56 protein-coding genes, 1 other RNA gene and 1 riboswitch (2 of these 58 running past the window's edge) are annotated in these 56,528 nt (G+C 58.1%); of the genes, 25 read left to right on the top strand and 32 right to left on the bottom strand.

What is annotated here, in order from left to right:
* Both rplA and rplK read right to left on the bottom strand, forming a co-directional pair.
* A protein-coding gene (rplA, locus tag ACXAET_RS15345) for a 50S ribosomal protein L1 (RefSeq protein WP_475186971.1) crosses the window boundary here: on the bottom strand, positions 1-588 show its 5' portion. The gene continues 111 nt to the left of window position 1, outside the view; the window shows 588 of its 699 coding nt (coding positions 1-588); the start codon lies at positions 586-588; its stop codon lies beyond the left edge, outside the window.
* 1 nt (position 589) lies between these two features.
* Positions 590-1,039 (bottom strand): 50S ribosomal protein L11, encoded by a 450-nt coding sequence (rplK, locus tag ACXAET_RS15340; protein WP_010440985.1) that lies wholly within the window; start codon positions 1,037-1,039, stop codon positions 590-592.
* 328 nt (positions 1,040-1,367) lie between these two features.
* Between rplK and ACXAET_RS15335 the strand changes: the two genes are divergently transcribed.
* On the top strand, positions 1,368-2,579 hold the full coding sequence (locus ACXAET_RS15335; protein ID WP_475186967.1) for a peptidoglycan-binding domain-containing protein: 1,212 nt from the start codon (positions 1,368-1,370) through the stop codon (positions 2,577-2,579).
* A 57-nt stretch (positions 2,580-2,636) separates the two neighbouring features.
* Here ACXAET_RS15335 and nusG read toward each other — a convergent pair whose 3' ends face one another.
* The 11 genes from nusG to ccoN form a co-directional block, all read right to left on the bottom strand.
* Positions 2,637-3,170: a transcription termination/antitermination protein NusG gene (gene nusG, locus ACXAET_RS15330; protein ID WP_475186965.1), complete on the bottom strand. Its 534-nt coding sequence runs from the start codon at positions 3,168-3,170 to the stop codon at positions 2,637-2,639.
* 198 nt (positions 3,171-3,368) lie between these two features.
* Positions 3,369-3,566, bottom strand: coding sequence for a preprotein translocase subunit SecE (gene secE, locus ACXAET_RS15325; protein ID WP_068337265.1), 198 nt, complete (start codon positions 3,564-3,566; stop codon positions 3,369-3,371).
* Between the two features lie 68 nt (positions 3,567-3,634).
* Complete coding sequence (gene ccoS, locus ACXAET_RS15320) at positions 3,635-3,793, bottom strand: cbb3-type cytochrome oxidase assembly protein CcoS (protein WP_068337263.1); 159 nt, start codon at positions 3,791-3,793, stop codon at positions 3,635-3,637.
* Positions 3,794-3,798: 5 nt separating this feature from the next.
* The gene (locus ACXAET_RS15315; RefSeq protein ID WP_475186960.1) at positions 3,799-5,976 is read right to left on the bottom strand and encodes a heavy metal translocating P-type ATPase; all 2,178 of its coding nucleotides are present in this window, start codon (positions 5,974-5,976) and stop codon (positions 3,799-3,801) included.
* A gap of 4 nt (positions 5,977-5,980) precedes the next feature.
* Complete coding sequence (locus ACXAET_RS15310; RefSeq protein ID WP_475186955.1) at positions 5,981-6,439, bottom strand: FixH family protein; 459 nt, start codon at positions 6,437-6,439, stop codon at positions 5,981-5,983.
* A 1-nt stretch (position 6,440) separates the two neighbouring features.
* A complete protein-coding gene (ccoG, locus tag ACXAET_RS15305; protein WP_475186952.1) occupies positions 6,441-7,868 on the bottom strand; it encodes a cytochrome c oxidase accessory protein CcoG in 1,428 nt (475 codons plus the stop codon).
* A 99-nt stretch (positions 7,869-7,967) separates the two neighbouring features.
* The gene (locus tag ACXAET_RS15300) at positions 7,968-8,843 is read right to left on the bottom strand and encodes a LysR family transcriptional regulator (protein ID WP_475186949.1); all 876 of its coding nucleotides are present in this window, start codon (positions 8,841-8,843) and stop codon (positions 7,968-7,970) included.
* Positions 8,844-9,218: 375 nt separating this feature from the next.
* Positions 9,219-10,082: a cytochrome-c oxidase, cbb3-type subunit III gene (gene ccoP, locus ACXAET_RS15295; protein WP_475186946.1), complete on the bottom strand. Its 864-nt coding sequence runs from the start codon at positions 10,080-10,082 to the stop codon at positions 9,219-9,221.
* A complete protein-coding gene (locus tag ACXAET_RS15290; protein WP_475186943.1) occupies positions 10,079-10,315 on the bottom strand; it encodes a cbb3-type cytochrome c oxidase subunit 3 in 237 nt (78 codons plus the stop codon). Before ACXAET_RS15290 ends, ccoP begins: the two co-directional genes overlap by 4 nt.
* 12 nt (positions 10,316-10,327) lie before the next feature.
* Complete coding sequence (gene ccoO / locus ACXAET_RS15285) at positions 10,328-11,056, bottom strand: cytochrome-c oxidase, cbb3-type subunit II (RefSeq protein WP_475186937.1); 729 nt, start codon at positions 11,054-11,056, stop codon at positions 10,328-10,330.
* Between the two features lie 14 nt (positions 11,057-11,070).
* Complete coding sequence (gene ccoN, locus ACXAET_RS15280) at positions 11,071-12,678, bottom strand: cytochrome-c oxidase, cbb3-type subunit I (protein WP_475186934.1); 1,608 nt, start codon at positions 12,676-12,678, stop codon at positions 11,071-11,073.
* A 196-nt stretch (positions 12,679-12,874) separates the two neighbouring features.
* Here ccoN and ACXAET_RS15275 point away from each other — a divergent pair, with 196 nt between their 5' ends.
* Positions 12,875-13,714: a universal stress protein gene (locus tag ACXAET_RS15275; protein ID WP_475186931.1), complete on the top strand. Its 840-nt coding sequence runs from the start codon at positions 12,875-12,877 to the stop codon at positions 13,712-13,714.
* 37 nt (positions 13,715-13,751) lie between these two features.
* Here the strand turns inward: ACXAET_RS15275 and ACXAET_RS15270 are convergent, their stop codons facing one another.
* Positions 13,752-14,003 carry a GlsB/YeaQ/YmgE family stress response membrane protein gene (locus ACXAET_RS15270; RefSeq protein ID WP_475186928.1) on the bottom strand — a complete coding sequence of 84 codons (252 nt, stop codon included), beginning with the start codon at positions 14,001-14,003 and terminating at the stop codon, positions 13,752-13,754.
* Positions 14,004-14,077: 74 nt separating this feature from the next.
* The gene (gene fnrL, locus ACXAET_RS15265) at positions 14,078-14,821 is read right to left on the bottom strand and encodes a transcriptional regulator FnrL (protein WP_475186925.1); all 744 of its coding nucleotides are present in this window, start codon (positions 14,819-14,821) and stop codon (positions 14,078-14,080) included.
* A 61-nt stretch (positions 14,822-14,882) separates the two neighbouring features.
* Between fnrL and hemN the strand changes: the two genes are divergently transcribed.
* Together hemN and ACXAET_RS15255 are read left to right on the top strand one after the other, a co-directional pair.
* The gene (gene hemN, locus ACXAET_RS15260; protein WP_475186923.1) at positions 14,883-16,238 is read left to right on the top strand and encodes an oxygen-independent coproporphyrinogen III oxidase; all 1,356 of its coding nucleotides are present in this window, start codon (positions 14,883-14,885) and stop codon (positions 16,236-16,238) included.
* Positions 16,239-16,414: 176 nt separating this feature from the next.
* Positions 16,415-18,343 (top strand): elongation factor G, encoded by a 1,929-nt coding sequence (locus tag ACXAET_RS15255; protein WP_475186920.1) that lies wholly within the window; start codon positions 16,415-16,417, stop codon positions 18,341-18,343.
* A gap of 20 nt (positions 18,344-18,363) precedes the next feature.
* On the opposite strand, the gene ACXAET_RS15250 is transcribed toward ACXAET_RS15255, so the two are convergent.
* The 5 genes from ACXAET_RS15250 to ACXAET_RS15230 all read right to left on the bottom strand — a co-directional run bounded on the left by ACXAET_RS15250 (position 18,364) and on the right by ACXAET_RS15230 (position 24,726).
* The gene (locus tag ACXAET_RS15250; RefSeq protein ID WP_475186918.1) at positions 18,364-19,941 is read right to left on the bottom strand and encodes an ABC transporter ATP-binding protein; all 1,578 of its coding nucleotides are present in this window, start codon (positions 19,939-19,941) and stop codon (positions 18,364-18,366) included.
* Positions 19,938-21,044 (bottom strand): ABC transporter permease, encoded by a 1,107-nt coding sequence (locus tag ACXAET_RS15245; protein ID WP_475186914.1) that lies wholly within the window; start codon positions 21,042-21,044, stop codon positions 19,938-19,940. The genes ACXAET_RS15250 and ACXAET_RS15245 overlap by 4 nt, the downstream gene beginning before the upstream one ends.
* Positions 21,045-22,130 (bottom strand): microcin C ABC transporter permease YejB, encoded by a 1,086-nt coding sequence (locus ACXAET_RS15240; RefSeq protein WP_475186912.1) that lies wholly within the window; start codon positions 22,128-22,130, stop codon positions 21,045-21,047. It abuts the gene before it with no gap.
* Positions 22,131-22,139: 9 nt separating this feature from the next.
* Complete coding sequence (locus ACXAET_RS15235; protein WP_475186908.1) at positions 22,140-24,044, bottom strand: extracellular solute-binding protein; 1,905 nt, start codon at positions 24,042-24,044, stop codon at positions 22,140-22,142.
* 172 nt (positions 24,045-24,216) lie between these two features.
* Complete coding sequence (locus ACXAET_RS15230) at positions 24,217-24,726, bottom strand: c-type cytochrome (RefSeq protein WP_475187233.1); 510 nt, start codon at positions 24,724-24,726, stop codon at positions 24,217-24,219.
* 119 nt (positions 24,727-24,845) lie between these two features.
* Here ACXAET_RS15230 and ACXAET_RS15225 point away from each other — a divergent pair, with 119 nt between their 5' ends.
* Positions 24,846-25,679, top strand: coding sequence for a prephenate dehydratase (locus ACXAET_RS15225; RefSeq protein ID WP_475186903.1), 834 nt, complete (start codon positions 24,846-24,848; stop codon positions 25,677-25,679).
* Between the two features lie 112 nt (positions 25,680-25,791).
* Here the strand turns inward: ACXAET_RS15225 and ACXAET_RS15220 are convergent, their stop codons facing one another.
* Together ACXAET_RS15220 and nudC are read right to left on the bottom strand one after the other, a co-directional pair.
* Positions 25,792-26,259, bottom strand: coding sequence for an SRPBCC family protein (locus tag ACXAET_RS15220; RefSeq protein WP_475186899.1), 468 nt, complete (start codon positions 26,257-26,259; stop codon positions 25,792-25,794).
* Between the two features lie 39 nt (positions 26,260-26,298).
* The gene (gene nudC, locus ACXAET_RS15215) at positions 26,299-27,279 is read right to left on the bottom strand and encodes an NAD(+) diphosphatase (protein WP_475186898.1); all 981 of its coding nucleotides are present in this window, start codon (positions 27,277-27,279) and stop codon (positions 26,299-26,301) included.
* A 174-nt stretch (positions 27,280-27,453) separates the two neighbouring features.
* On the opposite strand from nudC, the gene ACXAET_RS15210 reads away from it, so the two are divergent.
* Positions 27,454-29,334, top strand: coding sequence for a 5'-nucleotidase C-terminal domain-containing protein (locus ACXAET_RS15210; protein WP_475186895.1), 1,881 nt, complete (start codon positions 27,454-27,456; stop codon positions 29,332-29,334).
* 39 nt (positions 29,335-29,373) lie between these two features.
* Positions 29,374-29,472: signal recognition particle sRNA small type (gene ffs, locus ACXAET_RS15205), an RNA gene on the top strand.
* Positions 29,473-29,503: 31 nt separating this feature from the next.
* On the opposite strand, the gene ACXAET_RS15200 is transcribed toward ffs, so the two are convergent.
* A complete protein-coding gene (locus tag ACXAET_RS15200; RefSeq protein WP_475186893.1) occupies positions 29,504-30,361 on the bottom strand; it encodes an alpha/beta hydrolase family protein in 858 nt (285 codons plus the stop codon).
* Positions 30,362-30,495: 134 nt separating this feature from the next.
* A riboswitch (cobalamin riboswitch) is annotated at positions 30,496-30,715 on the top strand.
* Positions 30,716-30,796: 81 nt separating this feature from the next.
* Here ACXAET_RS15200 and ACXAET_RS15195 point away from each other — a divergent pair.
* Positions 30,797-31,204 (top strand): hypothetical protein, encoded by a 408-nt coding sequence (locus tag ACXAET_RS15195; protein WP_475186888.1) that lies wholly within the window; start codon positions 30,797-30,799, stop codon positions 31,202-31,204.
* A 1-nt stretch (position 31,205) separates the two neighbouring features.
* On the opposite strand, the gene ACXAET_RS15190 is transcribed toward ACXAET_RS15195, so the two are convergent.
* Positions 31,206-31,700 carry a protein-tyrosine phosphatase family protein gene (locus ACXAET_RS15190; protein ID WP_475186884.1) on the bottom strand — a complete coding sequence of 165 codons (495 nt, stop codon included), beginning with the start codon at positions 31,698-31,700 and terminating at the stop codon, positions 31,206-31,208.
* Between the two features lie 136 nt (positions 31,701-31,836).
* On the opposite strand from ACXAET_RS15190, the gene ACXAET_RS15185 reads away from it, so the two are divergent.
* The 5 genes from ACXAET_RS15185 (at position 31,837) to ACXAET_RS15165 (ending at position 35,934) form a co-directional block, all read left to right on the top strand.
* Positions 31,837-33,597 carry a DNA polymerase III subunit gamma/tau gene (locus tag ACXAET_RS15185; RefSeq protein WP_475186880.1) on the top strand — a complete coding sequence of 587 codons (1,761 nt, stop codon included), beginning with the start codon at positions 31,837-31,839 and terminating at the stop codon, positions 33,595-33,597.
* A 129-nt stretch (positions 33,598-33,726) separates the two neighbouring features.
* The gene (locus ACXAET_RS15180; RefSeq protein WP_068337214.1) at positions 33,727-34,071 is read left to right on the top strand and encodes a YbaB/EbfC family nucleoid-associated protein; all 345 of its coding nucleotides are present in this window, start codon (positions 33,727-33,729) and stop codon (positions 34,069-34,071) included.
* 63 nt (positions 34,072-34,134) lie between these two features.
* Positions 34,135-34,728 (top strand): recombination mediator RecR, encoded by a 594-nt coding sequence (gene recR / locus ACXAET_RS15175; RefSeq protein WP_475186871.1) that lies wholly within the window; start codon positions 34,135-34,137, stop codon positions 34,726-34,728.
* Between the two features lie 202 nt (positions 34,729-34,930).
* Complete coding sequence (locus tag ACXAET_RS15170) at positions 34,931-35,341, top strand: DUF805 domain-containing protein (protein WP_475186868.1); 411 nt, start codon at positions 34,931-34,933, stop codon at positions 35,339-35,341.
* 104 nt (positions 35,342-35,445) lie between these two features.
* A complete protein-coding gene (locus ACXAET_RS15165; RefSeq protein ID WP_475186864.1) occupies positions 35,446-35,934 on the top strand; it encodes a hypothetical protein in 489 nt (162 codons plus the stop codon).
* On the opposite strand, the gene ACXAET_RS15160 is transcribed toward ACXAET_RS15165, so the two are convergent.
* A complete protein-coding gene (locus tag ACXAET_RS15160; protein WP_475186861.1) occupies positions 35,931-36,572 on the bottom strand; it encodes a ribonuclease T2 family protein in 642 nt (213 codons plus the stop codon). The genes ACXAET_RS15165 and ACXAET_RS15160 overlap by 4 nt on opposite strands.
* Positions 36,573-36,702: 130 nt before the next feature.
* On the opposite strand from ACXAET_RS15160, the gene ACXAET_RS15155 reads away from it, so the two are divergent.
* Together ACXAET_RS15155 and ACXAET_RS15150 are read left to right on the top strand one after the other, a co-directional pair.
* The gene (locus tag ACXAET_RS15155; protein WP_475186857.1) at positions 36,703-37,464 is read left to right on the top strand and encodes a DUF1013 domain-containing protein; all 762 of its coding nucleotides are present in this window, start codon (positions 36,703-36,705) and stop codon (positions 37,462-37,464) included.
* Between the two features lie 51 nt (positions 37,465-37,515).
* Complete coding sequence (locus ACXAET_RS15150; protein WP_475186855.1) at positions 37,516-37,908, top strand: hypothetical protein; 393 nt, start codon at positions 37,516-37,518, stop codon at positions 37,906-37,908.
* 38 nt (positions 37,909-37,946) lie between these two features.
* Here ACXAET_RS15150 and ACXAET_RS15145 read toward each other — a convergent pair whose 3' ends face one another.
* Entirely contained in the window at positions 37,947-38,975 is a 1,029-nt protein-coding gene (locus ACXAET_RS15145) for a permease (protein WP_475187231.1), read from the bottom strand.
* Entirely contained in the window at positions 38,968-39,276 is a 309-nt protein-coding gene (locus ACXAET_RS15140; protein WP_068337190.1) for an ArsR/SmtB family transcription factor, read from the bottom strand. Before ACXAET_RS15140 ends, ACXAET_RS15145 begins: the two co-directional genes overlap by 8 nt.
* A 133-nt stretch (positions 39,277-39,409) precedes the next feature.
* On the opposite strand from ACXAET_RS15140, the gene pdxR reads away from it, so the two are divergent.
* The 8 genes from pdxR (at position 39,410) to ACXAET_RS15100 (ending at position 49,956) form a co-directional block, all read left to right on the top strand.
* Entirely contained in the window at positions 39,410-40,870 is a 1,461-nt protein-coding gene (gene pdxR / locus ACXAET_RS15135) for a MocR-like pyridoxine biosynthesis transcription factor PdxR (RefSeq protein ID WP_475186849.1), read from the top strand.
* A gap of 125 nt (positions 40,871-40,995) precedes the next feature.
* Entirely contained in the window at positions 40,996-42,768 is a 1,773-nt protein-coding gene (gene xsc, locus ACXAET_RS15130; RefSeq protein ID WP_475186846.1) for a sulfoacetaldehyde acetyltransferase, read from the top strand.
* A 93-nt stretch (positions 42,769-42,861) separates the two neighbouring features.
* On the top strand, positions 42,862-43,959 hold the full coding sequence (locus ACXAET_RS15125; protein WP_475186843.1) for an acetate/propionate family kinase: 1,098 nt from the start codon (positions 42,862-42,864) through the stop codon (positions 43,957-43,959).
* Positions 43,956-46,772, top strand: a complete 2,817-nt coding sequence (locus ACXAET_RS15120) for a molybdopterin oxidoreductase family protein (protein WP_475186840.1) — start codon at positions 43,956-43,958, stop codon at positions 46,770-46,772. Before ACXAET_RS15125 ends, ACXAET_RS15120 begins: the two co-directional genes overlap by 4 nt.
* Positions 46,773-46,881: 109 nt before the next feature.
* Positions 46,882-47,631, top strand: coding sequence for a 4Fe-4S dicluster domain-containing protein (locus tag ACXAET_RS15115; RefSeq protein ID WP_475186836.1), 750 nt, complete (start codon positions 46,882-46,884; stop codon positions 47,629-47,631).
* Positions 47,631-48,518 (top strand): dimethyl sulfoxide reductase anchor subunit family protein, encoded by an 888-nt coding sequence (locus ACXAET_RS15110; RefSeq protein ID WP_475186833.1) that lies wholly within the window; start codon positions 47,631-47,633, stop codon positions 48,516-48,518. The genes ACXAET_RS15115 and ACXAET_RS15110 overlap by 1 nt, the downstream gene beginning before the upstream one ends.
* 98 nt (positions 48,519-48,616) lie before the next feature.
* A complete protein-coding gene (locus tag ACXAET_RS15105) occupies positions 48,617-49,075 on the top strand; it encodes a carboxymuconolactone decarboxylase family protein (RefSeq protein ID WP_475186830.1) in 459 nt (152 codons plus the stop codon).
* Positions 49,072-49,956, top strand: coding sequence for a sigma-70 family RNA polymerase sigma factor (locus tag ACXAET_RS15100; protein WP_475186827.1), 885 nt, complete (start codon positions 49,072-49,074; stop codon positions 49,954-49,956). Before ACXAET_RS15105 ends, ACXAET_RS15100 begins: the two co-directional genes overlap by 4 nt.
* 34 nt (positions 49,957-49,990) lie before the next feature.
* Here the strand turns inward: ACXAET_RS15100 and dapA are convergent, their stop codons facing one another.
* A complete protein-coding gene (gene dapA, locus ACXAET_RS15095; protein ID WP_475186823.1) occupies positions 49,991-50,863 on the bottom strand; it encodes a 4-hydroxy-tetrahydrodipicolinate synthase in 873 nt (290 codons plus the stop codon).
* Positions 50,864-50,998: 135 nt separating this feature from the next.
* Here dapA and ACXAET_RS15090 point away from each other — a divergent pair, with 135 nt between their 5' ends.
* On the top strand, positions 50,999-52,963 hold the full coding sequence (locus tag ACXAET_RS15090; protein ID WP_475186820.1) for a lytic transglycosylase domain-containing protein: 1,965 nt from the start codon (positions 50,999-51,001) through the stop codon (positions 52,961-52,963).
* Here ACXAET_RS15090 and ACXAET_RS15085 read toward each other — a convergent pair.
* Positions 52,937-53,806: a DMT family transporter gene (locus tag ACXAET_RS15085; protein ID WP_475186818.1), complete on the bottom strand. Its 870-nt coding sequence runs from the start codon at positions 53,804-53,806 to the stop codon at positions 52,937-52,939. The two genes, ACXAET_RS15090 and ACXAET_RS15085, sit on opposite strands and share 27 nt — an antisense overlap.
* Complete coding sequence (gene mnmC2 / locus ACXAET_RS15080) at positions 53,803-54,468, bottom strand: tRNA (5-methylaminomethyl-2-thiouridine)(34)-methyltransferase MnmC2 (RefSeq protein WP_475186815.1); 666 nt, start codon at positions 54,466-54,468, stop codon at positions 53,803-53,805. Before mnmC2 ends, ACXAET_RS15085 begins: the two co-directional genes overlap by 4 nt.
* A gap of 49 nt (positions 54,469-54,517) precedes the next feature.
* Between mnmC2 and ACXAET_RS15075 the strand changes: the two genes are divergently transcribed.
* Complete coding sequence (locus tag ACXAET_RS15075; protein WP_475186812.1) at positions 54,518-55,558, top strand: NAD(P)/FAD-dependent oxidoreductase; 1,041 nt, start codon at positions 54,518-54,520, stop codon at positions 55,556-55,558.
* On the opposite strand, the gene ACXAET_RS15070 is transcribed toward ACXAET_RS15075, so the two are convergent.
* Both ACXAET_RS15070 and ACXAET_RS15065 read right to left on the bottom strand, forming a co-directional pair.
* Positions 55,550-56,350: an HTD2 family dehydratase gene (locus ACXAET_RS15070; protein WP_475186810.1), complete on the bottom strand. Its 801-nt coding sequence runs from the start codon at positions 56,348-56,350 to the stop codon at positions 55,550-55,552. The two genes, ACXAET_RS15075 and ACXAET_RS15070, sit on opposite strands and share 9 nt — an antisense overlap.
* A gap of 38 nt (positions 56,351-56,388) precedes the next feature.
* Positions 56,389-56,528, bottom strand: the 3' portion of a protein-coding gene (locus ACXAET_RS15065; RefSeq protein ID WP_068337148.1) for an NADPH-dependent FMN reductase. It continues 403 nt past the right edge of the window; 140 of the gene's 543 nt are visible here — the last part of the coding sequence; the start codon falls outside the window, past its right edge — the gene reads right to left on this strand; its stop codon occupies positions 56,389-56,391.

Raw genomic sequence — 56,528 nt, 5'->3', positions numbered from 1 at the left:
TACAGCCGAGACAAACGCACGGACGTTTTCGACCAGCTTGGCTTCGTCGAAGGACGCTTTGCCAACACCGGCATGCACAACACCGCCTTTTTCCGCCTTGAACTGAACTTCACCGCCCTTGGCTGCTTCGACGGCCGCTTTCACGTCCATGGTCACAGTGCCAACTTTGGGGTTTGGCATCAGGTTGCGAGGGCCCAGAACCTTACCCAGACGGCCAACGATCGGCATCATATCCGGGGTGGCAATGCAGCGGTCGAATTCAATGGTGCCGCCCTGAATGGTTTCCATCAGGTCTTCTGCACCAACGATATCTGCACCGGCTTCTTTTGCTTCGTCCGCCTTCGGGCCACGCGCGAAAACGGCAACGCGCATCGCTTTGCCGGTGCCGTTCGGCAGGCCAACAACACCGCGCACCATCTGGTCTGCGTGGCGGGTGTCAACGCCCAGGTTCATCGCGATTTCGATGGTCTCGTCAAATTTCGAGGTTGCGTTGCCTTTTACCAGGGCAACTGCTTCTTCGACCGACAGGTTTTCCTTGCCAGCGATAGCTTCGCGCGCAGCGCGGGTACGTTTACCGAGTTTTGCCATCTTACTTCACCTCGATGCCCATGGAGCGGGCCGAGCCCAGGATGATCTGCATTGCGCCTTCGACGTCGTTGGCGTTCAGATCTTTCATTTTGGCTTCGGCGATTTCGCGCACCTGCTTCGAGGTCACGGTTGCCACGGTCTCACGACCTGGATTTTCTGCACCACGCGGACGGTTACGCTTGCCGACCGGCTTCAAACCAGCGGCTTTCTTCAGATAATAAGACGCGGGCGGCGTCTTGATGTCCATGGTGAAGGACTTGTCCTGATAATAGGTAATCACGGTCGGGCACGGAGCGCCGGGCTCCATGTCTGCGGTCTTAGCGTTGAACGCCTTGCAGAATTCCATGATGTTGATGCCGCGCTGACCCAGCGCCGGACCAACTGGAGGCGACGGGTTCGCCTGACCTGCAGGAACCTGCAGTTTCATTGTACCAGCAAGCTTCTTGGCCATTTGGTTTTCCTTTCAACGTAGGCAGGACGCGTCCCACCCGGTTTATGTTGCGTGGTCCGATCCGGAATCGCGATCCCTGCAATCTCCCACGAGAGAATCTCGCCCGAAGGCGATAGAAGCGGCGTTTACAGGTGAACAAAGAGGTTGGCAAGTAGCCAGTGGAGCCAAGCCACGTCTGGCTTTTCCCGGCACCCAAAAGCTTTTCGCAAACTCGGAGCATCCCCAACTTGCCAAAGGCGTGTTTCGCCAGCTGAAAATGTGCGTGTCCGCCTTGCGCTGGGAATGTGCTATACTCGTTTGATTAAAGCGTTTGTTTTGGAGGTAAGTTATGATTCTGCGTTTAATAACAACTCTTGGCATCGCGCTGTCCTTCGCTGTCACCGCCCCTCAGACCGCGCGGGCTGACGCCGGCGACTTCATCGGCGGCGCTGTTGTGGGTGGCGTAGTTGGTTACGCGATTGGCAAGGACCAACAGAAGAAAAAAACTCAAAGAACAACTCGGACCTATCGGCCCAGCATTCCGTCGACCACGCAAGGTGCACAGACCCAGACGGCCCTAAACTATTTCGGCTATAATGCCGGACGGGTCGATGGCCAGGTCGGGAGTGGGACCCGCGCCGCCATCGAACGCTATCAGGCGTCGATGGGGTACCCCATAAACGGCTATGACTTTCAGCCTTATCAGTACGACTTTCTGATGCAGGCGTATTACTGGGCCACAAGCGGTGGACAGGCGACAACTCAGCTCGCGGGCCAGCCGCTTTTGATGGCATATCGTCAACAACAGCTAAGCGGTTCTGCCCTTGCTGCGGCAGCTCAGCCGCAGGCTGAGGCTGCTCCGGTTCCAACATCGCAAGAGCCCGAACCAGTGCCGGACGCAGGCGAGACAACGTCCACGTCACTCCCAACCCTCTTCTCTGGCGGCACCGCGCGTCCTTCCCTCGCCAATCGTTGCAGCGCAGTAATGCTGCAAACGTCGACCAATGGCGGCTATACGACGCTGGCAAATATGTCAGATCCTGATTTCGCACTCAGCGAACAATTCTGCCTTGCCAGAAGCTATGCGATGGCGCGCGGAGAAGATCTTATGCAGGACATACAAGGGCTGACACCGGACCAGATAGCAACCCAGTGCGACTCATTCGGCGAAATGCTGGAACCGCAGGTTGTTTCGCTGTCTCTGAACTCAAAAACCGAGGCAGAAACGCAGATGCGCAAGCTTGCGTTGGACTCGGGACTCAGCCCCGAAGATCTGGCAGCGACAAGCAAGGTCTGTCTTGCAATGGGCTACCGTCAGGACAACATGGACACCGCTGTTGGCTCTGCTTTGATGTTGGTCGCAATGGGTGAACCTGCCTATGGCGAGCTGATCGGACACCATTTGCGTGAAGGATTCGGCGTTCAGGAGCGCCGTGATCTTGCAATGCAATGGTATGAAGCAAGCCTGTCTGCACTGGACGCCGGTTCAGAAGCTGTCTTCTTGCCGTCCCAAGCCGATCGCCCGCAACTTTTGCGAACAGCAATGACAGCGGCGCAGTAAGCCTAAGCAAATTCGCACCTGCTGGCGAACTTACGTCCTGCGGGTGCAATAAACTCGTTAAGTCTGCTTGGTAACCTGGGTGAAGTCCAGCTCGACCGGGGTTTCGCGGCCGAAGATTGAAACAGAAACCTTCAGCTTCTGGTTCTCGTCGTCCACGCCTTCAACCATGCCGTCGAAATCCTCGAACGGGCCGTCGTTGACCTTGACCTTTTCGCCGATGTCGAAGGTGATCATGAGCTTGGGCGCTTCTTCACCTTCCTGAACGCGGTTCAGGATCTGGTTTACCTCAGCATCGCGCATCGGCATCGGACGCCCCTGAGGGCCAAGAAAACCGGTGACGCGGTTGATCGAGTTGATCAGGTGATAGCCCTGATCCGACATTTCCATGTGCACCAACACGTAACCGGGCATAAAGCGGCGTTCGGTCGTAACCTTCTTGCCGCGGCGCACTTCGATCACCTCTTCGGTGGGCACCAGAACTTCGTCGATGTCGTCCTCAAGGCCCTGCTCGGCCACGGACGTGCGGATTTGCTCTGCGATCTTTTTTTCGAAATTCGAAAGAACGCTGACCGAATACCACCGTTTCGCCATGAACCTGTCGTCCTTGTTTGCCTTCGGTGCGTCGGTATCGCCGTAAGCACCGTCATTGAAATCCTATCACGTCACCCGGAATAAAAAGCGGCGCGCAGCCCGAATCTCCGCACGCCCATTCCGAATAGTACCGTCACCTACTCTGACATTGCTGGCTGTGCAAGGGGGCAGTCGCGTTTCCGCTGCGCCCGAACGGTCCTATCCGAATATGCCAAGGATCAATTGCAGCCCGCCACGAATGCCCAGATCAACCAGCGCAAAGAATACGGCCGTCAGCGCTGCCATGATGAACACCATGACCGTGGTCAGCAGCACCTCACGCCGGGTCGGCCAGACGACCTTTGCAACTTCGGCACGGACTTGCTGTATGAACTGGATCGGATTCATGGTGGCCATTTGGCTTGGTTCTCTCTGCTAGCGGATGCGCTGGACATAGCCGGGCAATGCGGCGATTTCAAGGGTTGTCAGGGCTTGGGCTTGTCGTCCCATTCATCGCTGAGGATACGCTGTGCGTCGCCTTCGGGATCATCATACTGGTTCGAGCGGACCGTGTAGACAAAAGCCACAAGGCCAACCCCGCCTAAAAACAGGGAAATCGGTATCAGATAAGCCAGAACTTCCATATCAGCTACCTCAGACGCAGGGCATTCAGAGACACGGTGATGGACGAAGTCGACATCGCCAGAGCCGCAATCAGCGGTGTGGCCAAACCGGCCACGGCCAACGGCACAGCAATGATATTATAAACGGTGGCAATGCGAAAGTTCTCACGAATCCGCTTTGTCGCTTTTTCGGCAGTGTCGCAGGCATCCGCTATCGGGGACAGGTTGTTGCCCAGCAACACGATATCCGACGCCACCCGTGCCGCATCAAGTGCCGAAGCCGGCGAGATCGACACATGCGCCGCTGCCAGCGCAGCGGTGTCGTTCAGCCCATCGCCGACCATCAGAACACGACGCCCCTGGTTGCTCAGGTCCTGTACTCGGGCGGCCTTATCCTGCGGCAGCGCCTGCGCGATCCAGTTTTCAATCCCCAGTTTCCCGGCCAGCGCCTGAACAGCGCCTTGCGTGTCACCGGAGATGAGAATGACATCTTTGCCAGCCTCCTGGAACGCCTCTACAGCCTCGGCTGCACCGGCGCGCAGGCTGTCCGAGAACAAAAAGGCGACTGGCGCTCGTCCGGCAACCGACAACCACGCCGCGGTTTGATCGCCATCTTGCGCGCCAGCCCATTCAGCCCTGCCCAGACGCACCCGCTGACCGCGGAAGAGGCCCTCGGTGCCAAAACCCGGCACCTCCACGGTATCCTTAACGCTCGCGGGCGTGATACCGGCACCCCGCGCCGACTTGGCCAGCGAAACCGACAACGGGTGAGACGATGCCTCGGCCAATGCCAGGGCAATCTCAAGATCAGTACGCGCGTGATCGCCAAGGTTGGTCAATTCAGGTGTGCCCGAAGTCAGTGTACCGGTCTTGTCAAACACAACCGTATCGACCTCGGCCAGACGCTCCAGAGCGGTGGCATGTTTAATCAGCATCCCCTTGCGGAACAGACGGCCGGACGCAGCAGTCGTCACCGCAGGCACCGCCAAACCAAGCGCACAAGGGCATGTAATGATCAGCACGGCAGCAGCGATGTTCAAGGCAGTGCGAATATCGCCGGAATAAAGATACCAGCCCACAAAGCTGAGCGCAGACAGGATGTGAACGCCGGGTGCGTAAAGCTTGGCTGCCTTATCCGCCAGCGAGGTATAACGCGACCGCCCCGATTCAGCGATTGCCACCAGATCGGCCATACGGTGGAGCGAGGTATCCTCGCCCACTGCGGTCGCCCGAATGGTCAGAGGGCCGGTCAGGTTGACCTCGCCCGCGCTCACGTTCAGACCCGCCTCGGCAAACACGGGCAGCGTTTCCCCGGTTAGCAACGAGCGGTCAAGCTCTGACTGGCCCGAGACGATTTCACCGTCCACTGGCATACGGCCACCGGGGCGGACAAGGACAAGATCACCAACCCCAAGCGAGGCAACCGCGACCTCCTCTTCGACGCCATCCACCAGCCGAGTGGCGCGCGGGACCTCAAGCGCCGTCAGTTCTTCGGCGGCAGACCGGGCCGCGGCACGTGTGCGATAGTCCAGATACCGACCTGCCAACAAAAAAAACGTCAGCGTCAGGGCCGCATCGAAATAAGCGTGCTTGCCGCTGAGCGCGGTTTCCCACAGCGACGTAACCAAAGCCAACACGATGGCCAGAACAATCGGCACGTCCATGTTCAGGCGCCTGACGCGCAGGGCGCTCCAGGCGTTGACAAAAAAGGGCTGGGCGGAAAATGCAATTGCAGGCAATGCGATCGCTGCAGAAATCCAGTGAAACAAGTCGCGCGTGGCGTCTGTAGCCCCCGACCAGACCGAAACCGAAAGCAGCATCACATTCATCGAGGCAAACCCGGCCACGGCCAGCCGCATCAACAAATCACGCCCGGCCTTGTCTGTTTGCGTGGCGGACAGGGCACCGGGGTCCAGTTCGTGCGCTTCATACCCTGCTTTCTCCAGTACAGGGATCAGATCGACGGCCCGCAGATCAGGCGCGGCTTTGATCATGGCGCGCTTTAGCGTCAGATTGACCCGCGCGTCCTCGACACCGGGATGTGCATTCAATTCGCGTTCAACCTTGGAAATACAGGCCGAGCAATGGATGCTCGGCAACGACAAGGCAATCTGCACATCCTTTGGGATGGGTCGGGCTGGCTCTGCCGGGTTTGCAATACAGCCCGGACAGGCCGCGGTACCAGAGGTCACCTGTGCCGTCATATATTCACCCTTTCACAAACAGCGGCACACGCTGCGCGAACTCGGCCCCATCATGGTCTTTCGCAACCAAACGGATATTCCAGTTTCCCCGCCCCAATGACGCAGGGGTCGAATAAGCCTGACCGTCAAAGATAAAGTCCGGGGAAAAATCGTCTTTCACGTGGGTCGCACGCCCGACCACAGCCTGAAGCTCGGCCACTTCGACCGGAGCACCCGCTTTGTCGGTGATGTGCAAAACCAACAAACCGCCTGATAATTCTGCGCGAATCTCCCAGCCCAGTGCTTTGTGCTCTTGCAAGCGATCATTGAATTCCTGACTGGCGACATACGAGTTCTTGACCTCCAGCCCCGGAAAGGTTTTGACGGCGTTATAGGCCAACAAAAGATTAACCGTGATGATTATGCCAAAGGCGGCAACGAACACCGCCAGGGCGTGCTTTCCAGTGAATTGTCGCTCAGCCATCCTAGTTTCCTCGTCCGTTGAAAGAAGTATCCTTGTAGGCGCGTTCTCCACTTTGCAGGTCTTCGACCCAGATACGGACCGGAGTGGTGTCTGCCGCAGCAGGATCCGTGTCTTTTCTGGCAATTATGTACACACGTTGCAGCTGCGACGTATCCGCCGTCACGTTGACTGTATCAAGGTCTGTGCCTTCGATCACTATCCGCATTGCCGGGTCTCCGGTCAGCGACAATTTGAACAGGCGATCCTCACCGTGCTTGTTACGCAGCCGCACATCGTACGTGTTGCGGATGGTACCGTCGGACATCGTAACAAAGGTTGGGTTACGTACAGGTGCAACTGTCAGATCGATATCCGAGCGGATAAACAATGCAAACAGCAACGCAAACCCAACCGCTGACCAAAGGGCCGTGTACATGATCGTGCGGGGCCGCAGGATGTGTTTCCAGACGCTTTTTGGTGGCTGTCCTGCCCGTTCCCTGCCCTCATCGCTCAGCGCCATGTAGTCGATAAGGCCGCGTGGCTTTCCGATCTTGGCCATCATGTCATCGCAAGCGTCGATGCAAAGGGCGCAGGTTATGCACTCAAGCTGTTGACCATCGCGAATATCGATGCCCACCGGGCAGACATTCACGCAAGCCATGCAATCAATGCAGTCACCCAATTCGGAATCGGCGGTGCGCTTGCCCTTGCCCCGAGGCTCTCCGCGCCATTCTCGATAGCCGACGACCAGAGTGTCTTCATCCATCATAGCGGCCTGAATACGCGGCCAAGGGCACGCGTAGATACAAATCTGTTCACGGGCGAACCCACCAAACAGAAAGGTTGTTCCGGTCAGGATCAGAATGGTCGTGTAAGCAACCGGATGTGCGTTTCCGGTAACAAGATCACGTAGCAGCGTCGGCGCATCAGCAAAATAGAACACCCATGCACCACCGGTCGCCAAACCGATCAACAGCCAGGCTGTCCATTTCGTAATCCGAAGTCGCGCCTTGCGAATATCCATCTTTTCCTGTCGATGAAGACGCAATCTTGCGTTGCGATCCCCTTCGATCCAGCGCTCGACCAAGATGAACAAATCTGTCCAAACCGTCTGTGGGCAGGCATATCCGCACCACACACGACCCAGCGCCGAGGTGAAAAGGAACAGGCCCAGTCCTGCCATGATCAGCAGGCCTGCAACGAAATAGAACTCATGCGGCCAGATCTCGATCCAGAAAAAATAAAACCGCCGGTTCGCCAGATCCAGCAGCACAGCCTGGTCCGGCAGGCTTGGCCCACGGTCCCATCTGATCCAAGGCGTTACATAGTAGATACCCAGTGTAACCGCGAGAATGATCCATTTCAGGTTTCTAAACGGCCCGGATACACGTCGGGGAAAGATCGGCTCCCTAGCGGCATAAAGGCTGGGGGCGGGGTCGGAATCGCTCACGAGCTGGCTCCAGATGTGGCTATTTTCTGCGTCTTGTCTCAGATCATACAGGCACTCACTTTGACATGTGTCAAAAGCGCATCGCACAGACACCTTTTGTCACATCTGGCTGGCTTGCCTTCTGATCCAGCCGACAAACGCCTTAACTGCCGGGTGCAAAGGCGCATCTGCAGTGACTATATGGTATCCACGCCGGCTGGGCTCGTGAAAAAGTTCAACAACCCGCCCTGCCTTGATATCGGCCTCGACAAAATGTCGCGCCGTGACAGTCACCCCCTGACCGGCGCGTAAGGCTTCAAGCAACAGATTGCCCGGCAACGCGATGCGACCCGCACGAGGGCCGTGTTCGACACCTTGCTGTGCCAGCCAAGTGGTTGCTTCGGTTGTCCCAAGTTCCTCAAGCCAGGGCAGTTGGCTCAACTCGTCTGGTGTCATTGACGTCCGACCCTTAAGCAATGCGGGCGCAGCGACGATCACCATTGGACTTTGGAGCAGCAATTCCGAGTTCAAACCCGGCCAATCCCCTTCCCCGTAGCGAATCGCGACATCAACGCCACCCGGACGCAGGCTGACAAGCGCGGGTGTAGGATCAAGCGCCAAGGGAACATCGGGATATTCTGACTGAAACGCCGGAAGACGTGGCATCAACCACGACGCAGCAAACGACGGGGTGAGCGAAACGTGAACTGGACGATCTTGGGTAATATGCAAAAGATCGGCCACGGCGTCCGAGATGGCGCCAAACCCAAGATGCAGGGCACGGGCCAGTTTCTCGCCATCGGCGGTCAGCGTCATGGACTTACCGCTTCGGTCCAAAAGCGCAGCACCAAGGTGTTTTTCCAACGCGCGCAACTGTTGGCTAATGGCAGCGTGGCTGACATTCAGCAATGCCCCCGCCTGCACCACATTCCCCGTTTCCGCAAAAGCGTGGAAGGTCTTCAGCGACGCAAGCGGCGGCATCTTTATCCAATCCATATGTAAGCTCCAGTTACATGATAGAATGGTAATTGAGTCGCATTTTCTTACCGAAGGATCAATCCTGAAGGCATGCGAAACCATTAACAGGAGAGATCGGATGCTATCGATCCTTGCGCATTCATTTAGAATCGCCACCCGAACGGATGGGCATAATCCACCCCAGAGCCGAAAAGAAAAACCCAGGCATCATTTTTGGAAAAAGACAAAGCGCGTCACATTTTCCCGTTTCAGGTAACGAGGCTTCTAACGCTGGCCCGAACAGGCTATTGGTGCAGGTTAATGGTACCGGCTGTTCAGGAAACGCGCGAACAGATAGAACAGCCGGTACCTTGGCCTTCGGGCGGCGAACCGTCCGAAGGTTTTCTTTTACCGCTACTGGCCGCCACCCAACTGGTGGACATAGGCCGTGACCGCGCGGATTTGCGCGTCGGTCAGGCGGTTTTCCCACGGAGGCATGACGCCAAAGCGGCTATACGTGACCGTTTCGGTCAGCGCCTCTTCGCTGCCACCATATAGCCAGATAGCGTCGGTCAGGTTCGGTGCGCCTTGGAAAACGTCGCCTTTACCGTCTTCGCCGTGGCAGGCCGAACAGTTGTCTTCAAAAACAACCTGACCCGCCTGCGCCGCTGCGTCATCAGTTTGCGCATTGGACAAAGACATCACGTACTGAACAACCTGGGTGATCTCTTCATTTTCGAGGATTTCGCCAAAGGCTGGCATTTCGGAGTAGCGTGCGTCGTCGCTTTCCTCGTTCCGGATACCATAGGCGATGGTATACTCGATATCTTCCAGCGTCCCGCCCCACAGCCATGCGTCATCCAGCAGGTTCGGGAAACCTGTGGCACCTTGAGCACCCGAACCGTGGCACTGTGCGCACCAGGTGCGAAATACCGCGCTGCCTGCGTTTACCGCGTATTGCTGCAATTCGGGATCGGCCGAGATTTCCTCGAGCGGGGTCTCGACCAGCCGCACGTTCCACGGCGCGTTAGCTTCCTGGAAGGCAACCAGTTCTTCCTGGACTTCCGCACGGGACGACCAGCCGGTTACACCAGCCGTTGCGGACTGAACCAATGGCCACGCGGGATACATGATCGTGTAGATCACACCCCAAATAATGGTGGCGTAGAAGGTCCATAGCCACCAACGGGGCATCGGGTTATCAAATTCTTCGATACCGTCCCAGCTGTGACCCGTTGTGTTTGGGTCACCCGGCTGTTTTTCAGGTGTCTTGCTCATTTCCTCGCCTCCTTGGACTCGGCGGGTTTGTCGCCCTTCACGGGCGTGGCTTTATCTTGATCCTGCGGCGAAGCAGGCGCGTCTGCGTGCCGGAACGGGATATTGGCCGTGTCCTTGTATTCCTTGCTGGCACCGGGGCGAAAAACCCAGATGACGATGCCAACAAAGAAGAGGAACAACACAAGCAACATCCAGCTGTCCGCAAATTGACGTAGAAGGGTATATTCTTCCATCACACCCCCCTGTCAGCGATTTGCGTCCGGGGTGAAGGTCGAGAAATCAACCAGCGTGCCCAGCATTTGCAGATAGGCGATCAACGCGTCAGCCTCGGTCAAATCTGATTGACCGTCGAAGTTGCGCACGTTGACATTCTCACCATAGCGCTCAAGCAGACCATCATAGTCACTGTCGGGATCAGCCTGAGCGCGCAGGTCAGCCACAGCATTTTCCAGCATTTCCTCGGAATAAGGCGTTCCGACCATCGCATTTGCCGCCATGATGTCGCCGATATACCTATCCTCCAGCTTTCGCGTTTCGAGGAAGCCGTATTTCGGCATAACCGATTCCGGGACAACGGACTGCGCATCGCGCAGATGCCGTACGTGCCAGTCGTCCGAGTATCGGCCACCAACACGGGCCAGGTCAGGCCCGGTACGCTTGGACCCCCACTGGAACGGATGGTCATACATCGACTCAGCCGCCAGCGAGTAGTGGCCATAACGCTCAACCTCGTCCCGCATCGGGCGGATCATCTGGCTATGGCAGACATAGCAGCCTTCGCGCAGATAGATTTCACGGCCCGCCATTTCCAAAGGCGTGTAGGGGCGCATGCCCTCCACTTCTTCGATGGTGTTCTCAAGGTAGAACAGCGGGGTGATCTGAACGATGCCACCGATGGTCACGACCAGAAAGCTGAAGATCAGCAGGAGGGTCGCGTTGGTCTCGAGGATTTTATGTTTGTCGAGAATTGCCATTGCTCCGGCCCTCCTTATTCAGCCGGGACCGCGACGGTCAGGCTGGCCTCTTTGGCCGGCGCTCTCCGTACAGTCATCCACAGGTTGTAGCACATGATCAGCGATCCAGCGACGAAGAGCACGCCACCCAGAGCACGCACCACGTACATCGGGAATTTGGCAGCCACGGTGTCGGCGAACGAGTTCACGAGGAAACCGTTGGCATCCACTTCACGCCACATCAGACCTTCCATGATACCGGTGACCCACATCGACGCCGCGTACAGCACGATGCCGATAGTGGCGAGCCAGAAGTGCCAGCTGACCATTTGCAGCGAGTACAGACGCTCACGCTTCCACAGGACAGGTACCAGGAAGTACAGCGCGCCAAAGGTGATCATACCGTTCCAGCCCAGCGCGCCTGAATGCACGTGACCAATGGTCCAGTCGGTATAATGTGACAGGCTGTTCACTGCACGGATCGACATCATCGGGCCTTCGAAGGTGGACATGCCGTAGAAGCCGACCGAGATCACCATCATCCGGATCACCGGGTCCGTACGCAACTTGTCCCAAGCACCGGACAGGGTCATCAGACCATTGATCATACCACCCCAGGACGGCATCCACAGCACGATCGAGAAGACCATACCCAGTGTGGAGGCCCAGTCAGGCAACGCGGTATAGTGCAGGTGGTGCGGACCAGCCCAGATATACAGGAAGATCAGCGCCCAGAAGTGGATGATCGACAGCTTGTACGAAAAGACCGGACGCTCGGCCTGTTTCGGAATGAAGTAGTACATCATGCCCAGGAAGCCCGCGGTCAGGAAGAAGCCCACAGCGTTGTGGCCATACCACCACTGGATCATGGCATCCTGTACGCCCGACCAGACGATGACCGACTTGGACCCCCAGATACTGACCGGAATGGTCATATTGTTGACCAGGTGCAGCATCGCGACGGTGACGATGAACGCCAGATAGAACCAGTTGGCTACATAAATGTGCGGCTCTTTCCGCTTGACGATCGTTCCCAGGAACACGGCGAGGTATGCCACCCAGACTACAGTCAGCCACAGGTCAACGTACCATTCGGGTTCTGCATATTCCTTGGACTGCGTGCCACCCAGAACATAGCCGGTCGCAGCCAGTACGATGAACAGCTGATAGCCCCAGAACACGAACCACGCTAGGTTTCCGCCCCACAACCGCGCGGCACTGGTGCGCTGCACCACATAGAACGAAGTTGCGATCAGGGCGTTACCGCCAAATGCAAAAATCACTGCCGAGGTGTGCAGCGGGCGCAGACGGCCAAAGTTCAGGTAACCCTGAGCCCATTCAAAGTTCAAAACCGGAAAGGCAAGCTGAAACGCAATGAAGGTTCCTGCGAGGAACCCGACCACGCCCCAGAATGCGGTTGCGATCACGCCATAGCGGATCACGTCATCCATATATTCACCCGAGCGGTCTACGAGAATATCTGGCTCGTCGGTGTTTCGAAGCGTCCAGATGAACAAACCACCGGCGATTAGCATCACCAGAATTGCATGCACCTGATACGCCAAATCGCGTGCGTAATTAGATCCGATCGCGGCAAAAATCACGACCAGACCAAGCACGATCAGCTTGATATAATTTGACATATTGCGTCCCTTTGCCATGCCCCACGTGATTCTTTATGTGTCGCAGGACCTTTTTGACTAGCTGTTGTTTTGTCCGACAGATGCCAGACTCGCTTTGATCTGTGTCAAGACAGTACTCTGATTTCTATGACAATCGTAGACCAGCGGCTGAGGCATCGGGCCGCAGCAGGACACGCGTTAAAGGCACGAGGTCAAAATGGCGTACAAATCTCTTCTCACAGTCATGACAGACGCAAAGCAAAGCAGATCAGCGCTGGCGCAGATGGTGGCTTTGGCAGGCGCACAGGATGCACATGCTGAGGCCCTTTGCCTGGGTGTCGACCGCAGCCAGACCGGGTACTACTACGCAGGGGCAAATGCCCTGATTTTGCAAGAGACGCTTAGCCGCGCAAGCGCCGAGGCCGAAGAAATCTTGACCTACGCGAAGGAATATCTGGGCAAGACCGGGGCACGGTGGTCCGCCGAAAGTGGCGTTGCCCAGATCGCGGATATCGGTCGCCACGTAGCGCACCGTGCACGGTTCTCGGATCTTGTCATCTTGCCGCAGCCTTATGGCGAAGACCGTGGTGCCGAAGCAGAGTCCATCATCGAAGCCGCTATGTTTGAAGGGCACGCGCCGGTTCTGGTCACTCCGGATGACGCGACCCCGTTTGAACGCCCCGGTACCATCCTGCTTGGCTGGAACGAAAGCGTCGAGGCGATGCGGGCCATCCGCCGTGCTTTACCGTTCCTGGTTCAGGCTGATCTGGTGCGCATCGTTGTGATCGACCCGCCGCGCCACGGACCTGACCGGTCGGACCCGGGCGGTATGCTGTCGCAGATGCTGGCCCGCCACGGCGTTAAGTGCGAGATTGATGTTTTGAGCAAGACCATGGCCCGTGTTTCAGACATCCTGAATCGACATGCGACAGACACCGAGGCTGATATGATCGTCATGGGTGCCTATGGGCATTCGCGCTTTCGCGAAGCCATTCTGGGCGGCGCGACGCGGAACATGCTGGAACAATCCCCGGTGCCGGTTTTCCTGGCCCACTAGTTCAGTCAGCACAAAACCGCCCCAACGGGGGGCGGTTTTACTTCCGTACCAATCCGATCAAGAACAGCAATATGATCGCCCCGATGGTGGCGAAAAATATGGATGAGAAAACTCCACCGCCAACTGCGAAGCCCAGTGCAGGGAAAATCAGCCCGGCAAGAAAAGCGCCCACGACACCTACGATAATGTTGCCAATCAGGCCGAAGCCTCGGCCTTCCATGATCTTACCCGACAACCAACCGGCGACTGCACCGACGACCAGCATCGCCAATATACTGGTGAATTGCATGACCTGCTCCTGAGGTGGTCTTCACTTGAGTCCAGTTAAGCACTTCGGGCGGACCCCGTCACGCCCCAACCGCGTTAGACCAGGAACCCGCCGTCCGAGTCGTCGCCAGCCTCTTCCAACAGGCGTCCCATATCCGGGATCGTGACGTGCCGTTTACCTTGCAACGAAATAACCTGATCTTTTTTCAGAGCCGATATCTGACGGCTGACCGTTTCCAACGTCAGGCCAAGATAATCCGCCATGGCTTCGCGCGTCAGCGGCAAGTCAAACACGATCGGGCCAGTGTTACCCTCTTGGCTGATTGACGCATCGCGCCGCGCGATGATCGACAGCAGGCTGGCGATTTTCTCACGCGCGGTTTTTCGGCCCAGCACCAGCATCCATTCGCGGGCTGCGTCCAGCTCATCCAACGTCATCTGCAACAGGCGATGCGCGATATGCGGCGTCGTGCCCATCAGTTCTTCAAACGGTTTTTTGCGAAAGCAGCACATGACCAGGTCGGTTGTCGCCTGAACGTCGTAGGGCGCGATTTCACGCCCCGGTCTCCCGACGAAATCGCTCGGCAACAAAAGACCCACCATCTGAGTGCGTCCGTCTTCCATCGTCTGTGTCAACGAAGCGATTCCCGACACGACAGAGCCCACAAAGTTCATTTGGTCGCCTGACCAGATGATCGTTTGGCCGGCTTCGAAACTCCGATAGTACTTAACTTCTTCAAGTTCTTCCAATTCATCTGCGTCGCAATGCGCGCACACTGCACGATGCCGGATGGGGCAGTCCTGACAATTCGTATGGTCGATTTTGAATATCGGTGTCATGAACGTTTCCACTTGATCTCTGTCAAAGTTCGCTGGCGGGTCACCGTTTATAGGTATCGCCATGATAGTGAAACCACAATTGGCAAAGCTTGGACTATTTGACGCGAAAGTTCCGCGTTACACAAGCTACCCCACTGCGCCCCACTTCTGCAATGACGTGGGGTCAGGTTTGTTTGGCGACTGGATTTCCGGGATCAAACCGGAAAGTGAGGTGTCGCTGTATATCCATGTCCCGTTTTGCCGCAGATTGTGCTGGTTCTGCGCCTGCCGGACACAGGGAACCCAGACCGACAATCCTGTAATTGCCTATGTGGACGTACTGAAGGCCGAACTTGATCTGCTGGCCGCTCGCCTGCCAAAAGATATCACGCTGTCGCGACTGCACTGGGGCGGTGGTACCCCAACCCTGCTGATGCCGGAATTGATGCGCGACCTTGCGACCCGTATCCTCGACGTGGTGCCGCTGGGGCCGGATGCTGAGTTCTCTGTCGAAATTGATCCGAACGAGATCGACGAACCCCGTCTGGACGCGTTGGCCGAAGCCGGCATGAACCGGGCCTCGATCGGGGTCCAGGACTTCGACGATAAGATACAACAGACCATCGGCCGCATCCAAAGCTATGACACCACGCGCAAGGCTGTTGACATGATCCGCGCCCGTGGGATCACGAGCCTGAACGCCGATATCCTTTACGGCTTGCCGCACCAGACCAAGGCGCGCATGACGGAAAGCGTGCAAAAATTGCTATCTCTCAACCCCGACCGGGTTGCGTTGTACGGGTATGCGCATGTGCCATGGATGGCCAAACGGCAACAATTGATTCCGTCAGACACCTTACCGACCCCCGAACAGCGACTGGACCTCTTCGATACTGCCCGCCGCCTGTTTTTGTGGGACAACTACGCCGAAATTGGAATCGACCATTTTGCATCGCAGGATGATGGCTTGACCCATGCGCTTAAGGCGGGACGACTTAAGAGGAACTTCCAGGGCTATACCGATGATCAGGCCGAGGTTCTGATCGGCGTTGGGGCCAGTTCGATCTCACGCTTTCCGCAGGGCTATGCGCAGAATGCGCCAGCGACATCGGTGCATACGAAGGCTATCCGCGAAGGGCAGTTCTCGACCGCGCGAGGGCACGTATTCAAAGGGCAAGACATCCTGCGCGCCCGGTTGATCGAGGCATTGATGTGCGACTTCCAAATCAACAGCGCCGAAATCATACGCGATCATAGCATTTCCGAGGCCGAGTTGCAGCGCATGTACCAAAAGACCAACGCCGCCTTTGATGGGCTGCTGCGGATCACCGAGGACGGGTTATTCATCCCGCCCGAGGCACGCCCGCTGACCCGTATGATCGCCCGCAGCTTTGATTCTTATGATCTCAGCGAAGCCGGCCACAGCTCAGCCATCTGACACCACGGCATGTCAGGGCTTGACGCGGTGGGTCCGTTATCCGCACACTTGCAGGGTGGGCGGACCATCTTGCCCGCGTCTGAGGCAGGCCGAGTAACAGACAAAGCGCTGGCGCATCCGTGCATGGCTATCCCTTTCGTGCAGTCGAACTGCAATTTGAAAGAGGGACAGCACCCATGCGCGTTTTCACCGTCCTCGGCCCCAGCCAATCGGGCAAAACAACCCTGGTCGAGGCCATCAGCCGCCTAGATGACCGGCCCACCACATTCGACGTATCAGGAACCGTGCATTTGCACGGTTTTTCTTACTTGGGAGAGCCTTGGTGCGCCGTTGACGTGGATGGCGGCGGCGACAATCTGGCGTATGTCGGACCGGCCATGGCGATCTCGGACGCGGCAGTGGTTGTTGTTCCGCCCGATCCAAACGCCGCAGTCCTGTGCGCCCCATATCTGCGCCTGGTTGAAGAGGCGGGCATCCCCTGCTTTCTGTTCATCAACCGAATGGACAACCCCAACGGGCGAATCCGTGACATCATCGCGGCCTTGCAGACCTATTGTTCCCATCACATTGCCCTGCGACAAGTTCCGATCCGCGAAGATGACGTGATCATCGGTGCGGTCGATCTTATATCTGAACGGGCCTGGAAATATCAGGAAGGGCAACCCTCGGCCCTGATCGAGCTTCCGCAATCGGTTGAAGACCGCGAACAGGAGGCCCGCACCGAGTTGCTGGAAACCCTGTCGGATTTCGACGACCACCTGTTAGAGCAACTGATCGAAGACAAGCGGCCCCCCAGCGCCGAAGTCTATGAGCTGGCCGCGCAGGTCTTGCAAAACCAGCAACTGATCCCTGCCTGCTTGGGCGCGGCCAGCCACGGTAACGGCTTGACCCGCCTGATGAAAGCGCTGCGGCACGAAGCCCCGGAGTTCGACATTGCGGCCGGGCGCGATGAGGCCGCCGAAAACGCCCGAGCCATCGCCGGGTTCGCGGATGTGAAAAAACACATCGGCAAGATCGTCGTTCTGCGCGGGTTGGGTGAGGGCGTGAAAGCCCATGAAAACCTTGGCGGAGAAAGCGTCGGCAACCTGACCACTCTGGACGCAAAAACGCAAATTGCCGAACTGCCCGCCGGGCAAATCGGGCTTGCAGTCAAGTCCGACCACCTGAACCCCGGGAATCTGTATGACAGCGCATCCTCGACGCCGCTGCCTGAATGGGCCGCATCGCATCCGGTCGCGCATCGACAAATCGTGTCACCAGCGCATGAACGCGATGACGTGCGCCTGTCCAACGCGCTGACACGTCTGGCCGAGATCGACCCAGGACTTCATTTGGCACAGGATGAACTGAGCGGACACGCCATATTGGGATCTCAGGGACCGCAGCATATGCGCCGCGTCACCGCGAAACTGGCCGAAGATTTCGGAATTGAGATACTGGCCGATCCGGTCGAAACTGCCTATCGCGAAACCATCCGTGCACCTGTCGAACACCGTCATCGCCACCGCAAGCAATCCGGCGGTGCGGGGCAATTTGCCGACGTGGTGATTTCGGTCGCGCCGATGCCACGCGGATCGGGATTTCAGTTCGAGGAAATCGTCAAGGGCGGCGCGGTACCCAAGAATTACATCCCGTCGGTCGAACACGGCGCCAAAGACGCGCTGGCGCAAGGCCCGGAAGGCTTTCCCGTGGTCGACGTGAAGGTGACACTCAGCGACGGTAAGCACCACAATGTGGACAGCTCAGACTATGCCTTTCGGACCGCCGGCAAAAACGCCGTGCGCGAAGCCTTGCCGCAAGCCAAACCCGTGGTTCTGCAACCGATTCTGAGCGCCGAAATCCACCTGCCTTCGGATTTTGTCGGGGACCTCGTTCCGACGATCAGTTCGCTGCAAGGGCAGGTGCTGGGATTTGAGGGCAACCCCAGCGCTTCAGGCTGGGAGATTTTTAATGCCCAACTGCCCGCCGTGGCCGAGGATGAGCTTCACCGGACCCTTGCCAGCGCCACACGCGGCACCGGCTGGGTTAAACTGAGCTTTGATCACTATGAAGAGCTGCGCGGGCCAGTGCCGAAAACCGCAACGCGTGAAAGCGCCAATGCCTGACCGAATGCGGCGGGCTGCGTTCAGCCCGCCGCCGCGATCAGTTCGCGGGTGTAATCAGTCTGGGCGTTTTCAAACAGATCCTCCGCCGCGCCCATTTCGATAACGTCGCCATTGCGCATGACGATCACCTTGTGCGACATGGCACGCACGACTTTCAGATCGTGGCTGATGAACAAATAGGCCAGCCCGTATTTCCGTTGCAGATCGCGCAGCAGATCAACAATCTGCACCTGCACTGTCATGTCCAGTGCGCTGGTCGGTTCATCCAGAACCAACAGCTTGGGCCGCAATACCATGGCGCGTGCGATAGCGATACGCTGACGCTGCCCGCCCGAGAACTCATGCGGATAGCGATCCATCGCCGCCGGGTCCAGACCAACCTCGGTCATCACCTCGGCCACCAATTCACGCGGGGCGCGGTGCGGGTCGACATTGTGGATCGCCAACCCTTCGGCAATGATCTGCTGGCACGTCATACGCGGGCTGAGACTGCCGAACGGGTCCTGAAACACGATTTGCATATCTTTGCGCAAGCGGCGCAGTTCCCGAGTGGACCACCGTCGCACGTCCTGATCGCGGAAGGTGATACCGCCCTCTGACGCGATCAACCGCATGATCGCCAGCGCCAGAGTTGTCTTGCCAGAGCCGCTTTCGCCGACGATTCCCAATGTCTCGCCCGCACGCACGCTAAGTGTGGCATCATTTACTGCTTTGACGTAACCGACAGTCCGTTTCAAAAACCCACGCTGGATCGGAAACCAGACCTTGAGGTTTTCTGTTCGCGCGATCTCTTCCGCGTTCGATGCCACGGGATCAGGATGACCCGAAGGTTCAGCGCCCAGCAGTTTGCGGGTGTAGGGGTGCTGCGGGTTGTTGAAAATCTCAGCCGTCACGCCGGTTTCGACAATCTCACCATCCTTCATCACGCAAACCCGGTCCGCGATACGCCGCACGATACCCAGGTCGTGCGTGATAAACAGCATCCCCATGTTTTCGGATTTTTGAAGCTCGGCCAGCAGGTTCAAGATTTGCGCCTGAATCGTAACGTCCAGCGCGGTGGTGGGTTCATCGGCGATCAGAATATCAGGCTTGTTAGCCAGCGCCATGGCAATCATCACACGCTGCCGCTGCCCGCCCGAAAGCTGGTGCGGATAGCTGTCCAAACGCTCCCGGGGGTCACGGATGCCGACCTTGGTCAGCAGCTCGACAATTCTTTCGCGCGCCGCGTCACCGGTCAGACCCTGGTGCAGGGCTAGCGACTCGGCCATCTGCTTTTGGATCGTGTGCAGCGGGTTGAGAGAGGTCATCGGCTCTTGGAAGATAAAGCTGATATCGTTGCCGCGCACTTCCATCAGCTTGTCTTCGGACGCGCCAATCATCTCGTGGCCATCATATGTGGCCGAACCTTCGACGATGGCGCTGTCACCCAACAGGGAAACTGTCGACAGGGCTGTAACCGATTTACCCGACCCGGATTCCCCCACAAGGGCAACCGTCTCCCCCCGGTCGACAGTAAACGAAACACCTTTCACCGCCGCGCTGACCTGCCCGTCCTGCCGAAACGAGACGTTGAGGTTTTTGACATCCAAAAGGCTCATGAAAAGGTCTTTCTCGGATCAAACGCATCGCGGACACCTTCGAAGATGAAGACCAGCAGCGACAGCATGATGGCAAAGGTGAAAAAAGCCGTGAAGGCCAGCCAGGGCGCTTGCAGGTTCTGTTTTGCCTGCAAAGTCAGTTCGCCCAATGATGGGGCCGAGGACGGTAGACCAAAACCCAGAAAGTCCAGCGAGGCGAGACCCCCGATGGTGCCCGTCACGATGAAAGGCATGAAAGTCAGCGTTGCAACCATCGCGTTGGGCAGCATGTGGCGGAACATGATGGTCATATTCCCAACGCCCAGAGCCCGCGCAGCACGGACATATTCAAGATTGCGGGCGCGTAGGAACTCGGCCCTGACAACACTCACCAGCCCGGTCCAACTGAACAGGATCAACAAGGCCACCAACAGCCAGAAACTTCGCCCCAAAATGGCAAACATAATGATGATGACGTAGAGCGATGGCGTGGCCGACCAGATTTCGATGATGCGTTGGAACACCAGGTCGAGCCAGCCGCCGAAAAAGCCCTGAATGGCCCCGGCGAAAATGCCGATCAGGCTGGCGACGCCTGTAACCATCAGCGTGAAAAGGATCGACAGGCGGAAGCCATAGATCACCCGCGCCAGAACATCGCGTTTTGTATCATCCGTCCCAAGCAGGTTTTGTCCGTTGGGCGGCAATGGTGCCGCGCCCGGCCGATCTACGCTCGTGTTGAAGGAATACGGGATCAGTGGCCAGATGGCCCAGCCGCGTTCAAACCCTTCGGCTTGGAACGTACCGGCCTTGATCTCGTCAATAATGCCTTCGGGGTCGTCGAAACAGTCTTCAAGACCACCGCTGTCGATCAGGCACTGCACTTCGGGGTCGCGATAGATCGCTTCGGTCTGGAAATCACCACCGAATTCAGTTTCCGCATAGAAATTGAAGATCGGCGTGAAAAACTCACCCCGATATTTTACCAGGATTGGTTTGTCGTTTGCGATGAACTCGGCAAAAAGCGACAGGCCAAACAGAACCGAGAAGATGATCAGCGACCAAAACGCCCTGCCATTGCGGCGGAAGTTGCGCCAACGGCGCTGGTTGAGCGGGGAAAGTGTCATCTACCCCTCCCGTTTTTCGAAATCGATGCGTGGGTCGACCAGCACATACATCAGGTCGCTGATGATGCCGACGACAAGGCTCATCAAGCCAAAAATGAATAGAGTGCCAAAGATCACTGGATAGTCCCGCGCCACCGCGGCCTCAAAGCCCAAACGACCCAGACCGTCGAGCGAAAAGATGGTCTCGATTATGATCGACCCGCTGAAGAAAACCCCGATGAACACGGCCGGGAACCCGGCAATCACGATCAGCATGGCGTTGCGAAAGACATGGCCATACAGAACCTTGCTTTCGCTTAAGCCTTTAGCGCGGGCCGTCATGACATATTGCTTTTTGACTTCATCCAAAAACGAGTTCTTGGTCAGCAGCGTCAATGTTGCAAAGGCCGAAATCGTCAGGGCAATCACCGGCAGGGTGATGTGCCAGAAATAGTCGAAAATCTTGCCAAACAGGCTGAGGCTGTCCCAATCGTCCGAGGTCAGTCCGCGCAACGGGAAGATTTGATAATACGACCCACCGGCAAACAGCACCAGCAACAGAATCGCAAACAAGAAGCCGGGGATCGCGTAAGCCACGATGATTGTTCCGCTGGTCCATGTGTCGAATCTCGACCCGTCCCGGACCGCCTTGCGGATACCCAGCGGAATCGACACCAGATAGGCGATCAGCGTCGACCACAGACCAAGCGAGATCGACACCGGCATCTTCTCAAGCACCAGATCAATCACGCTGATCGAGCGGAAATAGCTCTCACCAAAATCCAGCGTCAGGTAATTGCCCATCATGTCCAGGAACCGCTCGACCGGAGGTTTGTCGAACCCAAATTCCCTTTCAAGTTCTTCGATGAACTCGGGCGGCAGTCCACGCGCACCGACATAACGATCGTTCGCGCCACCGGTTTGTTGTTCGATATCACTGCCGCCGCCCGCGATGCCTTCAAACACGTCACCGCCCCCTTCCATTTGGGCGATGATCTGTTCAATCGGACCGCCGGGGACGAATTGAACCAGCGTGAAGTTGACGATCATGATCCCCAGCAGGGTTGGAATGACCAGCAACAGACGTCTTAGAATATATGCTCCCATGGGGGCGGATTACCTCAACGCGCCCGAGGATTTCAACTCGGCTTCTTTCTCGGCGTTGATCCACCACAGGTCTTCGACTCCCAAAGCATAAGGCGGCAGGTTTTCGGGGTATTCATACATGTCCCAATAAGCGACCCAGTATTTACCCAGATACCAGGTTGGCACCATGATCCGCTTGGCGCGCAAGACACGGTCGAGGGCGCGGACATTGGCGTACAACTCCTCGCTTTCGGTTGCAGCCACAATATTGTCGATCAGCGGTTCAATGTCCGGGCCATGCGCACCTGACGGGTTGAATACGGAATACGAGGCAGCCTCGGTCCCGAATTGCTGATAAAGGCCGGTTGAAGGTTGCAGCGATGTTGGGTATCCGCCAACAATCATGTCAAAGTCCCGGTCACGTCGACGCAGCGTGAACTGGGCGTTGTCCACACGGTTATAGATCGCATCAATCCCCATGGCGCGCAGGTTGTCGACAAAGGGCTGGATAATCCGGTCCAACGTGGGCTGATCCGACAGAAACTCAATGGACAGAACCTTGCCTTCGCCATTCCGGCGAATGCCGTCGCCGCCGACGACCCAACCGGCCTCATCCAACAGGGCCATGGCCGTGCGCAGATTACGGCGGTCATTCTGGCGCGCGGGTCTGGAAGCATGCGCCATCACCGGTTCTTCAGTCAAAACAGCCGGGTCCACCGCATCGCCAAGGCTTTGCAGGACTTCAAGCTCGCGTCCTTCAGGCAGGCCAGTGGCCTCAAGATGCGTGCCTTCCCAGAACGAATGGCGTTGCTGAAACAGCCCGTATTGCAGGCTTTCATTGGTCCATTCGAAGTTATAGGCAAGCTGAACCGCTTCGCGGACACGCGGATCCTGAAATTGAGGACGGTCCAAATTCATGATGAACCCCGAGGCCGTGGGGACGTTGCCGTCCTCAAGCTCGACCCGAATGACGGACCCGTTGGCAATTGCGGGGAAATCATACGCGGTTGCCCAGCTTTTCGAGTTGTTTTCCTGCCGCAGGGTGAATGTGCCCGCCTTGAACCCCTCCATCGCAGCAATGGAGTCGCTGAAATATTCGATGCGGATCTTGTCGTAGTTGTTGCGGCCGACATTCACGTTGATGTCGTCACCCCAATAGTCCGGGTTCCGCTTGTACACGATACGCCGGTTGATGTCGTAGCTGTCCAAAAGGTACGGGGCCGATCCGATCCCCGGCTCGAGCCGCGACTTGTCCAAACGCCGGTTGTCCGGGTCCGCTTCGAACCACGCCTTCGAGAATACCGGCGTACCACCCACCTGCGAGATCAATGCCCGGCGCGGAATATCCGGAGCAAAGTAGAACTTGACCCGGTGATCATCCAGCGCCTCGGCGCGGGGGATACGCTTGCGTACCGCATCTGCATATGACTTGAGCCCCTGATCCAGCAGCAGGTTATGAGAAAACACCACATCTTCGGCCGTCACTGGCGTACCGTCAGAAAACCGCGCCTCGGGGCGCATGTTGAAAATGACCCATTCCTGACTTTCGGGATATTCCAGGCTTTCGGCCAGCAGCCCGTAGTAAGACGCAGGTTCGTCATAAGACGGGACCAGCAGAGATTCGTACTGATCAGCCGACCGCGCACCAGCACGGCCTTGCCGCGTAAATGGGTTGAAACTGTCGAATGTGCCCTGCGCGGCATAAGACAGTTCGCCTCCCTTTGGCGCGTCAGGATTCACATAATCGAAATGTGCAAACCCTTCGGGATATTTCAGATCACCAAACTCTGAAAATCCGTGGCTTTTTATAATCTTCTCTTCCGCAAACAGCGGCACAGTCATCAGAAGAACCAGCCAGAAACCGACGACCAACGCATATGTCCAGCGACTGAAATCCATTGCACGTGCTTGAACAGAAACTCTGTTGGATTTCATGTTGCTCATCCCCTGCTTCACCTGTTTCAATACCTTGTTCGCGCCAGCTAAATGACCAGAGCTGTCAGGTTCAAGTTTAGATTGCGTGAACACTTTGTGAAGATGTCATGAGGCAAAAATAAAGCCGCTGCGCAGGGCAGCGGCTTTGATTTTGGTCATCTTGATCACTTGATCAGTTGCCGATCGTCTGCAAGTAGGCAATCAGATCAGCGCGATCTTCAGGCTTTTTGAGGCCAGCAAAGCTCATGGATGTACCCGAAATGTAAGAGCTTGGACGCTCGAGGAATGCATCAAGTGCTTCGGGGGTCCAGTTGCCGCCATGCGCCTGCATCGCGGCGGAGTAGCCGGTAAATCCTTTGGCGGACGCAACCGGACGGTCCACCACTGCGTACAAATATGGCCCCGTGCCATTTGCGCCATCGTCCAGCTTGTGGCAGGCCGTGCACTTGCGGAACACCTTTGCGCCGTTATCGGGATCAGCGGCGGCCAGCAAATCTTCGAAAACGACTTCTTCGGCATCAGCGCTTTCGCCTGCGCTTTCGGTTTCGATGATGTAAGAGGCCGTCTCACCATGGCCGTCCGCATGGTAAAGCACTTCGGCTGCCCATTTTGAAAGAAGCAGGACCAGGAAGGTGCCAAAAAGGCCTGCTGCGGCCTTGGTAACTGTCATCGTGTCGAACATTGATCGCTTGTCCATTTCAGCTGTCTTTGGGGTGTCTAAGGCTTCCCCTTGCAAGAGGCAAGGTATAGACACCGCGACTAAACGCCCAACCCTAAAACTTTTTGCACGGAATCGACCACATGACCAAACGAATTGCATTTCAGGGAGAACCCGGCGCCTACAGCCACGAGGCCTGCCGCAATGCGCGCCCCGAAATGGAAGCCCTGCCCTGTCGCACGTTCGAAGATGTGATCGAATCAGTGCGGACGGGCGAGGCGGACCTTGCCATGCTGCCGGTCGAAAACACGACTTATGGGCGGGTGGCCGACATTCACCGTCTGCTGCCACATAGCGGGCTTCACATTATCGATGAGGCGTTCGTCCGCGTGCATATCAATCTGCTGGCAGTGCCAGGTGCCACCCTGGCTGACATCACCGAGGCACACTCGCATCTGGTATTGCTGCCGCAATGCGCGGGTTTTCTCAAAGAACACAACATCCGCGGCCGAGTTAGCCCCGATAACGCCCGCGCCGCGCGCGAGGTCTCAGAGCAGGGTGATTTGCAGTCCGCGGCGCTGGCCAGCGAACTGGCAGGTGAAATCTACGGGCTGAACGTATTGGCCCGTCACATCGAGGACCAAGACAACAACACCACCCGTTTTCTGATCATGTCACGGGAAACGGACTTATCCCGGCGTGGTCCACATGGCATGATCACCAGCTTTGTCTTTCAGGTGCGCAACATTCCCGCCGCATTGTATAAAGCGCTGGGTGGGTTTGCCACCAACGGCATCAACATGACCAAGCTGGAAAGCTACATGGTCGATGGCTCATTCACCGCGACACAGTTTTATGCAGATATCGTAGGCCATCCCGATGATCAAAACGTGCAATTGGCGATGGAAGAGTTGGAGCATTTCACCACCAATGTCGAAGTACTGGGTGTATACCCCGCAGCGCAACCGCGCGGCTGACCCGCGCGACGGGTCAATTCAGTGTAAATTTCTTCGACTCTGCATCGGTAATCCAGGCTTTGTGTGGCCAAAAATGCTCAGATCTGCCTGCGCCCTTCCAACTTTGCGGCGCTCACGACCCGTGGAGATGACGCTCTTCCATTTCACGTGCAAATTCGCTGAGCCGCATCTGGAACCGGCGACGAAAGCGAGCTTGCCCCAGTTTCAGCGATTGAAGGAACAGCCGCGCCGGCAAAGACCTGGCAGCCAGCGACATTTCAACACTCATACGGGTGCGCCGCTGCGATAGAGCCAGAAATTCGACGAGTGTCATACCTTTCATGCCTTTGCTTGTCGCCTGGAACCGCATCAGCGACGGCGGGTCACACTCGTCCATTTCAATCGCAATATGACGGGGCTTTCCACGCAGTTTAAACTGCGTCTCCCACCGGGTCCCCGGGACGACACCCATATGCCCTGTCAGACGCCGCACTTCGATCCCGCGGCGCATTGCCATGCGTTCGAACCGCTCAAAATCGGCGACCATTTCGAACACGGCATTGATCGGGGCTTCGATGTCTTCGCGTGCTGTAAACTGCATGGCGGCTCGTGTTTATATCGCTCTTTACTCAGTATTTTGTCAGTCCAGCGTATCCGCAAGCCAGTTTTGCAGCAGGAAATGCGCAATGGCCCCTTTTCGTGCAGGCAGCAGCGTCGGATGCTCGCCTGCGAAGACCTGCATCATCTCGGGCTTACTTACCCATATCGCATCTTCGATTTCGACCGGATCAATGGTGATCTCGCGCGATAGTGCTTCGCCGGAACAACCAAACATCAAAGAGGCGGGAAATGGCCACGGCTGGCTGGAGAGGTAGCTGACCGAACCGACCGGCACACCAGACTCTTCCATCACCTCACGCCGGACTGCCGCCTCAAGCGTTTCGCCCGGTTCGACAAAACCCGCCAGCAGCGAATACATCCCCGCGGGCCATCCCGGCGATCGCCCGATCAGAACCGAATCCCCATGGGTGATCAACATGATGACCACCGGATCGGTGCGCGGGAAATGCTGCGCGCCACAGACCGGGCAACTGCGCTGCCATCCGGCCTGCGATACCTCGCTGGGCGCACCACACCGCGCGCAGAACCTGTGCGTCTCGTGCCAGCCGATGACCGCTTTAGCCGCGGCAGCCAATTCTGCCTCTCGGGCAGACAGACGGGTCATAATTCGGCGCAGTTCAGCAAAGACATAGCCTTGGGGCAAATCCGGGTGTTGCTGTTCTGACGGATCGACAAAGCCGCCAACCTGCGACATGTCCATCCCGTCGGGCGACCAGGCCGATATATCCTGGGCAAAGACCGGATCACCATCGGAAAGACCCAGAAACACCGGCTCTTCAATACTGCCACCCGGTCCATTCTTGACCAGATCGTGATCCATCGGCACGAGGCCCAGACGGTCCAGCGCCTCGCCCTGAACCAGCGGCTTGCCACGCCAGAGCAAAAGGCAGCGCGCCTGTGGATGGGTTTGGGCCTGCGCCAGTTTGTCAAGATCGCCCCGTATCTGCGCCGCGCGATCAAGGCCTGAACTGCCAAACGTCACAAGTTCCGCGTGTTTCATACTAAGTCCTTCGGGTAGTCGGCACGGGGGTGCCACGGCTGACCCCATGTTGCAATGGCAATTCTTGCACCGGAACACCCCAGGCTGCTGGATGATTGCAGACATACCTTACAAGTTGCACATATTATACTTTTTGGAGAATATGGCGCGTATACAACATCCAGAAGTAGAAGCTTGACTGACTCCCCCAGACCACCGAACGCGCCGCTGAAAATACGGATCCTTGCAACCTCCGATCTTCACATGAACCTCTGCGGCTTTGACTATTATTCAGACACACCTGACCCGTCGATCGGTTTCACCCGCACGGCACACCTGATCCGTGCTGCCCGGCAAGAAGCCGAGGCGCAGGGCGCCATGGTTCTGCTGTTTGACAACGGGGATTCGCTGCAGGGTACGCCGCTTGGGGAATGGGCAGTGCAACCGGAAAACGCGCCTCATATCCTGATGCGTGCGTTTGGCGATCTTGGTTATGACGCCATTGGGCTGGGCAACCACGACTTCAGTTTCGGCTTGAATACGCTTGACCAAGTGATCGCGGCCTCAAGCTGCCCGGTGATTTGCAGCAATGCGCACCGGCAAGATGCCAGCCCGTCGTGGAAGGGCCACACCATCGTCACCAAAACGGGTCTGTACAAGGGTCAGCCAGTTTCGCTGAGAGTCGGTGTTTTTTCAGTTCTTCCGCCACAGACTGCGAAATGGGAAGCGCATAAGCTGGGGAATAAGGTTGTCATGAACGGGATTTTAGCATGCGCCACAGAAAAGGTTACGGACCTTAAAAGCCTGGGCTGTGATCTGATCATCGCCCTTGCGCATACAGGTATTGGCCCCACGAAAGGGGGTTCCGATCTTGAAAACGCGATTGTGCCTCTGGCCGCGCTCGATGGGATTGATGCCTTGATCGCCGGGCATTCGCACCTGACGCTGCCTGGAAAGGCACATGACTGTTGTGCGCATGTCGATGCGAAACGGGGTAAAGTGCATGGAAAGCCGGTCGTGATGCCCGGAGCGGCCGGCGCAAATCTTGGGTTGGTTGATCTGGAGTTGGACAGGCTTGATGGCAGTGAATGGCGCGCGCGTCACAGCCATGTCGAACTGCGGTCGGTATGCCCTTCAAAATCCGGCGCGTCGCCCGCGCCCGTCGCAAAAGATCCGGTGTTAAGGCAACTCTTCACACCCGGTCACTTGGAAACCCGGCGACGCACAGCACAACATATCGGTCAGACCGATCGTCACCTGCACAGCTATTTCAGCTTTTGCGCCCCGGACAGGGGTCTTGTTCTGACGGCGGCTGCGCAAGCGGCAGCGGTCAGGCCCTATTTGCAGACGACACCGTTTGCAGGTTTGCCGGTTCTGTCTGCAGCCGCGCCGTCCAAGGTCGGAGGACGCGCCGGTCCGCGATACTTCACTGATATCCCGGCTGGTCAGATCTGTGTGCGCCACGTAAACGATCTATGTGTCTTTCCCAATGAATTGCGGGCCGTATTGGTTGATAAAAGACAGGTTACGGATTGGCTGGAAATGTCCGCGAGTGTTCTCAATTGCATTCAACCCGGCCAGCATGCCGATCTGATCAACACAAACCGGGCCGGGTACAATTTTGACATTCTGCAGGGTCTGACCTATCAGATCGACCTTTCGCAGCCCCCACGTTTTGACTTGGCAGGCCATCTGATTTCCCCCACTCACCAGCGTATTCGAAACATTCGTTTTGAGGGGCAACCATTGACGGCTGATCAGCGGTTTGTGGTTGCGTCGAACAATCATCGCGCCAATGGCGGTGGCCATTTCCGATTCATGGAAGCGGCAGAGCTCATAAACCTGCCACCCTTGCTTGTTCAACGCGCCCTGCAGGATTATCTGTCCGGCTCTTTGCCGCGCGACCCGCTCGAGGCTGCCCCCTACCCGTTTACCTTTGTGCCCTTACAGGGGGCGACATCCCTGCTTCGAACAGGCCAGAAGGCGCAGGATCATCTAGTGGAACTAAGTGGTTTCGACCCTCAAGTCATCGGAACTGATGATGAGGGCTTTTTGCTTGTCCGATTGACGCTCTGACGGGTTGTGTTTCGGAAGTGGTTTGCTTATATCCCTGCGTGAGAGGTTGGCGCGGGCGAGCGCCTCGCCAACCTGGTCAGGTCCGGAAGGAAGCAGCCACAACGAGCCCCGCTTGGGTCGATGTCCAACCTCTCACTTCTTCCTCACCATTTCCTTCTCCGCGTCCGGCCTAGGCAATCAATCGCGGCCAGACTGCGGCGTTGCGACGGGCAAAAGCTCCGATATGTCCTACCTTGGGCAAACCAAGCTCAGTCGGAGACAGGACATGCCGGCGCGCGTTGGGTCCGAAAAGACCGGCCAACCGCCAAACCGCCTTCGGCGGCACTACATCGTCATCGTCGAATGTAAAAAGATCCACGGGTGTGTCTGGCGGCGCTTCGCGAGCGTCGGGCAAGGTCACTCCGATTTCGGGCAGATAGTTGCGCGGCGCGGTACTCCATCCGCGCCACTGCCAGTACACTGACGCGGGCAAATCTGCCCCGAAACCCAGCGCCTTGCCCGGTAAATAGCCCAGTGCTTTGACGGCCAATGGGGCATGACCGTACCAGAACAGCAAGGCAAGCCCGCGGTATGGCCACGGGTGATCCGACACTGTGACCAACCCTGAACATACACAAATCATACGATCAATCTGATCCAGATCGGATTGAATCGGCCCCAACATTCCACCGATGGAATGGCCAATGCTCCATTGCTGCGCATCGGGAAATCGCTTTCGTATTTCGGCGCGTGCTGCGGGCATATCTGTCAAAGCCCAGTCCGCCATCGTGGCCCGTGCCGCCTTTAGCGGACCGCTCAGCGAATGGCCAAAGTCGCTGTAATCATAGGTCAGGCAGGCCATTCCCTGCTCAGCAACCAGCCAGCGCGCAAAATGCTGGTAGTAGTCCCGAGGCACGCCGGTTGCCCCGTGAATGACGACGGCCGTTCGGGGCGTGTCTATCGGGCAATATAGCCGAGCCGACAATTCGGTCGCACCTGACGGAATCAGAATATCCTCGGTCAGCACGGCTTGTTCGGTATCCAGCATCCTACCCTCTATCTGAACTAATCAGTTCACCTGATGTATCCGCATGGATTGCCGGGCCAAGTCAACCGGGTTTCAACATGACCCCACGTCCACCTCGCAAACCAACAGGCCGCTTGACTCAAGCCACCCTGACCCGCTAGCGAGGGGCTGATGGTTCCTGCCCCGGATCTCGGGGCCGGATGAAAAGGGAACACGGTGCGGTCCTGCCCGTAAAATCGGAATGGACCAAGGCCGAGACTGCCCCCGCAACTGTAAGCGGTGAGCAATGCCGGAATACCACTGACCGCAAGGTTGGGAAGGTCGGCAACGCGATGACCCGCAAGTCAGGAGACCTGCCATCGAAACAAAATCGAAACTCGGGCGGGGCGCCCGGACAGGTCGTCAAGACATTGTCACACCTGATCCATGCCCCGATCCATGCGCGGAGGGCGCAGTATGATCTGGAAGACAAAGACACACCAATTCTCGGCAACCATGTGTCAGAAAACCGGCAAAACCTGCCCGGCACTGGCGCAGATGGCGCGCTCAGTCTTGCAAGCGATTGACGTTGCGGTCCCGGCGACAACCCCTGAGTTTGAATTCGACGGCAATAGCGAGCTGTCCTATTGCCCGCAAGGCTGCGTCGCACGGTTCAGAGCGCAAAAAGACCTCATCCGTGTCTATTGCGGGGCCACCGATGATGCCCCTGTTGAAACGCTTGAGATTTACGCGGACATGATGTTTGGCCTGGATACAGCCATTCGTCCAGCAGGCATGCTGACCACCCCGCCCTGCGCAATGCTGGAAGTCACAACCCTTGCAACAGAGCCTGTCGTTGAGATAGATCGGCAAATGGCGCTTTGACCTATCGGCCTATCGCTGGGCGGGCCGCCCAATCCATTTGATCATGTGTCTCGACAGCGCGCTCTCGCACGGCACGCAATCGCTTTAACGCGGTTTCAGGGCATTCTCCCTGCTCGACCATAAGGCGCAGCACAATCATGCCAGAGCGGCCGCAACCCCCGCGGCAATGCACCAGTACCTTCCCCCCACGGGACAGTATATGCGACGCAGTCGCGCCGATATCGGCCCAAGCCGTATCACCCGGCGGGGTCGGAATAGCAAAATCTTCAGTCGGGAAGTGTACCCACCTGATATCTTCTGCACGCAGGTCATCCCCCAAACGGTTCGCGCCATCTTGCAGCATTTCACCCGTTGTTGTCACCGAGATCACAAGATTTGGCTGCCAGCCACGGATTGCGCCCAAATCACGTAGGTACTCACCGCCGCAGCCGGGCAAAGGCGACAGGGCAACGGTGCCGTTTCCAACGTGGACTGAGTGAATTGCGAACTGACCCACTGCACCCTCTCTCTTTCCTCTGTGCTTCTACGACGTGCAAACATCCCGGCAAACCCATTTTCATCTTATGTGGCTGTGGACGCCGGGCGCGGGGGTCTCTACGCTGCGGTCCTGAACCGAATCCGACAGAGCAGACATGAACGACACGCCCAGCCCCGCCTATCAGGTTCTTGCCCGCAAATACCGCCCGGAAACTTTTGCTGACCTTGTGGGTCAGGACGCAATGGTGCGCACGTTGAGAAACGCGTTCGAGGCTGATCGGATCGCGCAAGCTTTCATCATGACCGGTATTCGCGGCACCGGAAAAACCACCACGGCGCGGATCATCGCCAAAGGCATGAACTGCATCGGTCCGGATGGTCAAGGCAAGCCGACAACCGAACCCTGTGGTCAGTGCGAGCATTGCGTTGCCATCATGGAAGGTCGCCATGTCGACGTGATGGAAATGGACGCCGCCAGCCGAACTGGCGTGAACGATATTCGCGAGATCATCGACAGCGTCCGCTATCGCGCCGCCAGCGCACGCTACAAGATCTATATCATCGACGAAGTTCACATGCTTTCGACGAGTGCGTTCAACGCGCTGCTCAAGACGCTTGAGGAACCGCCTGAGCATGTAAAGTTCATCTTCGCCACAACCGAAATTCGCAAGGTGCCGGTGACGGTCCTGTCGCGTTGCCAGCGTTTTGATCTGCGCCGGATTGAGCCCGAAGATATGATTGGCCTGCTCCGCAAGATCGCGGCGGCCGAAAACGCTCAGATTGCGGATGACGCCCTGGCCTTGATTACGCGTGCTGCTGAAGGATCGGCGCGGGATGCCACGTCGTTGCTGGATCAGGCAATTTCACACGGGGCGGGTGAAACCAGTGCAGACCAGGTGCGCGCTATGCTGGGCCTGGCCGATCGCGGACGCGTGCTGGACCTGATGGACATGATCCTGCGTGGTGATGCGGCGGCGGCGCTGACCGAATTGGGGGCGCAATATGCCGAAGGCGCAGATCCTCTGGCCGTGCTGCGCGATCTCGCAGAAATCACCCACTGGGTGTCCGTGGTTAAGATCACCCCGGACGCGGCGGAAGACCCGACAGTCTCACCCGACGAGCGCGCGCGCGGTCAACAAATGGCCGAGGCACTGCCAATGCGCGTCCTGACCCGGATGTGGCAGATGCTGCTGAAGGCGCTCGAAGAGGTCTCGGCTGCGCCAAACGCCATGATGGCGGCTGAGATGGCCGTTATCCGTCTGACCCATGTGGCTGACCTGCCCAGCCCCGAAGAGCTGATCAAGCGCTTGCAGGATACGCCGCCTCCGCCGCCCAATGGTGGACCCAGTGGTGGAGTGGCTGCGCCGTCGCAACCTGCCGCGCACACTCGGACGCCGGTGGCATCGTCCTACACAAGCCCCATGCGCGGAGGGGCCGGCGCACCAAGCGCCGCTTTGGCGCAGGACGCGCAAACCGCTCTGGCACGTTACCCGACCTTTGATCACGTGGTCGATCTGATCCGCGCCAACCGCGATGGTGTCCTGCTGGACGAGGTCAAACGCGCGCTGAGGCTGGTCGCCTACCAGCCCGGACGTATCGAATTCCAGCCGACCGAACGTGCCTCGCCGCAATTGGCGCAGCGTTTGGGGACAGCGCTGCAACGGTGGACAGGCAATCGCTGGGCGGTCACGGTCGTCAACGAAGGCGGTGGGGAAACGATCTACGAAAAGGAAAACGCGGCAGAGGAAGCGTTGAAAGCCGAGGCGCGTGCACATCCTTTGGTGCAGGCTGTTTTGGCCCAATTCCCCAAGGCGCGGATCAAAAGCATCGAAACACCGCAACAGCGCGAGGCCAAGGTCGAAACCGAAGCGCTGCCCGAGGTCGAAGACGAGTGGGACCCGTTTGAAGAAGACTAGGCATGCCCGGACCCGACGGGAAGAAAGGTTTTGCAAAAGACCGTGACGACGGGCGGGAGCCTGTGTGCCCTTGTGCGGCGCGGATGCCGCCCGTATTTAAGCGACAAACCGATTTGTAGGAGAAAAGCGATGCTCAAAGGACTCGGCGGTCTTGGCGACATGGCCAAGATGATGAAATCCGCCCAGGATTTGCAAACAAAGATGGCAGAAATGCAGGAAGAGCTGAACACCATCACGGTTGTCGGCGAATCCGGTGCTGGGCTGGTCAAGGCTACAGCCACCGCGAAGGGTGAGTTGAAAGGTCTGGACATCGACCCGTCGATCTTCAACGGCGACGAAAAAGAAGTCGTCGAAGACCTGATCCTTGCCGCCATCAAGGACGCGCAGACCAAAGCTGCAGAGCGCGCGCAGGCTGAAATGGCCAAGCTGACCGAAAGCATGGGCCTGCCCGCAGACATCAAGCTGCCGTTCTGATAAACACTCCTGACGGATTATCGGCCGGGTACCCTGCCCGGCCCTTTTGCAGGAGCATGCGCCGTGAGTTCGAACAGCGACATCGACAACCTGATCGACCTGATGGCCAAGCTGCCGGGTCTCGGCCCCCGCTCGGCCCGTCGCGCGGTGCTGCACCTGATCCGCAAACGTACACTGTTGTTGACGCCGTTGTCCGACGCGATGCAGCAGGTCGCCGCCACCGCGCGTGAGTGCCTGAACTGCGGCAATATCGGCACCACCGATATCTGTGACATCTGCGACAGCGAGGCTCGCGCGACCGGAGAGCTGTGCGTGGTCGAGGATGTCGCCGACCTCTGGGCGATGGAGCGCGCGGGCGTCTTCAAAGGCCGCTATCACGTTCTGGGTGGAACGCTGTCGGCACTGGACGGTGTCGGCCCGGACGATCTGCGCATCCCCCGCCTGAAGGATCGGGTCACGGCTGAGGGTATCACCGAAGTCATCCTGGCCCTGAACGCCACCATCGACGGCCAAACCACCGCCCACTACATCGCTGATCAGTTAGAAGGGCAAGTCCGTCTGACCTCACTGGCGCAAGGCGTGCCGATTGGGGGCGAGTTGGATTATCTGGATGACGGGACGATTACCGCGGCGTTAAGGGCGCGGAAAGAAATCTAGTTAGAAATCCGAGCACTTTATTGTCGATCAATGGATGCTCATGCGAGCATGCTCACTCATTTTTCTGTTCTCGAATTCGAATAAACGTCCATCTGCACAGCTGTGGTATACGTGGATTGCACCTCAGTACCGGGGTGCGAGAGTCAGTTCAGAATGTCTTTGCCAGAAATTTGTTTGGATTAGTAATTTAGGAGCCCTACCGATGGAGAATTTGCTGACCGCAGTAAAACGGGTGTTCTCAAAATATGCGACTTTCTCTGGTCGGGCCTCGAGACCTGAATACTGGTGGTGGTGCCTTGCCTTGTTTATCATCATGTTGGTCATCGGCGTTCTAGACGCCGTTGTAGTCGCGCCGCTACTGGGTTTCCAATTGGGTGATGAAACTGCGGGCCAACCGCTTTCTTTTCTAGTAAGCCTAGCTGTATTGATACCCAACTTCGCAGTCGGCGCACGACGGCTGCACGATATCGACCGGTCAGGTTGGTGGCTTTTGATTGGCCTAATCCCAGTTCTTGGGTTTCTCATCCTGATCTATTTTCTTGTGCAACCCAGCGATGGTAAGGCCAACAGGTTTGGCGACGTTCCACGCTGGCGACCAGCCAACCAGACGTGATCGTTTTGCATTTGGAACTAGATGACAAATGTTAGTCACTCGGAAGCCATGCGTTATAACCATCTTGTGTTAAAAACCAGTTTAGTAAACTTTTTGGAGCCTCCATGACCCGACTTCTCGCCCTCACCTTCGCCGCCTTCACCGCAACCGCTGCACTGGCTCAGGAACTCATCGACAAGGGCTTTGTCGAAGGTTGGAACATCATGATGGACCCTGCGCTCGGCAATGGGTGTTTGATCCAGACGGTGTATCAGGACCTTTCGGTCGTGCGGATCGGCTATGACGCGCTGGACAATCGTGGGTATTTCGCCGTTTACAACAAGGCTTGGGGTGAAATCGAGCACGGCGAAAGCTATCCGATCCGGTTCGAACTGGACAGTAAGAGCTATGCCGCCACTGCCATTGGGTTTAATCAAGGCCGTGTGCCCGGCGCGACCGTGTTCTTCACAGACCGACGTTTCGTCGACGTCATTGCGCAGAACAGGACGATGACCGTTTACAACTCCACAGGTGACGTGGTGATGGCGATTGACCTTAAGGGCACCGCCAAGGCGTTGGATTACGCCCGCGAATGCCAAACCCGGACGCTTTAACGAATCGGATCGAACAGCGCGTCTGTGGCAGAACAATCACGGATCACGTCCCGCCCACAGGGCACAGGCTCAAGGTCAAGTGACAAGCACAGCCGAACTTCTTCGATATAGCCCTGTTTGCAGGTGACGGTGATCATGTCGCGCTCCAGCTCGGGATTGGCTTTCAGAAACGCCTCTTCCACCACCGAAGCGGGCAGCTTGACCGACGAATCCAGCTGACGGAAAACCTCGGGGCGTTCGACCTGCGCATAAGCCTGTCGCGACAATGCAAAATAATCCGCAGCGGACAAGCCCGAACAGGTGCCATGTTTCTTCCACTGGTGCCATGAAAGACCCGGCGAGCCCTGAATATCCGCCATTTCGCGCGTCATCGCACGCGACGGAGGCGCCTCGGGCGTGCGGCAGAAGGCAGGCCAACCCTGGTGATATTGTGGCCAAAGACCATGCAGGATCCAGCCGTGGTCGTGCCGCGCATCGCACTGGTCCGACCCACGCGCATCGCCTTCGCGCGCGCACCAGTTCGGCGACCAGCTGAGCGACAGAACGTAGTAGTCGAACTCTCCCGCCTTTTCGCCTTCGGCAAGCACAATGACAGTGCCAAACACCCACAGAACCAATCCTAGAATAGGCCGCAGCATTCGCCTCTTTCCTTCTTGCCCTGCCGCGACTATATAGACGCCAAGTTCCCCGACAACGGAAACCTGCCCCAAGATCACGGGGCCGCCGAATTCCGGCGACGGGACAGATGTATTTAAAGGAGACGGGCTGATGGCAAAACCGCTTATGGCCAAGGCAACAGCCGTATGGCTGGTGGACAATACAACGATCAGCTTCAAGCAGATCGCTGATTTTGTAGGGATGCACGAGCTTGAAGTGCAGGGTATCGCCGATGGCGATGTGGCCACTGGCGTAAAAGGGTTCGACCCGCTTGCCAACAACCAGCTGACTCAGGAAGAGATCGACGCCGCGCAAAACAATCCGCTGCACAAGCTGCGGCTCAAGTTCAACCCGGCCGCCTCGGGCGAGGAAAAGCGCCGCGGCCCACGTTATACTCCGCTGTCGAAACGTCAGGACCGCCCGAACTCGATCCTGTGGCTGGTCAAGTTCCACCCCGAACTCAGCGACGGTCAGATCGCCAAGCTGGTTGGCACAACCAAACCGACCATCCAGTCGATCCGTGAGCGGACCCACTGGAACATCGCCAACATGCAACCCATCGACCCGGTTGCATTGGGTCTGTGTAAACAGTCCGAGCTGGATGCGATCGTTCAGAAAGCCGCCGCCAAGAAAGCTGCCGAAGGTGGCGTTATGAGCGATGACGAACGCCGCAAGCTGGTTTCGACCGAGCAGTCGCTGGAAATGGACGCCGCGCCCAAAATTCCGACCGCGATCGAAGGTCTTGAGACGTTCTCGCTATCCGATGACCCATCGGAAGAAAAAGAAGAAGAGCAGGTCATCGACGCCGACAGCTTCTTCAACCTGCCCAAAGGTGGGACCGAGGAAGAAGACGAAGACGATCAGCGCACCTGATGCTCAGATAGCCCCGGCCTTTGAAGGCTGGGGTGTTTTCGCAGGGAACCCATGCTGACCATTCTGTCCAAAATCTTTGGCCCGCACCGCGCTGTATCAATCTATGCGTTTCTGAAAACCTGGGGTTTGCTGGTGGCGGCGGTCATCGGTACCATCTCGGTTGCAACGGCTCTGCTGGTGTTGAATGACGATGGAACGCATGAACATGAGGCGTACCTGACCGTTCCGGTTCTTTCAGCGACACCTGTGAACGGGGATCTGAAATTCGGTGTCATTGCTTCCGTTCAGCTGCCCGATGGCGCGGCCATCTCGATCAACGAACCCAAAGAACATATTGCACGAACCGTTGGCACCACTGCATGCGTGGAAAAACGCGTGTTCGTCGAAAGCGGAGAGCCACGGTACCGCTTCAAACAGCCGAGCCTTTGCGAGGCCACCCAATAAGCAAAACCGCCCGGTGGTATCTCCGGGCGGTTTTTCCTTTAGATCATCTGAAAAACAATTCCGGCAATGATCGCGCCGGTGACGCCCAACCCCAAATAGGTTGCAAAGACCCTGGGTTTGACCAGCGACCAGACTGCGGCCATGGCCGGGATCGAGCTCACGGCACCTGCGATCATGAACGACATTGCTGCACCTGCGCTCATTCCCTGTTCGGTCAGACCAGCCAAGAGTGGCGGCGCAACATATGAGTTCAGATAGGCGGGCATTCCGACCAGCGCCGCGATGACAACGGGCACGACCCCTTCGCCGCCTACGACGTTGGCAATCAGGTCAGCCGGGACATAGCTGACCAGCAGTGCCTCTAGTACATAGGCCAAGGCCAGCCATTTCAGCAGGAACAGACCGTTATGCACGAACTCAGCGCGGAACCGCTGACGACGCTCGGGTTCCTGCCAGAACCTCCAGACCGGTTTGTCATCCTGCTTGGGTCCACACCCACAGCAGCTAGCCGGTTTATACTCGCGCAGAGGCGCGGAAAAAGCGCCCGAGCGCATCAGGCCGCGCACGACGAAGCCGCCAAACAGCCCCAGCGCGACCGCTGCAACAGCTTTACCGATCGCAAAGGGCCATCCAAGAGCGCCTGCAGTGATCAGCAGTGTCGGCGGGTCAATCAAGGGTGAGCTAAGCCAAAACGCCATCACAGCAGACAGTGGCGCACCCAGAGCCAGCAAACCAGCGATGAACGGAATGACCTCGCAGGAACAGAAAGGCGCCAACCCGCCAAAGACGGCGGCAAGGAAAATCATCCGAGTCTCGCGCCCCTCAAACGCCCGCGCGACCATGACCTCAGCCCCTGTTGCCTTGAGATAGGACAGCAGCAGAACAGCAAACAGGATGTACTGGCCGGTATGGGCCAATGCTTTGCCGGCAAAGGTAACGATCTCAATCCAGTTGCCGGGATCCAAAAGCGCGACGGCTATCAGGATCGCGACGATCAGCGCCCATGGGGTTTTGATCAGTTCAAGCGCCTTTGAAGGCACTTTGGGGTTTTGCGTTAACTCAGCCATCATTCGCGGCCTTTCCCACTTCGTCCGCGCAGCATTCCGCAAGGATGAACTGCGCCAGATTTCTCAGCTCGTCATAGCAGGCCCGGTTGATCGTGCTGCGCCCGGCCTTCTCTTGTTCAACCACCCCACCAGCGGCCAGAAAACGGAGGTGATGTGCCAGTGTCGACGGCGCGATTCCCGTCCGTTCCTGTATTTCACCAACTGTCAGCCCAGCCTGCCCAGCCCGGACCAGAGTCCTGAGAACCTTTAACCGGGCCTCTGATCCCATGGCCGAAAATCCTGCTGCCGCGGTTTCCCACATTCGCTTACTCCATTAAACTAGATTTCTAGTTATTTAATGCAATCGATTTCCGCAGTCAATCACCTGACGCAGGATTTATCGAAAGGGCATAAGTCCAGATTGCCCACCCCGTAAGTCCAGACTATAAAGCCTCATGACAATATCGGTCGATACATTCTTTCTTGAACTCAACGGGCAAGGCACGCTGCAAGCCCAGATCCAGCAGATGATTGCCGAGGGCATTCTGTCCGGGCGTTTTCACATCGGTGAAAAGCTACCTTCGTCACGCAAACTGGCCGCCCATCTGGGGGTAAGTCGCATCACGGTGACGCTGGCATATACGGAATTGCTTGCCAATGACTACCTGACGGCAAAGGGGCGGTCGGGGTATTTTGTTTCGCAAAACGCACCGGTACCGCCCAAATACACGCCTGTCCAGCGCGGGACGGAAACCGTTGACTGGGACGCTGCCCTTGCCCGTCGATTTTCGGGCGGGGATGTGCTTGCGAAACCGGCCGATTGGCGCAGCTATCGCTATCCCTTCATCTACGGTCAGGCCGACCGGTCGCTGTTCGACCACGCCAACTGGCGCCTGTGCGCCGTGCGTGCGCTCGGGCACAAAGAGTTCGATACCTTGACCGCCGACTATGTCGATCAGGATGATCCGTTGCTGGTCGAATTCATCGCCCGCCACACCTTGCCCCGCCGCGGCATCGCCGCCCGCCCCGAAGAGATTCTGATCACCATGGGGGCGCAGAACGCGCTTTGGCTGGCCTCTCGAATCTTGCTGACCCGCAATCGGACTGCCGTGATCGAAGATCCCTGCTACTATGCCCTCCGCAGTCTGTTAGACCCTTGGGATTGCAACGTGACCGCTCTGCCCGTTGACAGTGATGGTTTGCCGCCTGATGCTTTGCCAGACGGCACCGATGTCATTTTCACTACCCCCAGCCATCAATGCCCAACAACCGCAACAATGCCCGTTGACCGACGGACCAAGCTGCTGGAGCGCGCACGGGACCTGGATGCCATCGTGGTCGAAGACGATTACGAATTCGAAATGGCCTTTCTGGGCGCCCCTTCTCCGGCGCTGAAGTCAATGGACCGGGATGGCCGCGTGATCTATGTTGGCAGCTTTTCGAAATCAATCTTTCCCGGATTGCGCTTGGGATACATGGTCGGGTCCGAACCGTTCATCCGCGAAGCGCGCGCGCTGCGTTCCCTGGTGCTGCGCCATCCGCCGGGTCATATTCAGCGCACAACAGCCTATTTCCTGTCGTTGGGCCATTACGACGCGCAAATCAGGCGCATGTCCAAGGCACTGGCGCAGCGGCGCGAAGCGTTGGACAAAGCCATAGAGGAACACGGTCTGACCGTCGCAGGAAGGGGGATCATGGGCGGTTCGTCCCTGTGGATGTCAGCGCCTGACCATGTCGACACAACGCAATTGGCCCATACGCTGCAGGGCCAGAGTGTCCATATAGAACCCGGGGCGTCTTTCTTTGCTGGGTTGGACAAACCAAAGAATTTCTACCGCCTTGGCTATTCCTCAATCCGGCAGGATCGGATCGATCCGGGCATCAAGCTGATCGCTGATGCCATTCGCGCAAACTAACGCTAGACTGGACTTAGTCCGCCACCCGTTCTGGCCCTAACGCAGCCCCGTCCCTTGCGCCAAAACCGTAGGCAAAGGCAGCGCAAACCGCCTGGCCATTCCACTTATCCTCGGAGATCGCTCAGATGAAGATGACCACAGAAGAAGCCTTTGTGAAGGTTTTGCAGATGCACGGTATCGAGCACGCCTTTGGTATCATCGGCTCGGCCATGATGCCGATATCGGACCTGTTCCCGAAGGCCGGGATCATGTTCTGGGACTGCGCGCATGAAGGCAGCGCCGGCATGATGGCCGACGGTTACACCCGCGCCACCGGCAAGATGTCGATGATGATCGCGCAGAACGGCCCAGGAATTACCAACTTCGTGACGGCCGTGAAAACCGCGTACTGGAACCACACCCCGCTGTTGTTGGTCACGCCGCAAGCGGCGAACAAGACTATCGGACAAGGTGGCTTCCAGGAAGTCGAGCAGATGAAGCTCTTCGAAGACATGGTTGCCTATCAGGAAGAGGTCCGCGATCCGACCCGCGTCTGCGAAGTTCTGAATCGCGTGATTATGCAGGCCAAACGTGCAAGCGCCCCGGCCCAGTTGAATATCCCGCGAGACATGTGGACTCAGGTCATCGATGTCGAACTGCCTGCGGTTGTCGAGTTCGAACGCCCCTCTGGCGGAGAAACCGCCGTTGCGCAAGCAGCCGAACTGCTGTCGAACGCCAAGAACCCCGTCATCCTGAACGGAGCGGGCGTGGTTCTGTCCGAAGGCGGGATCGAGGCATCAAAAGCTTTGGCCGAGCGTCTGGATGCACCGGTTTGCGTTGGCTACCAGCACAACGACGCGTTCCCCGGCTCGCACCCTCTGTTCGCTGGACCGCTGGGCTATAACGGCTCGAAGGCCGGGATGGAGCTGATCAGCGAAGCCGACGTGGTTCTGTGTCTGGGCACCCGTTTGAACCCGTTCTCGACCCTGCCGGGGTATGGCATGGAATATTGGCCAGCCGATGCCAAAATCATTCAGGTTGACATCAACCCCGATCGCATCGGCCTGACCAAGAAGGTCACGGTCGGTGTTATCGGGGACGCGGCCAAAGTGGCCAAGGGCATTCTGGCCCAGCTCAGCGACACTGCCGGTGATGAAGGACGCGCAGACCGCAAGGCAAAGATCGCACAGAAGAAATCCGCATGGGCGCAGCAGCTTTCCAGCATGGATCACGAAGACGACGACCCCGGCACCACCTGGAATGAACGTGCCCGTGCGGCCAAGCCCGACTGGATGAGTCCCCGCATGGCATGGCGCGCAATACAGGCGGCCCTGCCGAAAGAGGCCATCATAAGCTCGGACATCGGCAACAACTGCGCCATCGGCAACGCTTATCCATCCTTTGAAGCGGGCCGCAAATACCTTGCGCCCGGCCTGTTCGGCCCCTGCGGCTATGGCCTGCCCGCCATCGTCGGCGCCAAGATCGGCTGTCCGGATGTGCCGGTCGTGGGCTTTGCCGGTGACGGCGCGTTTGGCATCGCTGTAAACGAACTGACCGCCATCGGCCGCGAGGAATGGCCCGCCGTGACGCAGGTGGTTTTCCGCAACTACCAATGGGGCGCGGAAAAGCGCAACTCGACCCTGTGGTTCGACGACAACTTCGTGGGAACCGAGCTGGACACCAAGGTATCCTACGCCGGCATCGCGCAGGCCTGTGGCCTCAAGGGTGTCGTCGCCCGCACCATGGACGAAATGACCGCTGCGCTGAAACAAGCGATCGAAGATCAGAAGAATGGCACGACCACCCTGATTGAAGTCATGATCAATCAGGAATTGGGTGAGCCGTTCCGCCGCGACGCGATGAAAAAGCCAGTTGCAGTCGCCGGAGTCGACGCGGCAGATATGGCACCGCAACATTGAACTGTCAGGCAAGCCTCTGCTTGCCTGCCTCCACAACAGGAGCGTTTGATTGACCGAAACCGGGCCCATGCGCAATCTGACGCGCCGGGATCTATGATCCTTGTCGTCAATGCAGGATCGTCCTCGATAAAGGTTGAGCTTTTCAAGCTTGACCTTACCTCGGCCGTGTCTGCTGCGGTTACAGAAATCGGCGGTGCCGCGCGGCTGAAACTTGGCGACATCACCGCCAGTGTCGAGACACCCGACCATGCGCTGGCTCTGACTAGGGTGTTAGAGGCATTGGAGGAGCAGGGTGTAAGCCTGTCAGACCTCAGCGCCGCCGGTCACCGCGTGGTCCATGGCGGTACAGAACTGACGCAGCCTACACGGCTGACGCAGACCGTGCTGGATCAGATCGCCGCCTGCATTCCTTTGGCCCCGCTGCACAACCCCCACAACCTGACGGCCATCCAAAGTCTGGCGAACAAAATGCCTGACCTACGGCAGTTCGCGTGTTTTGATACGGCCTTTCACGCCAGCAACCCTACCGTCGCGACGACATACGCCCTGCCCGAACAAGCCCGCTCGCTCGGCTTGAGACGCAGTGGGTTTCATGGGCTCAGCTATGCGGCACTGGTTGAACACTTTGGTGATGCGTTGCCGTCGCGTTTACTGGCGTTTCACTTGGGAAACGGGGCCAGCCTGTGCGCCATTCTTGACGGGAAAAGCATGGCGACCAGTATGGGCTATTCCCCATTGGACGGGTTAACAATGGGTACCCGCAGCGGCGCAATCGATGGCATGGCGGTTTTGCGGCTGGTTCAGGAATATGGGCTAGAGCAGACCGACAAGATACTCAACACGCAAAGTGGGTTGAAGGGTCTGGCCGGTACAAATGACATGGCCGAACTTCTAAGCCGCGACGACGACGCGGCACGCTTTGCCGTTGATCACTTCTGTTACTGGGCCGCACGCCACGCCGGAAGCGCAATTGTCGCGATGGGCGGGCTGGATGCGGTCGCTTTCACCGGGGGCATCGGTGAAAATGCGGAGCCCATCCGACACAACATCATGCAACACCTGTCCTTTTTGGGACAAGTCGCCGTCCATGTTGTGCCCGCCGAAGAAGAAAAGCAGATTGCACGCGATACGCTGCGCCTGTTGAATGCAGAGGCACCGCAACGGGACACACACCGGAGAGCCAGCACGTGAGTCAGCAACCAGACCTTGATCTTTCGCCAAAAGTCTCTGACGAAGTTCGGCAGACCACCTGCTATATGTGCGCCTGCCGCTGCGGGATAAACGTGCATATGAAAGACGGTAAAGTCGCCTATATCGAGGGCAACCGCGACCACCCGGTGAACAAGGGCGTTCTGTGCGCCAAGGGCAGCGCAGGGATCATGCAGGTCAACGCACCGTCGCGCTTGCGCAAGCCGCTGCGCCGGGTCGGCCCGCGCGGATCAGGTGAGTTCCGCGAAATCGAATGGGACGAAGCTATCAGCACCGCCGTCGGCTGGCTGAACGAGTTGCACGAGACTGCTCCGCAAAAGCTGGCGTTCTTTACGGGCCGGGATCAGAGCCAAAGCTTCACGTCCTTCTGGGCACAGAATTTCGGCACGCCGAACTACGCGGCCCATGGTGGGTTCTGCTCGGTCAACATGGCGGCGGGCGGTATCTATACTATGGGCGGCGCGTTCTGGGAATTCGGACAACCGGATTGGGACCACACCAAGCTGTTCATGCTGTTCGGCGTGGCCGAGGACCATGACAGCAACCCGATCAAGATGGGTATTGGCAAGATCAAGGCGCGCGGCGCGCGGGTGATCGGGGTAAACCCGATCCGAACCGGCTATAACGCGGTCGCCGATGATTGGGTCGGCATCACGCCGGGCACCGATGGCTTGTTCATCTTGTCGTTGATCCATGTACTGATGAAGGCAGGCAAAATTGATCTGGACTACCTCAGCCGCTACACCAACGCGCCAGTTCTGGTGAATGCTGCGGAAGGTCCGGAAAAAGGCCTGTTCCTACGCGACGCCGACGGCAAGCCGCTGGTGATCGACCGCACCACCGGCGAACCCACCGGCTTTGACAAGCCGGGCGTGCGCCCGGACCTATCGGCAACTTACGAACAAGATGGCGTTACCCACCGCCCGGTCTTCCACCTGATGGCCGAGAAGTACCTGTCCGACGACCACGCGCCCGAAGCCGTGGCCGAACGCTGCGGAATCCCGGCCCAACGCATCCGCGCCATCGCCGCCGAAATCGCCCGCGTCGCCTTTGATGAGGCCATCGAGCTGGACCAAGAATGGACCGACTTCCGGGGTAAGACACACTCGAAGATGATCGGCCGCCCGGTCAGTTTTCACGCCATGCGCGGCATCTCGGCCCATGCCAACGGCTTCCAGACGTGCCGCGCCCTGCACGTGTTGCAAATCCTGCTGGGGACGGTCGAGGTCCCCGGCGGATTCCGCTTTAAACCGCCCTATCCGAAACCGGTCGAGGCACACCCCACCCCGCATGGCGACCGCCGGCCGGGACGCCCATTAGAGGGCCCGCATCTCGGCTTTCCGCGCGGCCCCGAGGATTTGCTGCTCAACGAGGACGGCACCGCCCAGCGCATCGACAAGGCGTTTACCTGGGAAAACCCGATGTCGGCCCACGGCCTGATGCATATGGTGATCTCGAACGCCGCGGCAGGCGATCCGTACAAGATCGACACGCTGTTCATGTACATGGCGAACATGTCGTGGAACTCCTCCATGAACACCAAGGGCGTGATGGAGATGCTGACCGCCCGAAACGAGGATGGAAAATATGTTATCCCACGCATCATCTATTCTGATGCCTATTCCTCGGAAATGGTTGCCTACGCGGACCTGATCCTGCCTGACACGACCTATCTGGAGCGTCACGACTGTATCTCGTTGCTGGATCGTCCGATCTGCGAGGCCGACGCCGCAGCCGACGCGATCCGCTGGCCTGTCGTGGAACCCGACCGAGACGTGCGTGGTTTTCAGTCGGTGCTGATCGAACTGGCCAACCGCATGAGCCTTCCCGGTTTCACCAACGAAGACGGCACGCCCAAGTGGAAAGACTACGCTGACTATATCGTCAATCACCAACGCAAGCCGGGCATCGGCCCGCTGGCCGGGTTCCGGGGTGAAAACGGCGATAAGGAAGGGCGCGGCGAGGTCAATCCCGACCAGTTGAACCGCTATATCGAAAACGGCGGCTTCTACGTCGCGCATATCCCCGAAGGTGCGGATTACTACAAACCGTGGAATACGGCCTATCAGGACTGGGCCGTGGGGATGGGCATTTATGACAGCCCGCAACCCTACCTGTTCCAGCTCTATTCCGAGCCGATGCGCAAGTTCCAGCTGGCCGCCGAAGGGCATGGAGACCACCAGCCCCCCGAGCACCTGCGTCAGCGCATCAAGGGCACGATGGACCCGCTGCCCATCTGGTATGAAACCGATCAGCAGGGCAACGAAGGCTTCACCATCAACGCCCTGACCCAGCGCCCCATGGCGATGTATCACAGTTGGGGCACTCAGAACGCTTGGCTGCGCCAGTTGCATGGCCGCAACCCGCTATATGTGCCAACCAAGCTGATGCGCGAGCACAGGTTGAAAGATGGCGACTGGGCCAAGGTCACGTCCCCGCACGGAGAGATCACGGTACCTGTCATGGAGATGGCCGCCCTGAACGAAAACACCGTTTGGACATGGAACGCCATCGGCAAACGCAAAGGCGCGTGGGCATTGCAAGAGGATGCACCGGAAGCCACCAAAGGCTTTTTGCTGAACCACCTGATTCACGAATTGCTGCCACCAAAAGGGGATGGGATGCGATGGGCCAATTCTGACCCGGTGACTGGTCAGGCCGCGTGGTTCGACCTGAAAGTCAAAATCGAAAAAGCCGAAGCCCCCAGCGATGCCGAAAGCCAGCCCGAATTTCCCCCTATCAATTCACCCGTGGGCACCGGTCCGAAAGACCTTGCATGGAAGGTTGGCAAATGACCGGAATCCGCCCTTCATCTGGCCAAAAATATCCCGGGGGTGAATTGAGCCAAAGGCTCAAGAGGGGGCTGGCCCCCTGCCCCGCCTACCACAGCCGAGGTTCCTTGATATGACCCAGCTACCCGAATCTACCGACCGTAAAATGGGCTTGGTCATCGACCTTGACACCTGCGTCGGCTGCCATGCCTGCGTCATCTCATGCAAAGGCTGGAACACCGAGAACTACGGCGCGCCGCTGTCCGATCAGGATGCATATGGGGCAAACCCATCGGGTACTTTCCTGAACCGTGTGCACTCCTACGAGGTGCAGCCAAAAGACGGTCCTGCCCAGCTTATCCACTTCCCCAAGTCCTGCCTGCATTGCGAGGACGCGCCCTGCGTGACTGTCTGCCCCACCGGGGCCAGCTACAAGCGCGTTGAAGACGGCATTGTCCTCGTGAATGAAAGCGACTGCATCGGCTGTGGCCTTTGCGCGTGGTCCTGCCCGTATGGAGCGCGCGAAATGGACATGGCCGAAGGGGTGATGAAGAAATGTACGCTGTGTGTTGACCGCATCTACAACGAAAACCTGCCGGAAGTAGACCGCGTACCTTCCTGTGTGCGTACTTGCCCGGCCGGTGCCCGCCATTTCGGCGACCTCGGTGATCCCAACAGCGACGTCAGCAAACTTGTTGCCGAACGCGAGGGCATCGACCTGATGCCGGAAATGGGCACTAAACCGGTCAACAAATACCTTCCGCCGCGACCAAAGGATCAAATCGAGGACCAGATCGACATACTAGCCCCGCTACTGGCCCCCGTCGCCGATGAGACCAAGGGCTTTCTGGGCTGGTTGGACAAGACATTGGAGAAGCTCTGATGCACCCGGCCCCTTCCGTCATCCTCTTCACCACCTTGTCTGGTCTCGGCTTTGGGCTGCTGTTTTTCCTGGGTCTTGGCATGCCGGACGTCACGGGCTGGGTGGCTTTCGTTTTCTACCTGATCGCTTATGGGCTCTCCGTCGGCGGCCTTCTGGCTTCGACATTTCATCTGGGTCATCCCGAACGCGCATGGAAAGCGTTCACGCAGTGGCGCTCAAGCTGGCTCAGCCGCGAAGGCTGGTGCGCCGTCATTGCGCTGCTGGTCATGGGGCTTTACGCGATCGGCGCCGTATTCTTCGGTCAGCGCTGGGGCGGTCTTGGCGTCCTCGGCGCGGCGTTTTCACTGGCGACGGTTTTTACAACCTCGATGATCTATACTCAGCTAAAGACTATTCCGCGGTGGAACATGAACCTGACCCCGGCCATGTTCCTAAGCTTCAGCCTTGCCGGAGGAGCCCTGCTGGCGGGGCAAATCACCATGGCCATACCGCTTTTGTCGATCGCTGCTGCGGTTCAGGTGCTCTATTGGCGGAAGGGAGACAACGCGCTGAAGCAGTCCGGCACCGATCTGGGCACTGCCACCGGACTTGGCGCACGCGGCAGTGTCCGTGCATTCGAGCCACCACATACGGGCACAAACTACTTACTGCGCGAATTCGTTTACGTGGTTGGTCGCAAACATGCCGAAAAACTGCGCTTGATAGCGTTCAGCCTGGCTTTCGGTCTACCGCTGCTTTTGATCGTGCCGCCGGTTGAAAGCACCGCAGTAAAACACGTTTTGGCCCTGCTGGCTGTCCTTTCACATCTTGCCGGGGTCGCCATTTCGCGGTGGTTGTTCTTTGCGCAGGCCGAGCATGTTGTCGGGTTGTACTACGGCAAACGCTGACCAAAAAAATGAGTTTTGGGAATTTTTTCTCTGACCCTGTCACAAATCCGGTGCCACGCATGTCCTGTTTTTGTTAACTTCAAAAGCAGGAGAATATGATGTCCCCTCGGATCAATCACTTTGCCGTCGCCCCCAACTTGCTTCAACCCATGCTCGATATGGAAGAACGCCTGAGCGCATCCGGGCTGGAACACAGTTTGAAAGAACTGATCAAGCTTAGGGTGTCGCAGATCAACGGCTGTGCCTACTGTATTCACATGCACACGCATGACGCCCGTGCAAACGGAGAAACCGAAGATCGCTTGCACCTGCTGAATGCATGGCACGAATCGTCGCTGTATTCAGACCGTGAACGAGCCGCGCTTGCGTGGGCCGAAGCCCTGACACGGATTGAAACCAACCGCGCCCCCGATGACGTCTATAACGCCATGGCTGCTCAGTTTTCGGAGCATGATCAGGTGGCACTGACTTTGGTGATCACCCAGATCAATGCGTGGAATCGTTTAGCCATCGGCTTTGCAGTTCCGCATCCCAAAGCCAAAGAAGTGGCCGCGTGACCCGGTCACATGCACAGCCCGGGGATCGGGCATTCGTTGACTTGCAGCCGCGTCTTTTCGCGGTTGCATATCGTATGCTCGGATCGGTCAGCGATGCCGAGGATATCGTTCAGGACGCCTATCTGCGCTGGCAACGTGTCGATGTAGAAAAGGTACGGGACGAAACCGGCTACCTGATCCGGGTCGTCACCAGACTATGCCTTGATCATTTACGCGCGGCGCGCGCCATCCGTGACGCATACCCGGGTGAGTGGTTGCCGGAACCGTTTGTCACCAACGACGCAACAGAACGGCTTGACCGCGATGTCTCGGTCGCGCTCTTGATGGCGCTGGAGAGATTGTCACCCCTGGAACGCGCCGCCTTCCTTTTGCATGACGTATTTGAGTGCTCGTACGATGAGTTGTCCAATACGCTTGAGCGTAGTCACAGCAGTTGCCGCCAACTTGTAAGCCGAGCCAGGAAACACATCGAACACATGAAGCCCCGCGCGCGCGTTGACCGCGAACACGGTCAGGAACTGGCCAACGCATTCTTCAGCGCAGCCAAAAGCGGTGACACGAAACACCTGACGGATTTGCTGTCACGCGATGTCCAATTGCATTCGGACGGCGGCGGCAAAATCATCGCGACCCTAAACCCGATTGTCGGGCGGGATAAGGTCGTTCGGTTCTTTGCCGGATTGTCGCGTAAACCTACGGCAACCCAGCCCGCTCACTGGGTTGCGTGTGAGCTGAACGGTTTACCCGCGATCATCAATCGCGAGCCGGGCGGCACTTTGCAAGCGACCTTGGTAAAGATCGAAAAGGGCGAAATCGCCGCCATCTACATGGTGCGCAATCCCGACAAAACCCGGCACCTGGAAAGCGTTATGAGCAATTAGAACCTGCTGAGATCAGCAGGCACCGATTTCCCTATTACACAAGCCCCGCATGCGCCATCGCCGCGTCAATCGCTGCTTTGGTGCTGGTTTCCAACGTTGTCAGGGGCGAACGCACTTCCTCGCTGCATAGACCAAGCTTGCTCAGCGCGTATTTCGCTCCGGCAAGTCCCGGTTCGATGAAAAGCGCCTCGTGCAGGGGCATCAGACGATCCTGATACGCCAGCGCCTTGGCGTAGTCGCCGTCCAATGTGGCCTGTTGGAATTCGGCGCACAGCTTCGGCGCGACGTTCGCAGTGACCGAGATACAGCCGACGCCGCCATGCGCATTGAAACCCAACGCCGTCGCGTCCTCACCCGACAATTGGCAAAAGTCCGGCCCGCAGGTGGCGCGTTGCTGGCTGACACGGGCCAGATCACCCGTGGCGTCCTTGACGCCGATGATACGCGGCAGCTTGGCAAGCTCACCCATGGTTTCAGGCGTCATGTCGATCACTGACCTGCCGGGGATATTATAGATGATGATCGGAATATCCGCGCAATCATGCAGGGCGCGGAAATGCATGATCAATCCCTTTTGGGTGGGCTTGTTGTAGTATGGCGTTACAACCAGTGCAGCATCAGCGCCAACCTTCTGCGCGAATCGCACGAAACGGATCGCCTCAACCGTGTTGTTCGAACCGGCCCCGGCGATGACGGGAACACGACCGGCCGTGGCTTTGACGACCTCTTCAACAACAATTTCATGCTCATCATGGCCCAGCGTCGGACTTTCGCCGGTGGTGCCAACAGGAACCAGCCCGGTCGAGCCTTCCTGAATTTGCCATTCCACCAAGTGTTTGAGCGTCTTCAGGTCCAACTCGCCGTTGCTGAACGGGGTGACGAGGGCCGGCATTGAGCCTTTGAACATGACACGCTCCTTAGGGTGCAGTTAGTGTGTTTTTTACGCCCTGGTTCATCTCAATCCAGCCGATGTGAGTTGATCCCGGCAGCGCAAGGTTTATCCTGATTGGCTCTATCCTTGGTTGGTTGGGAAATGCAAGGCATGACACGCGTTCTGGCGCTTTTGATAGCGGTGATTCTTGGGTCAGTTGGGCAAGCACAAGCCGATGCGGTGGGCGATTTGCGCGCCGGAATGGCGGAAATGCGCAAGGGCGATTGGAATGCGGCCTTGCGGGTGTCGGGTCAACGGGGATCGGTCAGCCGTGATATCATCGTGTGGCACTGGCTACGCGAGGGGTATGGCAGCTCGGGCGATGTACTTGTTTTTCTGGATCGCCGGCCGGATTGGCCGGGTCTGGCCTGGTTGCGGCGCAAAAGCGAGCCGGCTTTTACCGGCGCTGATCCCGACCGGGTGCTGAAATTCTACGCAGGCAAACCACCGCAAACCGCCGAAGGGGCGTTGAACTACGCCGTGGCACTGCTGGCGAAAGGGCGTCAGGGCGAGGCGCAGGCCGATCTCGTGACCGCGTGGCGGACCATGCCGATGGGCAAGGGTCTGCAAAAGGACTACTTGGAGAACTTCAACAAGCTCCTGAAACCCCACCACGCGGCCCGCTTGGACAGGATGCTGTGGGACAACCACCTTGTCAGTGCCGCGCAGATGCTACCGCTGGTCAGCACCGATCAGCGCAAGCTGGCCGAGGCACGGATCGCCTTGCAGAAACGCCAACCCGGCGTTGATGGCAAAGTCGCCGCAGTTCCAAAATCCGTGGCAGAGGCACCAGGACTGGCCTTTGACCGCTTTGTTTGGCGCGATAAGAAAGAGCTGGACGACAGTGCAATTGACCTGATGCTGGCGCGCTCGACCGGGCCGGATGCCTTGGGTGAGCCTGACAAATGGGCCGAGGGGCGTCGGCGACTGGCGCGGCTTGAGATGCGTAATGGTGACGCCAATCGGGCCTATCGGATCGCAGCCAACCATCACATGACACCGGAAATGGGCTATGCCTATGCGGATCTGGAATGGCTGGCAGGGTTCCTTGCGTTGCGCAAGCTGAATGACCCTGCCACAGCGGTACGACATTTCCAGAACTTCTCGGCAGCTGTACAGTCACCGATTTCGAAAGGGCGCGGAGGGTACTGGTTGGGGCGGGCCTATGCGGCGCTGGGTGATGCGGACAAAGCCTATGCAGCATATTCGGTTGGCGCCGATCACCAAACCTCGTTCTATGGCCTTTTGGCAGCCGAGCGGATCGGACGACCTTTTGACAGCGATCTGGCCAACCCCCGCCGTGCACCGCATTGGAAACAGGCTGACTTTGCTGACTCCAGTGTCTTGGAGGCTGGTCTGCTGTTGCTGCGCGCGGGTGAAGACAATAATTCCGAACGTTTTCTGACCCATCTGGTTGAAAGCCTCGATCAGACCGAAGCAACGCAGCTGGGTGATCTGGTGATCGAGTTGAACGAGCCTCATCTGGCGGTGATGATCGCAAAACGCGCGGCCCAAAGCGGTATTGTTCTGCCTGCGGCCTATTATCCGGTACACCCGGTGGCCGATATGGGGCTGCCCATGGCGAAAGAGATGACGCTGGCCATCGCCCGCCGCGAAAGCGAGTTTGATCCGGTGGTGATCAGCGGCGCAGGCGCACGCGGCTTGATGCAGGTGATGCCCGCCACGGCGCAACTGGTCGCGAAAGAGCTTGGCATCCTGAGCGGGCACAAGACGATCAAGCTGACCTCGGACTGGCAGTACAACGCCAAATTGGGCGCGAATTATCTGTCTGGGCTGGCCGCAGATTTCAATGGCAACGTGGTGATGATGGCCGCTGGTTACAATGCCGGGCCACGCCGCCCGATCTCGTGGATGGAGCGGTACGGCGATCCCCGCGCCGGTCAGATCGACGTGGTCGACTGGATTGAAACCATCCCGTTCAGTGAGACCCGCAACTATGTGATGCGGGTGGCGGAAAGCCTGCCGATTTACCGCGCGCGGCTGGGTCAGCCCGCACTACCGATTCCGTTTTCGCAAGAGCTGATCGGGTCAACCCTGGTGTCTTTCGCGCCATAGGGTGAACAAACCGGCGCTTACGACCAAGGCTGCGCCCAGAACAACTTCTGGCCGCAGCGCCTCCCCAAAGACCGAGATTCCAAGGATGGAGGTCCATACGAGGTGTAAATAGGCAAAAGGCTGTACTGTGCTGGCCTCAGACATTTCATAGCATTTGATCAGCAACCAGTGCCCGCTGACACCGCTGACGCACAGCAGCGCCATCCACGCCCAATCCGATTGGGCCATCGGCTCCCAGAACCACATGCCAACCAAGGTCATCGTCACCGACCCGGCGATACCCGTCCAGAAGAAGCTGGTGGCCGAACTGTCCTTGCGAGCGGCATAGCGGGTCAGCAAGCCATAGACCGCGAACATCAGTGCTGACATCAAAGGCAGAACAGCCCACGGATTGAATACACCTTTGCCGGGTTGCAGAATGATCAGCACCCCGATGCATCCCACACCAATTGCAGTCCAGCGGCGCCAGCCGACACTTTCACCCAGAACCGGGCCACTGAGCGCTGCCACCAAAAGGGGATAGCAGATGAAAACCGCCATACTGTCGATCAGCCCAAGAACCGTAAAGGCGAATACGGCAACGCAAATCTCGGCCGCCAGCAAGATGCCACGAAACACCTGCAACCCAAGCTGACTGGTCTGCGACGCGGCCTTTAAGCCTCCGGGCGCGCGGCCAGCCAGGGCGATGACAAAGGCCGCGAAGAACCAGTAACGGATCATGACAACCATGTAGGTGTTATAGGTCCCCGCCAGATGACGCGAGATACCGTCCTGAAGCGCAAACACGATTGTAGCGGCAATCATCAGTGCAATGCCTGCACGGGCGTTGTTCTGTTGTGTCATGGCCAAACCGCACGGGTCATGTGGCGCTTGCGGCCAAATCCGGGGGTGCGGGATACGTTAAAGCCTGCCTCTTGCAACCCCCGCCGCACAAATCCTGCTGCAGTATAAGTCGCCGCGGTGCCCCCTTTTACAGTGTGGCTGGCGACCTGTTGCATCAGGTCAGCGCCCCACAATTCCGGATTCTTGGCAGGCGAGAATCCATCCAGAAACCACGCATCGGCCTGATCCGTCCATGCGGGCAATGTCTGACGCGCGTCACCCTCGATAACGTCAAGGTGCAAGGTATCCAGCTTGCATGTGCCGCCCTGCCACCGGGCCAGAAAACGGGCGGCCCATGGTTTCAGTTCAGGAAAGGCCGCCAGCGCACGCGCCATATCCTGCGCAGTCGTCGGAAACGCTTCGAAACTGGTGAAGGATAAGGGCGTTGTCTGACCGGATTTTTCCCATTCGGACCAAGCGGTCAGCATGTTCAGACCCGTGCCAAAGCCCAGTTCGGCAATGCGGAACCCCGGTGCAAACCGCGCAGGCAGATCGTTACCTGCCAAAAACACGTGCCGTGTTTCCTCCAACCCGTTCTGCAACGAATAATAAGGGTCGTCAAAACGATCCGAGACCGGGATGTGATCCTCGGTCCATGTGAGTTCGGCGTGCTGGCCTGCCATCGGGGAATCCTGTAGCTAACCGGCGCGACACTGAACAAGGACAAGGGGAATGGCAATGGCCGATGTGACGGTGCGCGGCGCAGGTATTTTTGGCCTGTCCATCGCGTGGATATGCGCCCGGCGCGGCGCCAAGGTTCAGGTCGTCGATCCGTTTGGTCCCGGTGCCGGGTCCAGCGGTGGGCTTGTCGGTGCGCTGGCCCCACATGTGCCCGAAAACTGGAACGCCAAAAAGGCGTTTCAGTTCGACAGCCTGTTGATGGCAGAACGCTTCTGGAAACAGGTCGAAGCCACCGGCGGCGTCTCATCCGGATATGCGCGGTTGGGACGGTTGCAGCCCATCGCAGACGACCGGGCGTTAAAACTTGCCCACGCGCGGTCACAGACCGCAGCGCAGCTTTGGCAGGGTCGGGCGGAATGGCGTGTGGTCGAGGGCCACACACTTGGCTCATGGTGTCCGCCCAGCCCGACCGGTTTCGTGATTCACGATACGCTTAGCGCCCGGATGCATCCCCGACGCGCCTGTGCCGCGCTGGTGTCTGCGCTGGCGGTGATGGGGGTCAACGTGGTCCCGGACGCGCCGGACCAAGGGCAGGTGGTCCACGCAACGGGTCTTGCCGGATTGCAAGAGCTTTCCGCCACATTCGGGAAAACGGTCGGCAATGGGGTCAAAGGTCAGGCCGCGCTACTGCGGTTCGACGCGGGCGACGTACCGCAACTGTTCGCTGATGCCATTCACTTCGTCCCCCATGCGGACGGCACGCTGGCGATCGGCTCCACGTCAGAGCGCGACTATGATGATCCCACCAGCACCGACGCCGCCTTGGACGATGTGCTTGAGCGGGCAACTCGCGCCGTGCCAGTGCTTCACGGTGCCGAGGTTCTCGAAAGGTGGGCCGGAGTGCGGCCCCGCAGCAAAAGCCGCGCACCGATGCTAGGCGCTCATCCGCTTTACCAAGGCCAGTTCATCGCGAACGGAGGTTTCAAGATCGGCTTTGGCATGGCTCCGAAGATCGCCGAGGTGATGGCTGATCTGGTTCTTGAGGGAATCGACAATATACCCGATGAGTTCCGGCCTGAGGCTTCACTCTGATCGCGGAACAGCCTTGGCTGTCATACATTGCCGCCCATCAGGGCCGCGCACCCACAGCGCATGGCCTTCCCGGCACAGGGTCGCCGTTTCGAAATGCATCAAGGGCGCTGTGGCGCGAAAAGAAAACTGCGCCAACGGCCCCAGCATGTCTTCGGCGAACCGCATCAGCAATTGCGCGAGCAACGGGCCATGGACGACCAGTCCGGCATAGCCTTCAACGTCGCGGGCATAGTCCAGATCATAGTGGATTCGGTGACCATTGAAGGTCAGCGCGGAATAGCGAAACAGCAAGGTCGAATCGAACGTGACATCGCGCTGATCGGTCTGATCGGTGCGGGCGGTGGGGGGCGTTGGCTTGACCTCATCAGCAGCGGGGTCCTGACGGTAAACCAAATCCTGCCATTCGGTCACGCACAAAGCGTCGTCTTGCCAGATTTCGTGGCGTAGAGTGACAAACCCCAGCAGACCGGTGCGCCCAGTCTTTGAGGTTGCATTTTCGCAGGTAGTTCGCCGCTCGGCTTCTCGGCCCGCGATCAAAGGCGCATCGAATTGCAACCGTCCGCCCGCCCACATCCGGCGGGGCAGCCCCATATCAGGGATCACCCCTTCGCCAACTCTCGGGTGCCCGTCCCGACCAAGCTGAGAGGGTGGGCGCGGCGACCAGAAATAGAGCTGGTGAAAAAACGATGGCAGTGGAGAGCCATCTGCAACCGCACCTTCTTGGCCCAGCGCCACCAGCAGAGCAGCGGCCCGGGCCGGGTCCATTACATCGGTTTGAATTTCCACTGTCATGACGGCAGATTAGGCAGCCGTTCACGCGGGAACAAGCGCTAGAAACCCGCCTCAGCCCTTAGCTTTTCCATCAGGGTCCGCAACGTGCTTTCATAGCGGTCACTGGTAAGTTTACCATGTTCATCAAACTCGTTGGAACTGTCGGCCAGGTGCATTTCAGGCCCTTGCAGGATACGCG

Source organism: Ruegeria sp. AWH4_226 (assembly GCF_056159225.1).
This window is presented reverse-complemented; position numbering and strand designations above follow the sequence as displayed.

Bases quoted from the DNA above. Each gene is read 5' to 3' on its own strand.
- rplK (WP_010440985.1), bottom strand. From the start codon at position 1,039: ATGGCCAAGAAGCTTGCTGGTACAATGAAACTGCAGGTTCCTGCAGGT.
- ACXAET_RS15335 (WP_475186967.1), top strand. From the start codon at position 1,368: ATGATTCTGCGTTTAATAACAACTCTTGGCATCGCGCTGTCCTTCGCT.
- nusG (WP_475186965.1), bottom strand. From the start codon at position 3,170: ATGGCGAAACGGTGGTATTCGGTCAGCGTTCTTTCGAATTTCGAAAAA.
- secE (WP_068337265.1), bottom strand. From the start codon at position 3,566: ATGGCCACCATGAATCCGATCCAGTTCATACAGCAAGTCCGTGCCGAA.
- ccoS (WP_068337263.1), bottom strand. From the start codon at position 3,793: ATGGAAGTTCTGGCTTATCTGATACCGATTTCCCTGTTTTTAGGCGGG.
- ACXAET_RS15315 (WP_475186960.1), bottom strand. From the start codon at position 5,976: ATGACGGCACAGGTGACCTCTGGTACCGCGGCCTGTCCGGGCTGTATT.
- ACXAET_RS15310 (WP_475186955.1), bottom strand. From the start codon at position 6,439: ATGGCTGAGCGACAATTCACTGGAAAGCACGCCCTGGCGGTGTTCGTT.
- ACXAET_RS15300 (WP_475186949.1), bottom strand. From the start codon at position 8,843: ATGGATTGGATAAAGATGCCGCCGCTTGCGTCGCTGAAGACCTTCCAC.
- ccoP (WP_475186946.1), bottom strand. From the start codon at position 10,082: ATGAGCAAGACACCTGAAAAACAGCCGGGTGACCCAAACACAACGGGT.
- ACXAET_RS15290 (WP_475186943.1), bottom strand. From the start codon at position 10,315: ATGGAAGAATATACCCTTCTACGTCAATTTGCGGACAGCTGGATGTTG.
- ccoO (WP_475186937.1), bottom strand. From the start codon at position 11,056: ATGGCAATTCTCGACAAACATAAAATCCTCGAGACCAACGCGACCCTC.
- ccoN (WP_475186934.1), bottom strand. From the start codon at position 12,678: ATGTCAAATTATATCAAGCTGATCGTGCTTGGTCTGGTCGTGATTTTT.
- ACXAET_RS15275 (WP_475186931.1), top strand. From the start codon at position 12,875: ATGGCGTACAAATCTCTTCTCACAGTCATGACAGACGCAAAGCAAAGC.
- ACXAET_RS15270 (WP_475186928.1), bottom strand. From the start codon at position 14,003: ATGCAATTCACCAGTATATTGGCGATGCTGGTCGTCGGTGCAGTCGCC.
- fnrL (WP_475186925.1), bottom strand. From the start codon at position 14,821: ATGACACCGATATTCAAAATCGACCATACGAATTGTCAGGACTGCCCC.
- hemN (WP_475186923.1), top strand. From the start codon at position 14,883: ATGATAGTGAAACCACAATTGGCAAAGCTTGGACTATTTGACGCGAAA.
- ACXAET_RS15255 (WP_475186920.1), top strand. From the start codon at position 16,415: ATGCGCGTTTTCACCGTCCTCGGCCCCAGCCAATCGGGCAAAACAACC.
- ACXAET_RS15250 (WP_475186918.1), bottom strand. From the start codon at position 19,941: ATGAGCCTTTTGGATGTCAAAAACCTCAACGTCTCGTTTCGGCAGGAC.
- ACXAET_RS15245 (WP_475186914.1), bottom strand. From the start codon at position 21,044: ATGACACTTTCCCCGCTCAACCAGCGCCGTTGGCGCAACTTCCGCCGC.
- ACXAET_RS15240 (WP_475186912.1), bottom strand. From the start codon at position 22,130: ATGGGAGCATATATTCTAAGACGTCTGTTGCTGGTCATTCCAACCCTG.
- ACXAET_RS15235 (WP_475186908.1), bottom strand. From the start codon at position 24,044: ATGAAATCCAACAGAGTTTCTGTTCAAGCACGTGCAATGGATTTCAGT.
- ACXAET_RS15230 (WP_475187233.1), bottom strand. From the start codon at position 24,726: ATGTTCGACACGATGACAGTTACCAAGGCCGCAGCAGGCCTTTTTGGC.
- ACXAET_RS15225 (WP_475186903.1), top strand. From the start codon at position 24,846: ATGACCAAACGAATTGCATTTCAGGGAGAACCCGGCGCCTACAGCCAC.
- ACXAET_RS15220 (WP_475186899.1), bottom strand. From the start codon at position 26,259: ATGCAGTTTACAGCACGCGAAGACATCGAAGCCCCGATCAATGCCGTG.
- nudC (WP_475186898.1), bottom strand. From the start codon at position 27,279: ATGAAACACGCGGAACTTGTGACGTTTGGCAGTTCAGGCCTTGATCGC.
- ACXAET_RS15200 (WP_475186893.1), bottom strand. From the start codon at position 30,361: ATGCTGGATACCGAACAAGCCGTGCTGACCGAGGATATTCTGATTCCG.
- ACXAET_RS15195 (WP_475186888.1), top strand. From the start codon at position 30,797: ATGATCTGGAAGACAAAGACACACCAATTCTCGGCAACCATGTGTCAG.
- ACXAET_RS15185 (WP_475186880.1), top strand. From the start codon at position 31,837: ATGAACGACACGCCCAGCCCCGCCTATCAGGTTCTTGCCCGCAAATAC.
- ACXAET_RS15180 (WP_068337214.1), top strand. From the start codon at position 33,727: ATGCTCAAAGGACTCGGCGGTCTTGGCGACATGGCCAAGATGATGAAA.
- ACXAET_RS15170 (WP_475186868.1), top strand. From the start codon at position 34,931: ATGGAGAATTTGCTGACCGCAGTAAAACGGGTGTTCTCAAAATATGCG.
- ACXAET_RS15165 (WP_475186864.1), top strand. From the start codon at position 35,446: ATGACCCGACTTCTCGCCCTCACCTTCGCCGCCTTCACCGCAACCGCT.
- ACXAET_RS15160 (WP_475186861.1), bottom strand. From the start codon at position 36,572: ATGCTGCGGCCTATTCTAGGATTGGTTCTGTGGGTGTTTGGCACTGTC.
- ACXAET_RS15155 (WP_475186857.1), top strand. From the start codon at position 36,703: ATGGCAAAACCGCTTATGGCCAAGGCAACAGCCGTATGGCTGGTGGAC.
- ACXAET_RS15150 (WP_475186855.1), top strand. From the start codon at position 37,516: ATGCTGACCATTCTGTCCAAAATCTTTGGCCCGCACCGCGCTGTATCA.
- ACXAET_RS15145 (WP_475187231.1), bottom strand. From the start codon at position 38,975: ATGGCTGAGTTAACGCAAAACCCCAAAGTGCCTTCAAAGGCGCTTGAA.
- ACXAET_RS15140 (WP_068337190.1), bottom strand. From the start codon at position 39,276: ATGTGGGAAACCGCGGCAGCAGGATTTTCGGCCATGGGATCAGAGGCC.
- pdxR (WP_475186849.1), top strand. From the start codon at position 39,410: ATGACAATATCGGTCGATACATTCTTTCTTGAACTCAACGGGCAAGGC.
- xsc (WP_475186846.1), top strand. From the start codon at position 40,996: ATGAAGATGACCACAGAAGAAGCCTTTGTGAAGGTTTTGCAGATGCAC.
- ACXAET_RS15125 (WP_475186843.1), top strand. From the start codon at position 42,862: ATGATCCTTGTCGTCAATGCAGGATCGTCCTCGATAAAGGTTGAGCTT.
- ACXAET_RS15115 (WP_475186836.1), top strand. From the start codon at position 46,882: ATGACCCAGCTACCCGAATCTACCGACCGTAAAATGGGCTTGGTCATC.
- ACXAET_RS15110 (WP_475186833.1), top strand. From the start codon at position 47,631: ATGCACCCGGCCCCTTCCGTCATCCTCTTCACCACCTTGTCTGGTCTC.
- ACXAET_RS15105 (WP_475186830.1), top strand. From the start codon at position 48,617: ATGTCCCCTCGGATCAATCACTTTGCCGTCGCCCCCAACTTGCTTCAA.
- dapA (WP_475186823.1), bottom strand. From the start codon at position 50,863: ATGTTCAAAGGCTCAATGCCGGCCCTCGTCACCCCGTTCAGCAACGGC.
- ACXAET_RS15090 (WP_475186820.1), top strand. From the start codon at position 50,999: ATGACACGCGTTCTGGCGCTTTTGATAGCGGTGATTCTTGGGTCAGTT.
- ACXAET_RS15085 (WP_475186818.1), bottom strand. From the start codon at position 53,806: ATGACACAACAGAACAACGCCCGTGCAGGCATTGCACTGATGATTGCC.
- mnmC2 (WP_475186815.1), bottom strand. From the start codon at position 54,468: ATGGCAGGCCAGCACGCCGAACTCACATGGACCGAGGATCACATCCCG.
- ACXAET_RS15075 (WP_475186812.1), top strand. From the start codon at position 54,518: ATGGCAATGGCCGATGTGACGGTGCGCGGCGCAGGTATTTTTGGCCTG.
- ACXAET_RS15070 (WP_475186810.1), bottom strand. From the start codon at position 56,350: ATGACAGTGGAAATTCAAACCGATGTAATGGACCCGGCCCGGGCCGCT.